At 42.2% G+C, this 57,231-nt stretch carries 57 protein-coding genes, 2 tRNA genes and 1 riboswitch (1 of these 60 cut by a window edge); of the genes, 31 read left to right on the forward strand and 28 right to left on the reverse strand.

Translation table 11 applies throughout. The annotated features are described in order from the left end of the window. A protein-coding gene (locus MN869_RS08865) for an electron transfer flavoprotein-ubiquinone oxidoreductase (RefSeq protein ID WP_241304839.1) crosses the window boundary here: on the reverse strand, nucleotides 1-703 show its start. It extends 1,010 nt beyond the left edge of the window; the window shows 703 of its 1,713 coding nt (coding positions 1-703); it begins with the start codon at nucleotides 701-703; its stop codon lies beyond the left edge, outside the window. Between the two features lie 186 nt (nucleotides 704-889). Between MN869_RS08865 and MN869_RS08870 the strand changes: the two genes are divergently transcribed. The 5 genes from MN869_RS08870 to MN869_RS08890 all read left to right on the forward strand — a co-directional run bounded on the left by MN869_RS08870 (nucleotide 890) and on the right by MN869_RS08890 (nucleotide 5,329). Beyond that, nucleotides 890-1,513 carry a DUF1285 domain-containing protein gene (locus MN869_RS08870; RefSeq protein ID WP_033133222.1) on the forward strand — a complete coding sequence of 208 codons (624 nt, stop codon included), beginning with the start codon at nucleotides 890-892 and terminating at the stop codon, nucleotides 1,511-1,513. A gap of 43 nt (nucleotides 1,514-1,556) precedes the next feature. Beyond that, nucleotides 1,557-2,444 carry a glutamate racemase gene (gene murI / locus MN869_RS08875; protein WP_033133223.1) on the forward strand — a complete coding sequence of 296 codons (888 nt, stop codon included), beginning with the start codon at nucleotides 1,557-1,559 and terminating at the stop codon, nucleotides 2,442-2,444. 95 nt (nucleotides 2,445-2,539) lie between these two features. Beyond that, a complete protein-coding gene (locus tag MN869_RS08880) occupies nucleotides 2,540-3,568 on the forward strand; it encodes a DUF4062 domain-containing protein (RefSeq protein WP_004802409.1) in 1,029 nt (342 codons plus the stop codon). Between the two features lie 70 nt (nucleotides 3,569-3,638). Continuing rightward, nucleotides 3,639-4,655 (forward strand): ferrochelatase, encoded by a 1,017-nt coding sequence (gene hemH / locus MN869_RS08885; protein ID WP_241272417.1) that lies wholly within the window; start codon nucleotides 3,639-3,641, stop codon nucleotides 4,653-4,655. Between the two features lie 29 nt (nucleotides 4,656-4,684). Continuing rightward, a complete protein-coding gene (locus tag MN869_RS08890; protein ID WP_005200394.1) occupies nucleotides 4,685-5,329 on the forward strand; it encodes an MBL fold metallo-hydrolase in 645 nt (214 codons plus the stop codon). Between the two features lie 63 nt (nucleotides 5,330-5,392). Here the strand turns inward: MN869_RS08890 and MN869_RS08895 are convergent, their stop codons facing one another. Next, nucleotides 5,393-7,129, reverse strand: coding sequence for a hypothetical protein (locus tag MN869_RS08895; protein ID WP_241304840.1), 1,737 nt, complete (start codon nucleotides 7,127-7,129; stop codon nucleotides 5,393-5,395). Between the two features lie 268 nt (nucleotides 7,130-7,397). Beyond that, complete coding sequence (locus tag MN869_RS08900) at nucleotides 7,398-7,589, reverse strand: DNA gyrase inhibitor YacG (protein ID WP_004802417.1); 192 nt, start codon at nucleotides 7,587-7,589, stop codon at nucleotides 7,398-7,400. A 356-nt stretch (nucleotides 7,590-7,945) separates the two neighbouring features. Here MN869_RS08900 and MN869_RS08905 point away from each other — a divergent pair, with 356 nt between their 5' ends. From MN869_RS08905 to MN869_RS08925, 5 genes are all read left to right on the forward strand, one after another. After that, entirely contained in the window at nucleotides 7,946-8,590 is a 645-nt protein-coding gene (locus MN869_RS08905; RefSeq protein ID WP_243307237.1) for a tRNA (guanine-N(7)-)-methyltransferase, read from the forward strand. Then, complete coding sequence (locus tag MN869_RS08910; RefSeq protein ID WP_241286980.1) at nucleotides 8,583-9,770, forward strand: TIGR03862 family flavoprotein; 1,188 nt, start codon at nucleotides 8,583-8,585, stop codon at nucleotides 9,768-9,770. The genes MN869_RS08905 and MN869_RS08910 overlap by 8 nt, the downstream gene beginning before the upstream one ends. 58 nt (nucleotides 9,771-9,828) lie before the next feature. Then, entirely contained in the window at nucleotides 9,829-10,488 is a 660-nt protein-coding gene (locus MN869_RS08915) for a hypothetical protein (RefSeq protein WP_241286981.1), read from the forward strand. A gap of 117 nt (nucleotides 10,489-10,605) precedes the next feature. Beyond that, nucleotides 10,606-11,016: a GFA family protein gene (locus tag MN869_RS08920; protein WP_241286982.1), complete on the forward strand. Its 411-nt coding sequence runs from the start codon at nucleotides 10,606-10,608 to the stop codon at nucleotides 11,014-11,016. 18 nt (nucleotides 11,017-11,034) lie between these two features. After that, entirely contained in the window at nucleotides 11,035-11,673 is a 639-nt protein-coding gene (locus tag MN869_RS08925) for a flavin reductase family protein (RefSeq protein ID WP_241304841.1), read from the forward strand. 12 nt (nucleotides 11,674-11,685) lie between these two features. Here the strand turns inward: MN869_RS08925 and MN869_RS08930 are convergent, their stop codons facing one another. Further along, a complete protein-coding gene (locus tag MN869_RS08930) occupies nucleotides 11,686-12,018 on the reverse strand; it encodes a HopJ type III effector protein (RefSeq protein ID WP_171550419.1) in 333 nt (110 codons plus the stop codon). Between the two features lie 140 nt (nucleotides 12,019-12,158). On the opposite strand from MN869_RS08930, the gene MN869_RS08935 reads away from it, so the two are divergent. From MN869_RS08935 to MN869_RS08945, 3 genes are all read left to right on the forward strand, one after another. Next, nucleotides 12,159-13,010, forward strand: a complete 852-nt coding sequence (locus tag MN869_RS08935; protein WP_241304842.1) for a DUF2071 domain-containing protein — start codon at nucleotides 12,159-12,161, stop codon at nucleotides 13,008-13,010. Nucleotides 13,011-13,090: 80 nt separating this feature from the next. Continuing rightward, nucleotides 13,091-13,157, forward strand: a riboswitch (Fluoride riboswitch). A 132-nt stretch (nucleotides 13,158-13,289) separates the two neighbouring features. Beyond that, entirely contained in the window at nucleotides 13,290-13,670 is a 381-nt protein-coding gene (gene crcB, locus MN869_RS08940; protein ID WP_004802433.1) for a fluoride efflux transporter CrcB, read from the forward strand. Between the two features lie 16 nt (nucleotides 13,671-13,686). Next, a complete protein-coding gene (locus MN869_RS08945; protein ID WP_241272372.1) occupies nucleotides 13,687-14,016 on the forward strand; it encodes a DUF190 domain-containing protein in 330 nt (109 codons plus the stop codon). A gap of 91 nt (nucleotides 14,017-14,107) precedes the next feature. Here MN869_RS08945 and MN869_RS08950 read toward each other — a convergent pair whose 3' ends face one another. From MN869_RS08950 to MN869_RS08965, 4 genes are all read right to left on the reverse strand, one after another. Continuing rightward, nucleotides 14,108-14,362 carry a type B 50S ribosomal protein L31 gene (locus MN869_RS08950; protein ID WP_004656092.1) on the reverse strand — a complete coding sequence of 85 codons (255 nt, stop codon included), beginning with the start codon at nucleotides 14,360-14,362 and terminating at the stop codon, nucleotides 14,108-14,110. A 210-nt stretch (nucleotides 14,363-14,572) separates the two neighbouring features. Then, entirely contained in the window at nucleotides 14,573-15,865 is a 1,293-nt protein-coding gene (locus MN869_RS08955; RefSeq protein ID WP_241304843.1) for an AarF/ABC1/UbiB kinase family protein, read from the reverse strand. A gap of 173 nt (nucleotides 15,866-16,038) precedes the next feature. After that, nucleotides 16,039-17,397, reverse strand: a complete 1,359-nt coding sequence (locus MN869_RS08960; protein ID WP_241304844.1) for an MATE family efflux transporter — start codon at nucleotides 17,395-17,397, stop codon at nucleotides 16,039-16,041. Nucleotides 17,398-17,427: 30 nt separating this feature from the next. Next, nucleotides 17,428-17,889, reverse strand: a complete 462-nt coding sequence (locus tag MN869_RS08965) for a DMT family transporter (RefSeq protein WP_241286987.1) — start codon at nucleotides 17,887-17,889, stop codon at nucleotides 17,428-17,430. Nucleotides 17,890-18,027: 138 nt separating this feature from the next. On the opposite strand from MN869_RS08965, the gene hemW reads away from it, so the two are divergent. Then, a complete protein-coding gene (hemW, locus tag MN869_RS08970) occupies nucleotides 18,028-19,182 on the forward strand; it encodes a radical SAM family heme chaperone HemW (protein ID WP_241304846.1) in 1,155 nt (384 codons plus the stop codon). A gap of 122 nt (nucleotides 19,183-19,304) precedes the next feature. Here hemW and MN869_RS08975 read toward each other — a convergent pair. From MN869_RS08975 to MN869_RS08995, 5 genes are all read right to left on the reverse strand, one after another. Beyond that, a tRNA-Lys gene (locus tag MN869_RS08975) sits at nucleotides 19,305-19,380 on the reverse strand. A gap of 120 nt (nucleotides 19,381-19,500) precedes the next feature. Continuing rightward, nucleotides 19,501-19,576, reverse strand: a tRNA-Lys gene (locus tag MN869_RS08980). A 173-nt stretch (nucleotides 19,577-19,749) separates the two neighbouring features. Continuing rightward, nucleotides 19,750-21,591: a long-chain-acyl-CoA synthetase gene (locus tag MN869_RS08985; protein WP_241286989.1), complete on the reverse strand. Its 1,842-nt coding sequence runs from the start codon at nucleotides 21,589-21,591 to the stop codon at nucleotides 19,750-19,752. 194 nt (nucleotides 21,592-21,785) lie between these two features. Beyond that, nucleotides 21,786-25,127, reverse strand: coding sequence for an Rne/Rng family ribonuclease (locus MN869_RS08990; protein ID WP_033133239.1), 3,342 nt, complete (start codon nucleotides 25,125-25,127; stop codon nucleotides 21,786-21,788). Nucleotides 25,128-25,337: 210 nt separating this feature from the next. Continuing rightward, nucleotides 25,338-25,484: a hypothetical protein gene (locus MN869_RS08995; protein ID WP_004637771.1), complete on the reverse strand. Its 147-nt coding sequence runs from the start codon at nucleotides 25,482-25,484 to the stop codon at nucleotides 25,338-25,340. Between the two features lie 432 nt (nucleotides 25,485-25,916). On the opposite strand from MN869_RS08995, the gene MN869_RS09000 reads away from it, so the two are divergent. The 4 genes from MN869_RS09000 (at nucleotide 25,917) to MN869_RS09015 (ending at nucleotide 28,955) form a co-directional block, all read left to right on the forward strand. Then, a complete protein-coding gene (locus tag MN869_RS09000; protein ID WP_216077162.1) occupies nucleotides 25,917-26,849 on the forward strand; it encodes an RluA family pseudouridine synthase in 933 nt (310 codons plus the stop codon). Next, nucleotides 26,846-27,520: an HAD-IA family hydrolase gene (locus MN869_RS09005; RefSeq protein ID WP_241304847.1), complete on the forward strand. Its 675-nt coding sequence runs from the start codon at nucleotides 26,846-26,848 to the stop codon at nucleotides 27,518-27,520. The genes MN869_RS09000 and MN869_RS09005 overlap by 4 nt, the downstream gene beginning before the upstream one ends. A 75-nt stretch (nucleotides 27,521-27,595) precedes the next feature. Then, the gene (locus tag MN869_RS09010) at nucleotides 27,596-28,294 is read left to right on the forward strand and encodes a YafY family protein (RefSeq protein ID WP_241304848.1); all 699 of its coding nucleotides are present in this window, start codon (nucleotides 27,596-27,598) and stop codon (nucleotides 28,292-28,294) included. Nucleotides 28,295-28,346: 52 nt separating this feature from the next. Then, nucleotides 28,347-28,955, forward strand: coding sequence for a glutathione S-transferase family protein (locus MN869_RS09015; protein ID WP_243307238.1), 609 nt, complete (start codon nucleotides 28,347-28,349; stop codon nucleotides 28,953-28,955). Between the two features lie 64 nt (nucleotides 28,956-29,019). Here MN869_RS09015 and MN869_RS09020 read toward each other — a convergent pair whose 3' ends face one another. Beyond that, on the reverse strand, nucleotides 29,020-29,928 hold the full coding sequence (locus tag MN869_RS09020; RefSeq protein WP_241304849.1) for a LysR substrate-binding domain-containing protein: 909 nt from the start codon (nucleotides 29,926-29,928) through the stop codon (nucleotides 29,020-29,022). Between the two features lie 392 nt (nucleotides 29,929-30,320). On the opposite strand from MN869_RS09020, the gene MN869_RS09025 reads away from it, so the two are divergent. Beyond that, entirely contained in the window at nucleotides 30,321-31,373 is a 1,053-nt protein-coding gene (locus MN869_RS09025) for an MBL fold metallo-hydrolase (RefSeq protein WP_004802462.1), read from the forward strand. On the opposite strand, the gene MN869_RS09030 is transcribed toward MN869_RS09025, so the two are convergent. From MN869_RS09030 to MN869_RS09040, 3 genes are all read right to left on the reverse strand, one after another. Continuing rightward, nucleotides 31,360-31,767 (reverse strand): DoxX-like family protein, encoded by a 408-nt coding sequence (locus tag MN869_RS09030; protein ID WP_033133244.1) that lies wholly within the window; start codon nucleotides 31,765-31,767, stop codon nucleotides 31,360-31,362. The two genes, MN869_RS09025 and MN869_RS09030, sit on opposite strands and share 14 nt — an antisense overlap. Further along, nucleotides 31,764-32,204: a DCC1-like thiol-disulfide oxidoreductase family protein gene (locus MN869_RS09035; protein WP_241304850.1), complete on the reverse strand. Its 441-nt coding sequence runs from the start codon at nucleotides 32,202-32,204 to the stop codon at nucleotides 31,764-31,766. The genes MN869_RS09030 and MN869_RS09035 overlap by 4 nt, the downstream gene beginning before the upstream one ends. A gap of 93 nt (nucleotides 32,205-32,297) precedes the next feature. Then, the gene (locus tag MN869_RS09040) at nucleotides 32,298-33,818 is read right to left on the reverse strand and encodes a catalase (protein WP_005200355.1); all 1,521 of its coding nucleotides are present in this window, start codon (nucleotides 33,816-33,818) and stop codon (nucleotides 32,298-32,300) included. A 631-nt stretch (nucleotides 33,819-34,449) separates the two neighbouring features. Here MN869_RS09040 and MN869_RS09045 point away from each other — a divergent pair. After that, on the forward strand, nucleotides 34,450-34,899 hold the full coding sequence (locus MN869_RS09045) for a hypothetical protein (RefSeq protein ID WP_005200349.1): 450 nt from the start codon (nucleotides 34,450-34,452) through the stop codon (nucleotides 34,897-34,899). Nucleotides 34,900-34,976: 77 nt separating this feature from the next. Here the strand turns inward: MN869_RS09045 and ptsP are convergent, their stop codons facing one another. Further along, nucleotides 34,977-37,271: a phosphoenolpyruvate--protein phosphotransferase gene (gene ptsP / locus MN869_RS09050; protein ID WP_005200346.1), complete on the reverse strand. Its 2,295-nt coding sequence runs from the start codon at nucleotides 37,269-37,271 to the stop codon at nucleotides 34,977-34,979. Nucleotides 37,272-37,364: 93 nt separating this feature from the next. Continuing rightward, nucleotides 37,365-37,841, reverse strand: coding sequence for an RNA pyrophosphohydrolase (locus tag MN869_RS09055; protein ID WP_241304851.1), 477 nt, complete (start codon nucleotides 37,839-37,841; stop codon nucleotides 37,365-37,367). 183 nt (nucleotides 37,842-38,024) lie between these two features. On the opposite strand from MN869_RS09055, the gene MN869_RS09060 reads away from it, so the two are divergent. From MN869_RS09060 to MN869_RS09075, 4 genes are all read left to right on the forward strand, one after another. Beyond that, on the forward strand, nucleotides 38,025-38,675 hold the full coding sequence (locus MN869_RS09060; RefSeq protein ID WP_241286996.1) for an HAD family hydrolase: 651 nt from the start codon (nucleotides 38,025-38,027) through the stop codon (nucleotides 38,673-38,675). A gap of 138 nt (nucleotides 38,676-38,813) precedes the next feature. Then, nucleotides 38,814-40,247, forward strand: a complete 1,434-nt coding sequence (locus tag MN869_RS09065; protein WP_241286997.1) for a DUF2252 domain-containing protein — start codon at nucleotides 38,814-38,816, stop codon at nucleotides 40,245-40,247. A 57-nt stretch (nucleotides 40,248-40,304) separates the two neighbouring features. Further along, nucleotides 40,305-41,051: a sporulation protein gene (locus tag MN869_RS09070; protein ID WP_241286998.1), complete on the forward strand. Its 747-nt coding sequence runs from the start codon at nucleotides 40,305-40,307 to the stop codon at nucleotides 41,049-41,051. Nucleotides 41,052-41,122: 71 nt separating this feature from the next. Continuing rightward, the gene (locus tag MN869_RS09075; RefSeq protein WP_241286999.1) at nucleotides 41,123-41,908 is read left to right on the forward strand and encodes a hypothetical protein; all 786 of its coding nucleotides are present in this window, start codon (nucleotides 41,123-41,125) and stop codon (nucleotides 41,906-41,908) included. 9 nt (nucleotides 41,909-41,917) lie between these two features. On the opposite strand, the gene MN869_RS09080 is transcribed toward MN869_RS09075, so the two are convergent. Together MN869_RS09080 and MN869_RS09085 are read right to left on the reverse strand one after the other, a co-directional pair. Beyond that, nucleotides 41,918-42,781 carry a LysR family transcriptional regulator gene (locus tag MN869_RS09080; RefSeq protein WP_004802484.1) on the reverse strand — a complete coding sequence of 288 codons (864 nt, stop codon included), beginning with the start codon at nucleotides 42,779-42,781 and terminating at the stop codon, nucleotides 41,918-41,920. A 53-nt stretch (nucleotides 42,782-42,834) separates the two neighbouring features. Next, on the reverse strand, nucleotides 42,835-43,041 hold the full coding sequence (locus MN869_RS09085) for a DUF2061 domain-containing protein (protein ID WP_004656050.1): 207 nt from the start codon (nucleotides 43,039-43,041) through the stop codon (nucleotides 42,835-42,837). A gap of 342 nt (nucleotides 43,042-43,383) precedes the next feature. Between MN869_RS09085 and leuC the strand changes: the two genes are divergently transcribed. The 4 genes from leuC (at nucleotide 43,384) to leuB (ending at nucleotide 47,303) form a co-directional block, all read left to right on the forward strand. Beyond that, nucleotides 43,384-44,802, forward strand: a complete 1,419-nt coding sequence (leuC, locus tag MN869_RS09090) for a 3-isopropylmalate dehydratase large subunit (protein ID WP_004802487.1) — start codon at nucleotides 43,384-43,386, stop codon at nucleotides 44,800-44,802. A gap of 12 nt (nucleotides 44,803-44,814) precedes the next feature. Beyond that, nucleotides 44,815-45,465, forward strand: coding sequence for a 3-isopropylmalate dehydratase small subunit (gene leuD / locus MN869_RS09095; RefSeq protein ID WP_033133254.1), 651 nt, complete (start codon nucleotides 44,815-44,817; stop codon nucleotides 45,463-45,465). Nucleotides 45,466-45,601: 136 nt separating this feature from the next. Further along, nucleotides 45,602-46,177: a hypothetical protein gene (locus MN869_RS09100; RefSeq protein WP_026057512.1), complete on the forward strand. Its 576-nt coding sequence runs from the start codon at nucleotides 45,602-45,604 to the stop codon at nucleotides 46,175-46,177. 46 nt (nucleotides 46,178-46,223) lie between these two features. Continuing rightward, nucleotides 46,224-47,303 (forward strand): 3-isopropylmalate dehydrogenase, encoded by a 1,080-nt coding sequence (gene leuB, locus MN869_RS09105; protein ID WP_241287000.1) that lies wholly within the window; start codon nucleotides 46,224-46,226, stop codon nucleotides 47,301-47,303. A gap of 55 nt (nucleotides 47,304-47,358) precedes the next feature. Here the strand turns inward: leuB and MN869_RS09110 are convergent, their stop codons facing one another. Further along, entirely contained in the window at nucleotides 47,359-47,757 is a 399-nt protein-coding gene (locus tag MN869_RS09110) for a hypothetical protein (RefSeq protein ID WP_004802495.1), read from the reverse strand. A gap of 175 nt (nucleotides 47,758-47,932) precedes the next feature. Between MN869_RS09110 and MN869_RS09115 the strand changes: the two genes are divergently transcribed. Beyond that, nucleotides 47,933-48,304, forward strand: coding sequence for a lysozyme inhibitor LprI family protein (locus tag MN869_RS09115; RefSeq protein WP_004656039.1), 372 nt, complete (start codon nucleotides 47,933-47,935; stop codon nucleotides 48,302-48,304). A gap of 62 nt (nucleotides 48,305-48,366) precedes the next feature. On the opposite strand, the gene infA is transcribed toward MN869_RS09115, so the two are convergent. Continuing rightward, nucleotides 48,367-48,588: a translation initiation factor IF-1 gene (infA, locus tag MN869_RS09120; RefSeq protein WP_001284370.1), complete on the reverse strand. Its 222-nt coding sequence runs from the start codon at nucleotides 48,586-48,588 to the stop codon at nucleotides 48,367-48,369. Nucleotides 48,589-48,817: 229 nt separating this feature from the next. Between infA and MN869_RS09125 the strand changes: the two genes are divergently transcribed. Then, on the forward strand, nucleotides 48,818-49,825 hold the full coding sequence (locus tag MN869_RS09125; protein WP_004656037.1) for an AraC family transcriptional regulator: 1,008 nt from the start codon (nucleotides 48,818-48,820) through the stop codon (nucleotides 49,823-49,825). Nucleotides 49,826-49,871: 46 nt separating this feature from the next. Here MN869_RS09125 and truA read toward each other — a convergent pair whose 3' ends face one another. From truA to asd, 5 genes are all read right to left on the reverse strand, one after another. Continuing rightward, nucleotides 49,872-50,669: a tRNA pseudouridine(38-40) synthase TruA gene (gene truA / locus MN869_RS09130; RefSeq protein WP_005315187.1), complete on the reverse strand. Its 798-nt coding sequence runs from the start codon at nucleotides 50,667-50,669 to the stop codon at nucleotides 49,872-49,874. 15 nt (nucleotides 50,670-50,684) lie between these two features. Next, nucleotides 50,685-51,653: an asparaginase domain-containing protein gene (locus tag MN869_RS09135; protein WP_241304852.1), complete on the reverse strand. Its 969-nt coding sequence runs from the start codon at nucleotides 51,651-51,653 to the stop codon at nucleotides 50,685-50,687. Between the two features lie 45 nt (nucleotides 51,654-51,698). Then, nucleotides 51,699-52,946 carry a FimV domain-containing protein gene (locus tag MN869_RS09140; protein WP_241304853.1) on the reverse strand — a complete coding sequence of 416 codons (1,248 nt, stop codon included), beginning with the start codon at nucleotides 52,944-52,946 and terminating at the stop codon, nucleotides 51,699-51,701. A 61-nt stretch (nucleotides 52,947-53,007) separates the two neighbouring features. Then, entirely contained in the window at nucleotides 53,008-54,471 is a 1,464-nt protein-coding gene (locus MN869_RS09145) for a FimV domain-containing protein (RefSeq protein ID WP_241304854.1), read from the reverse strand. A gap of 141 nt (nucleotides 54,472-54,612) precedes the next feature. Next, complete coding sequence (gene asd / locus MN869_RS09150; RefSeq protein WP_004802505.1) at nucleotides 54,613-55,731, reverse strand: aspartate-semialdehyde dehydrogenase; 1,119 nt, start codon at nucleotides 55,729-55,731, stop codon at nucleotides 54,613-54,615. Between the two features lie 188 nt (nucleotides 55,732-55,919). Between asd and MN869_RS09155 the strand changes: the two genes are divergently transcribed. Next, complete coding sequence (locus MN869_RS09155; protein ID WP_241304884.1) at nucleotides 55,920-57,044, forward strand: endonuclease/exonuclease/phosphatase family protein; 1,125 nt, start codon at nucleotides 55,920-55,922, stop codon at nucleotides 57,042-57,044. Nucleotides 57,045-57,231: the final 187 nt, after the last annotated feature.

Here is a 57,231-nt window from a genome sequence, read left to right on the forward strand (position 1 = left end):
AACCTGGTTTGTGTTTTGCAGGATCAATTTCCCAAAGTTCTTTAATGCCGATACCGTAATGTTGCGGATCAGCATCTTTATCTAAATTGTATTTGGCAATCAGGCGCTTACCAAGGTGGCCGCGGCAGCCTTCAGCAAATAATGTGTATTTGGCATGCAGTTCATAGCCAGGTGTGAAGTTATGGGTTGGCTCACCATTTTTGCCAATCCCCATATCACCTGTTTGGATGCCTTTTACCGTACCATCTTCATGGTAAAGCACTTCAGCGGCAGCAAAGCCTGGGAAGATTGAAACTTCAAGTTCTTCGGCTTTTTGACCTAACCAGCGAACAACGTTACCAAGAGAAACCACATAGTTTCCATCGTTGTGCATTGATTTAGGCACCATCCAATGCGGCATTTTTTGTGCTTTGCTATCAGACAATAAGAAATATGTTTCGTCGCCTGTTACAGGGACATTCAGTGGCGCACCTTCTTCTTTCCAGTTCGGAAATAATTCGTTCATGGCACGTGGTTCAAGTACAGCACCAGAAAGGATATGCGCACCTACTTCAGAGCCTTTTTCAACAACACATACAGAAAGATCAGGTAGGTTGTTTTCAATCGCTAATTGACGAATTTTAATCGCAGCAGATAAACCCGAAGGTCCTGCGCCAACGATCACTACGTCAAACTCCATCGCTTCACGTTCGATGTGTTCCATGTAGGACTCCTCATATTTTTAAGGGTGGCAACCGTAATATTGCGATTCGGTGCTGCCATGAGTGTTCTGAATTGCCGAACACAAATGATAGTATGTGCTCGCAAACGTTTGGGCTAGTATAGTTTTAAACCTTGGTCTCGCCAATTGGCTGAGCGGTCATATTTTCTCGTCATCAAGGCATAAACTATGATAAATGAAAATGATTCTCCACAAAACCCTTTAGAAAATCAGGGAAAAATCATGTTTTCTGATGATAAAAACTTAATCGACATTGCACAATACATAAAAGATGTACAGCAAAGTCACAAAAGGTCAATTCCTCCATTGGAGCAGTGGCATCCAAAGCATTGCGGCAAAATGGATCTACGCATAAAAGCCAATGGCGAATGGTGGCACGAAGGTCAATTGGTCAAACGACAAGCGCTACTCGACCTGTTTAGCAAAGTCTTGTGGAAAGAAGATGGCAAATTCTATCTTAAAACCCCAGTTGAACAGATTGAAATTGAAGTCGAAGATGAGCCTTTGCTCGTTAATCAGGCAGATCAGGTGGAAATCGAAGGTAAAACCTATTTGCAGCTGACGACGATCAATCAGGATGTGGTGATTGTTGATGAGCAACATCCCATTTTTATGCGTGAATATGACGGTGAGTTAAGGCCCTATGTACATGTTCGCTTTGGTATGAATGCCTTGATTCAACGTCAGAGTTTTTATCATCTCGTGAACTACGGCAGTTTGTCTGAAAATGCGCAGGGCGAGACGGTTTTAACACTAAAAAGTGGTGATTTGGTCTTGCATTTGAGCACCTGAGGTTTAAGCTTAAAAGAGCGAATAAACCAATGCCTAAGTGTGTATGACAGCTGTTCAATCGATGCCTCTTTTACTCAATCCTATGCCACATGCGTCATCAGATGCGCCTATTGGTGTCTTTGATTCAGGGGTAGGTGGATTGTCGGTTGCGCAGGAGATTGCCCGACATTTACCCAATGAGCGGATTATCTACTATGCAGATACGGCACATGTCCCGTATGGGGCACGTAGCGATCAGGAAATCCGCCAGCTCACCGCTCAAGCGATTGAATGGCTGTATCGTCAAGGCTGCAAAATTGCGGTAGTCGCATGTAATACAGCTTCGGCATTTAGTTTGGATTATTTACGTGACCATTATGGTGAACGATTTCCAATTGTTGGTTTAGTGCCTGCATTGAAACCCGCAGTGATCCAAACCCAGTCAAAAGTTGTAGCAGTACTGGCGACACCTGCAACCTTTCGCGGTCAGTTGATTAAAGATGTCATCGCTAAATTTGCGGAGCCTGCTGGGGTTAATGTTTTAACAGTGACGAATTTAGACTTGGTGCCGTTTGTAGAAGCGGGTCAGGAGATGAGTCAGGCGTGTTTAAATGTCTTGCAACAGATACTTCAACCTGTGGTTGAGCAGGGGGCTGATTATTTAGTGTTGGGATGCACGCACTATCCATTTCTAAAACAAGCGATTCATCAGATTTTTGCAGAAAAATTAAAATTAATTGATTCTGGACAAGCAGTTGCACGACAAACAACCTATATTTTAATTAAAAATGGGTTATTATGTGACAAATTGCGTCATAATATTACACGTATTGAATGTTATGTCAGTGGTAACAATGCTGTCGCACTGCAATCAGTCCTTCAGCACCTTATACCAGAACAATTAACATGGAAAGTTAGAAATTTGGACGATCTAGGTGTTTCTCATATCTAAATTGAGCCAGTTTTATATATTTTATTGGGGTTAGCTGTTAATAAAAATCAAGATGCATACTTGATATTATTGATAAATGAATTGGGGCTTCGCCTATGCAAGATACTCGTTATCAAGTCTTTATTTCTACCTCTGGCAATGAAATGCAACCGGAGCGAGCGGTTTTGGCACAAACTCTTGTGGGAATGGGATTCCTGTCTTGGGGTTTAGAGCAACGTACGCCTTTAAGTACCTCGATTGCCCGTCGTCAAATTGATGATTGTGATTATGTGGTGATTCTCTTGGGTAGCCAATATGGCGAGCAGTCGGTTTCAGGTGTGGGCTATATGCATCTGGAATATATTTATGCGATGACCAAACAGAAGCCCGTCATCGTATTTATGCATGAAGATCCGGAATCGCGTGATACAAAATTGCATGATCATAAATCTGAGTTAAAAGAAAAATTTAAAGAGTTTAGAAAGCAGCTTCAACATGAAGTTGACCAAGTCTTTTGTTATCGCACATTAAGAGATTTAGAGTTGGCAGTGCGTTCAAGTATGCCGCAGATGTTAGAGCGTTATCCTGTCGTGGGTTGGGTGCGTCCGCAAAACACACAGGTACTACGTGATGAAATTGATGCATTGCGAGCCAAAGTCAAACAGCTGGAAACAGAGCTCGGTAATCGTGAAACAGATCCATTGACCAATGTTGCTAAAGTTTCGATGCATGAACTGTATTCTTTTGAGTACCGCATGCATGCTTATCAAGATGGTAATTTCAAAGAAGTTAAACCGCATCGTAAAATGACGTGGGCACAATTACTGAATGTTTTGGGCTCGGCTTTTGTCATTCCAACACCTGAAGAATATTTTTCTAAACGCATGAATGAATATCTAAATGAAACGGGTTTGGAGGATGCACGCAAAGAGATGCCAAGAGCACATGCGGTTTCTCGTGCTCAAGTCAATATTCGGGCGTTGCATGAAATTAAATTGCAGATGCGTCAAAATGAATGGATCATGCCGACAGGACGTGATGATCGTCAGCGTATGCTGTGGCAACTGACAGCAAAAGGGCAGAAATTATTGGAAAGTAATGTTTTGGACAGTAATCGGGTTTTTCAATTTAAGACCATGCATTAATCCAATTTAGAAAAAAGCCTTAAAACTGCTAAAGTAATTGAATGAACTCAATGAAAAGCGGATGCGGTCTATGTTAGCAACACAAAAACCAAAAGTGACTGTGATTCTGGCCAATCTTGGTACACCAGATGCAGCCACTGTGCCAGCAGTAAGACGCTTTCTAAAGCAATTTTTGTCAGATACGCGTGTGATTGAAATTCCCAAGTTGCTTTGGTGGATCATCCTGCACTTATTTGTCCTGACCTTTCGTCCAAAACGTGTGGCTGAAGCTTATGCTTCGGTTTGGTCAAATGACTCGCCAATGCGTGAAATTGTATTGGAACAAACACTGCTGATTAAGCAGCGTCTACAAGAAGAAAATCATCAGTTTGAGCTTAGCGTTGTCCCTGCAATGACCTATGGTCAACCCAGTATTCATGATGTACTTGATCAACTGGCGCAAACGCCACAAGAGCATGTCATTTTACTACCCCTGTTCCCACAATATTCTGCGACCTCAACTGCACCTTTATACGATGCCTTTGCCAAATGGATTCCCCAGCAACGTCATTTGCCAGGCATTACCTTGATTAAGGATTATTATCAGCATCCTCTGTTTATACAGGCATTGGTAGATAGCGTATTAAATTATCAATTGCAGCATGGAAAACCTGAAAAATTACTCATGTCGTTCCACGGTATTCCTCAGCCTTATGCCGATAAAGGTGATCCTTATGCTGATCGTTGTCGAATGACTGCGCGTCTCGTTGCGGAGGCTTTACATCTGCAAGAGCATGAATGGGCGATTAGCTTCCAGTCAAGATTTGGTAAGCAAGAGTGGGTCAAACCGTATACCGACCAACTATTGCAACAATGGGGCGAGCAAAAAGTTCAGTCCGTACAGGTGATTAGTCCTGCATTTTCAGCCGATTGTCTGGAAACGCTGGAAGAGTTGGCAATGCAGAATAAAGAAATTTTCCAGCATGCGGGTGGTGGGGCATATGCCTATATTCCTGCCTTGAATGCGGATCAGGCGCATATAGATTTGCTTGCCAGTCTGGTTCAGGCTAATCTTGATGCACTCACTCATACCTTAGCCCATCGTTGAATCGACGCTTTATTTCGCCAGAGGTTTCTATGTTGCAAGTCAAAATTGTCCCTGTTACTGCATTTGCCCAAAACTGTTCAATCTTATGGGACAGTGAAAGCAAAGAAGCGATTTTGATTGATGCGGGTGGTGATGCTGCGGTACTTAAAAAAGAAGTAGAAACTTTGGGCTTAAAAGTGAAAGCACTATGGTTGACCCATGGGCATTTGGATCATGCAGGTGCAGTCGGTGAGTTGGCTGAAGCTTGGAAGATCCCTGTGATTGGTCCGCATAAAGAAGACCAGTTCTGGTTAGACATGATTCAGGAAGTTTCGGCACGTTATGGTTTTCCAATCCCACAGCCTGTAAAAGTTGATCAGTGGCTCGAAGGTGGTGAAGTATTAAAGCTGGGTGAGGACGAGTTTGAGGTTCGTTTTGCCCCAGGGCATACCCCAGGCCATGTCATGTTCTATAACGCCAAGCATGGCTTATTGTGGACGGGTGACGTACTGTTTAAAGGTTCGATTGGACGGACTGACTTCCCAAAAGGCAACCACCAACAGCTACTAGATTCGATTCAACGCGAATGCTTTAGCTTGCCAGATGAAACGCAATTTATCTCAGGTCATGGTCCGATGAGCACCATCGGTTATGAAAAGCAATTCAATCCTTTTGTGGCAAGCAAAGCGGGTTAATTGGGTATTGAGCCTGTGTATAAATTAGTGTTTATACACAGGTTAAGCCTGTTTTATTGCTGACTAAATGCTTTCTAGCCATTTTTGATTGGCTAAGTTCAAATCAAAATTCAAACTATTACAAATACTTTGTAGATCAAAAGATGCTTTATCTTCTGGGATCTGAATCAAAATTGGTAGACGGGTAATACCATTGTCTCCTGTCGGGAAGGCATAATGCCGTTCTTTATGATTGATTGAAATCAGTGATTCAAATTCTAAATACACGATCAGTGATGGAAAGCGCCGTTGAATGCGAATAATTTCTTGATGGGCATGTCTTTTGATCTGTGAGGTTTTCTCTTTTAACTTAATAATATTATCTTTTATTTTCTGTGGTTTATTTAGTAGCTTATTGAGAAAAGACACACTTTGTTTCAGTTGACGCTGATTCTCTTTTAACTCTGAAAATGCATCTTTATATTCTTGCAAACAACTAATGCTTAAGTCTTTGAGAATATTGGTCGGCTCTAATGCTGCTGTATGGTGCTTTTTCCAGTCATCATAAGAAAACACGGTAAATACATCGCTATGGCGTTTTTGCAATAATGTGGCGTAGGATTTAAGTCGCGCGATAAATAGATTGACCTGTTTATTTAAGATAATTGAAGGTTGTGATTGAAAGGCAATAAAATGGCTAATCAGATCATCCAAGGTTTGTTTGACGCTAATGTAAAGATAATGACATTCATCACTATGATGCACTGCATGTTTTAAAGCATCTGCGATCGGTTCAAGAATATTGAGACAGAGTTTCTGTTCAAAATCAATCAGTCTTTGTTCAACTAGCTTCTCAATAAAGACGCCGTGGGGATTGAGTGGTTCCATCAAAAAGGGAATCAGGGTTTTATTGGCATAAAGCTCGATATGACGAACAATATCAGAGACATAGTGATTGACTTGTTTATCAATCGTAATGATGTGATCCATTTGCCATCGGAATTGCTGATGCTGTGATTCATCTTCGATTTGGTCTAAAGCTAAAAAAGCAGCATTGAAGTAAATATTTTCACAAGCTTCAAATTTTTCTTCCTGCAAAAAGCGTCGAATTGAAAAAGTATTTGCGATACCTTCTTTGCTCGGTGCGAGTGCAAAGATATATTGAGACGTTTTAACAATATCAAGCTGTTTTGTTTTTTGCTGTTGATATAAAAAATATTTAAGAATATGTGGCTTTTCTTCGCGTAACTGATGAGAACGAATAATATTAAAGGAATATTTGAGTAGCTGTTGTTTCAAAAATACTTCAGTAATAAAGGTTTTGATGACATCTGTATTGATATGTCTTTGATTGGCGGGTAATTGAATGACTTCTTTCTGCAAAATGATATGTGCAGAGGCATAGATGAATTCTTTTAACACCTGTTTTTTCTGTTCTTGTAGATCAAAGTCATCTTCTGTATTGATGCGGTTAATCTGACCGAGCATATTCTCTAAATAGTCGGAGATGGCATAGATATCTTGGTATTGTTTTAATTTTTCCAAAGAATTGGCAATGCTTTTGACTAACACTTTCATGGGCGCATCTTGAATTTTTTCTGCCAATAGATGGATGTCATGCTTGGCAAGATAACAAAAACTGTGCTCTTTTCGATTCCAGTGAATCTTTTTGAGTTGCAAAATCTGCTGACAGATATTTTCATGGTCTTCAGCAGTGCAGGTGGAAAAAAGTGTTTGTAAACTGAGCTGCCAATTGGCATCTAGATTTGGATCAATTTGAGTGACTAAAACCCTGAGCTGATAAGGAATAGATTGATTCATTATTACATCCTAGTAAGTCTAAATATTTTTATTAAACAAACTGATCCCTATAAAATTTTGATTAAGGTTGGACCAGTATGAGATATAAGTTGTCGTGAGTTATTTGCTATTTTTATTCATTACAATGTTTGAGTTAAGATTTGCACAAGGTCAAAAAAAAGTAAATTACTGTGATGTAATTCACATATCTAAAATGTGTAAATTTTTATTAAAATGCATCAATCTGGATTGGGGAAAAACTTTCTAATGGTTGAAAGAATGAAGATGATTAATCTTCATAATCATCTTCATTGCGTTTTTGATCTGCTTGTGGCGCATCCTGAGTCGGGAGTTTGTATTCATCACTGGCCCAAGCACCGAGATCAATCAATTTGCAGCGTTCCGAACAGAAAGGACGAAATTGATTACCTTCCCAAGTGCTGGCTTCACCGCAACGCGGGCAGGGGAATGTACGTGGCATAGAAAATTCCTAAAACAAAGAGGGTTTGTTGACATTTCAACCATGCATTGCGTTATTAGCTCAAACGACATAAACAAGGCATGAAACGTAGACAATGGCGATTCCCTTGTCAAGTTTCATAACGAAGTTTAGGGAGGTTTTAGCCATAACCCTATGGGACAGGAGCATTTTTTGCTGCTACTGTGTTATGACTTATTCATTTAGAATAGCTAAACTTCATAAGTCATGCCTTGCATCAGCTAAAAAATGCTCTCTGTCGCAAGCATTTGTGAAATGTTAACAAACCCTAAATAGATTAGGCAAAAGTAAGGTGAGTTGTTAGACTTATGCCGATTTCTAGATAGTTTGATGAGATTATGTCGATTCGTCAATTTCAAGCACAACGTATGCAAGCCCCTCGTGATTTTATAGCCATTCCCAATACGCCAATCTGCGTTGAAATTGGGGCAGGAAAAGGTAAACATGCCTTATTGTTTACTGGGCAAAATCCGCACACCACGTTGTACGCAATTGAGCGAACCAAAGAAAAATTTGTGGCAATGCAGAAACAGCACCAATTAGAACCACGTGAACATTTAAATCCGATTCATGCCGATGCACTTCCTTGGGTGGTGCATGCTTTATTCCCTGCACAAGTCGAACAATTTTTCATTCTCTATCCGAATCCAGAACCGCATAATCCAGCGCAGCGTTGGCTGAATATGCCATTCTTTGAGTTTCTACTCTCTCGTCTTCAGCCGAATGGCACAATTACTTTGGCGAGTAATATTCCTGAATATATTGATGAAGCAGAACAGCAATTGATTGAATTGTGGAAGCTGCCGCATGAAAAGCAAAAAATTGCAGCAGATTCTGCCCGAACACATTTTGAAATCAAATACTTAGAGCGTAGTGAGTTGTGCCAACAGTTGATCATTCGAAAACCAGAAGGCTATGCAACCCGCTTTGATGATTTTGAACCGTTACAAGGTCAAAATGCTCAAGAGCAAGCTGATGCCTAAGCGTGTTGCAATTATTGGTGCAGGCCCAGCAGGATTGATGGCTGCTGAAGTTCTAAGCCAATATGATTATGAAATTGACGTGTTTGAACAGAAACCTTCCGCAGCACGTAAGTTTTTAATGGCGGGTAAAACAGGTTTAAACATTTCACATGCTGAGCCTGTCGATAGGTTTATACAGCGCTATGACCATGCGGCATGGTTGGGGCCTTGGGTGAAGCAATGGGATGCGCAGTGGATTCAGAACTGGATGCAAGGACTTGGTATTGAATCTTATATCGGTAGCTCTGGTCGAATTTTCCCGATTGAAATGAAAGCTGCCCCCTTACTTCGTGCATGGTTAAAACGCTTAATGGCCGATGGGGTGAAGTTCCACTATCGTCATCGTTGTGTGGATTTATCCAATAATCAACTCACCATTGAGAATCAAACTCAACGTTTTAGTGCAACTTATGATGCGATTATTTTGGCCTGTGGGGCAGTATCATGGTCGCAGTTAGGCAGTGATGGTGCATGGCAGCAATGGCTCTCAAAAAATGAAATTGAGCCTTTCCAAGCCAGTAATGCTGGTGTGCTGAAAACATGGTCGCCGTTCATGCAGGCGTGCTTCGGTCAGCCGTTGAAGCGTGTTAATGCATGGGTACAATCCGAACAGCAAACCCATGGCGATATCATCATTACTCATTACGGCTTTGAGAGTGGCGTGATTTATAAACTGGGTCGTGATCTCAGAGCACAGCTTGCCCAAAAACGGCGTTTACAATTACATCTGGACCTACTACCTGATGTCAGCATTGATCAATTAGAAAAGAAATTACAGGGCAATAAAAAGCAGTCTTTGACCAATCTCTGGCGTAAAGCAGGTTTGGACACTGTCAAAATTAATCTACTCCGAGAAATTGTCGAAAAAAGCTTATGGTCAGATGCCAAGCAAATGGCTCAGCAAATTAAGCAGTTGAGTATTCCTTTGGATGGCTTCCGTCCAATCGAAGAGGCTATAAGCTGTGCCGGTGGTGTGAAGCAAACTGCTGTATCCCCACAATTGCAATTGCAATCTAATCCATATGTGTTTTGTTGTGGTGAAATGCTAGATTGGGATGCACCGACAGGTGGCTATTTATTGACAGCTTGTTTCGCAACTGGAAGAGCGGCAGCAGAAGGGGTTAATATATTTATCAAATGATAAAATAAGCTAAAATACTTAAATAAAAATAATCTAAATCAATTGATGAAGAGGGTATATGAATATTGAGCCGACTTTGGAAACACAAAACAATGAGATCATCAAACCATTTCAACTGAACAACTTATTTCGCTTGTTTTTCCAACCGAAAAAATTCTTTTCACAATCTAAAAACTATCATCATCAAAGTATCCTTTTTGCTGCTTATCTGATTGGTATCGTTGCGGTCATGGATCGAGTCGATCAAAAATTATTAAGTGCAGAAACAAGAGGCATTAGGCCATTGATCGACTGGATTACTGCATCCTGGTTGAGTTACTGGTTATGGGTGTTGGGTATAGGAGTTATTTCAGCAGCGATTGCGTGGTTAGTACAAGGCTGGTGGTATAAAAAAAGATTACAGTTTTCAGGCGCAAAAGAGGCTGATCCACAACTTGCCCGACACGTGTATGTATTGCAATCCTTGGTCTTTGTATTGCCGATTGTGATTACAACGGTGATCCAAACGTTTTTATATCCAAATTATTTGGAAGCCTATAATCAATCTACATTTTTAGGCTTTATTCCCGTTCCATTTTTATTCTTGTCCTGTTGGGTGAGTTACCGTGGGGCTACACAAGTGTTTAAGACCAATGGATGCGCAAAACTTTGGTTTTTAGGCTTACCAATCCTGCTCTACGTGATGATCATTGGCGCATTTACTGCCTTGATCAGTTGAGTTGAAAAAGGCTTTGTGATTCCTCTTAAATCTGGTCATATTTCTTGAGCAGATTTGCCTTGTGATTCAGCATTTAAAAATGCTAGTTTTGAGTAAATGTTCATCAGGAATAGGGATATGTCTCAAGCTTCACCCGTATATCGTGGCAGTTGTTTATGTGATGGGATTCATTATGAGATTCATGGTGAAATCGGTGAGATCATACAGTGTCATTGTCAGCGTTGCCGAAAAGCCAATGGCACGGCTTATGCGACCAATGCACCGATTAGCAGTGCAGCTTTTAAAATTACTCAGGGTGAAGAGTTGGTTAAAAAGTTTGCTGCATCGGGCGTGTATCGCTGGTTCTGTGGTGAATGTGGCTCTCCACTGATCAGTTCGCGCGATGCACAGCCTGAGCTTTATCGCTTAAGAATCGGGACTTTAGATACACCTTTGCAGCAGAAACCAAGCATGCATATTTTTGCGGCTTCTAAAGCCGAATGGGATTGTATTGCCGATGATTTACCGCAATATGCTGAACGTCCCTAAATTGGACGTGTTGTTATCATGATTTTTGAAACGTCTGATTTAGATGCCAATGAAATCTATCGCTTGTTGGTTGGGGGAATTACCCCTCGACCGATCGCATGGATCAGTACCCTGTCGGCAGATGGGATTGCCAATATTGCTCCTTATTCCTTCTTTAATGTTGCCAGCTGTAATCCACCCATTTTATGGTATTCGCAGGTCAATCCAAGAAATGGGCAGGATAAAGATACCATTCGCAATTTGATTGATACACGAGAATGTGTGGTGCATATTGCCAATACAGCTTTACTGGAAAAGATGAATTTATCCTGTGCTTTATTGCCACCAGAGCAAAGTGAATTTGATTTTGCACAGATTGAGTCTGAACCGAGTCATGCGGTCGCAGCCTTGGCGGTAAAGCATGCGCCTGTGCGTTATGAATGCCAGTTACGGGAAATCATTCAACTGAGTACGCTTCCATTAGGTGGAACAGTAGCTTTGTTAGATGTGAAATCGATTTATGTTGATGATCGACTCTGGGATGGGCAGATGATTGATCAACAGCAACTTCAGAGTGTGGGCAAAATGGGCGGGGATTTTTATAGTTTAAGCACCGACTTGCGTAAACTAGCTAGACCGATTCTGAATGCAAATGCAGATATAAAAAAAGGAGGTTAAACCTCCTTTTTCTTATTTTGTAGTGAGTGCTTCAGCTTCAAATTTGACACCATCCCAGCCATGTTGCATAAACTGGCGGATATTTTGATGGTCAGTGGCTTCTGGCGTTGCCAATACAGACGCATAATGCTCTGCAAATAAACTGAGCGTATCTGCTTGATTCAAGCCTTCAATTTTGGCAAAGCTGAGTACTTTGGCACTGCCTTGGTTTTCAGTCGCAGCATTCGATTGTGCACCATTCTGAAAGGCAGTTGGAGTATGTTGATAACGTGCTTCGATAAATGCCAATACATCTGCAAATTTTGCCGAGCCATCTTTCAGTTGTGCCAATAAGCTTTGAGCCATTTTTAAAATTCCATGTTGATTGAATCAATGGTAAGCATCATAACATTGAAAATGCAGAATAGAAGCTGGACGCGATTTGAACTGGACGTAGCACAGTCAGCGGTTTATGCTCAAACAGAGTATTAATCTATTGAATAATAATGAATAGACATCGTTTAAAGTTATCAATATCCAACGCTGTGCTTCGATTTTTAGCACCTATTTTAAGTTGTGGTTTGCTGTTACAACTCCGCCGTAGGATGATGCGACGACTGCCTTTTATGCGCTTGCAGAGTCAGGTCAGCAATGTAGTGTACTTGTCTTGGTTGGTTGATGTTGAGCAAGTACGTCTGCGTTATCCGAAATCTGTACCGTTATGGGAAAAAGATGGGAAAACCATTTTTACCATTTTGACTTATCAGCATCAGCATTTTGGCTTCAGTTTCTTGGGTAAATTACGTCAGTTCATGCCTTCACCCAAACAAAGCAACTGGCGCTTTTATCTGGATGATTCACAGCCCAAGACGGTGATCTTTGAGCAGGTCGTGGTTGATCAAGTACTGTATGTTTTAGGTGGTCGTCTGGCCAGCGATGTGATGCCTGCACAATATGCATCGATGTTTCAGCATCAACGGGCAGAACATGTGATTCATACTGAAATGAGTGTTGATGAACATTATTCCTTGAAGAGTGATGTGCAGATGATTAAGGAAAAGCAATTACCTGATGCATGGCAGCAGTTATTTCTCTCTTGGGAGGGTGCTGTTGAGTTCTTGGTCGATCAAGACCATGCATGGGCGGAATGGGTTGATCAACCGACTCGAATGTCGCAGGGCGATATTCAGATGCCTGTACAGTTTCAGCAGATTCAAGCGGCTGAGATTCTGAGCTTAAAGGCCCCTCAATTGTTGCAACAATTCGGTTTAGATCAGGATGCTGAAGCGTTTGCTTTTGTTATTCCCTCACTGGATTTCTATGTGGTTGGAGAGCAAGTCTTAGCTCAAACAACCTAAATTGTGGATAACTTTATATTTATACACACTTGATTTATAGCTCAAAACAGCAGTTGAGTTGTCTAAAAATTATGTTATTTTAGAACAAAGGAGATGGCATTCCTCCTATTACAAACCGCCGCTGTGGCTAATGATGCCTACGTTACCCTGAACAGGGGGCGTAGGTTCGTGCGTGCTCTGTTCCCTTTTTGGAGTTCGCAGATGAAAAATAATCAAAAAAACGTTGATCTATCCATGTTAAATGTCGCTTTATCTCCTGCGCGATGTGTGGAGTAAGCCATGTATTATCCTTTACTCTCAATCGCGCTTGGCTCGGTACTCGGCGCATGGTTGCGTTGGTTCTTGGGTTTAAAACTTAATCCAATTTTTCCCAATATTCCTTTAGGTACAGTCACGGTTAACTTTGTCGGTGGCTTTATTATTGGTTTTGCAATTTCTTATTTTTCTCAAAGTTCACTGAGTCCCAATTACAAGCTGTTTGTGATTACAGGCTTCTGTGGTGCATTAACCACCTTTTCGACCTTTTCTGCCGAGATTATTGCGTTATTGCAAAGTGGTAAGTTGGGTTATGCCTGCGCAGCAATTTTGATTCATGTGATTGGATCATTGCTGTTTACCATTTTAGGTATGAGCTTGCATCAATGGCTGAGTGCCGCTTAGCTTTGGAGTGATGACAATGAATGGATTTTTACTGAGTTTTTACACGGCACAAAACCGGACTTATCAGGGACAAATGATGAGTGAATGGTTATTGGCAGTAGCGAAACAAATGAATTTGCCTGGCGCGACGGTACTGGCAGGGATGGAAGGTGTGGATCATCAAGGTTTATTTCATTCGGCCAGTTTTTTTGAGTTGGCTGATCGGCCCGTACAAATTCAGTTTGCGGTAAGCGATCAACAGGCGACGGAATTATTGGACTATTTGAATGACAAAGAAATTTCTTTGTTTTATGTCAAAACACCGATTGAATATGGTGTGGTGGGACAGGCCAAGCCAGATTCTTGAAAGTGAGGCATAAAAAAAGAAGTCTAAGTGGAGGAGAGATAACCTTAGACTTCTAATGCTTACAGCCTAATGTGTGAAACTTAAATGAAAATTAAGCTTTGCGGTTAAAGCGCGCAAAGCGTTTGTTAAAGCTTGCGACACGGCCTTCATTGCTGGCTTGGCGAACTTCACCCGTATAAAACGGATGTGAAGCGCTGGAAATATCAAGCGTCACATAGGGATAGACCTGACCTTGATATTCTTTGGTTTGTTTCGTCTGTAGTGTACTGCCAATTAAAAAATAGGCATCGGCATTGGTATCGTGAAACAGTACTTGTTGATAAGCAGGATGGATATCTTTACGCATTTTGAATGACTCCTATTGTTAATAGAAATGTTATAACATAACAATATATGCCGTCAATCTTGTTCATTTCAAGTTTTGTTGGAAATTATTTGTAAACAATGAATCAGCGAGCATGAGATATAGAACTTTGCTTAAGCCATTTCATTTGTTAAAAGTTTGAATATGAAACAAATAAAAATGCCAATCATCTGATTGGCATTTTTATGAAGTTTAGTTCGGGACTAATTCTTCAAATAAATCATTGAGATTGTCATGCACTTTGAGGTGAATCAGGTTCCAGTAATGTCCTGAAATGGTTCGATTAACCATCAAGGTATCTGGAGAGGGTTTAAATAGATCCCAGTATTTCAGGGATTTTTTCACCAACAGCATGCCATCGTGATGCGATGAGTTCTTGGCAAAGTCATAATGAGTGCTTAGTGGGCGCAACAGGATTTCAATCCATTGCGTATACAGTTCGCTTGGAAATTTCTGTTTCTCCGCAATTGAATGCAGTTCAACCAGTAAGTCTTCAACCTGAGCAATATTCTCTTGGCGGGCTGCATTCACCAGTGCTTTGAAGTGCTGAATGATTTCAGGTGAAAGAGTCTTAACGCTGCCATAATCATAAATAATCACACTACCGTCTTCGCGGAAAGCAAAATTGCCTGGATGTGGGTCACAATGGAAACGTTTCAAGAAAAACATTTCCTGTCCTAAAGCACGAATTAGACGACGACCAATTTGATTACGCGTTTCAACTGACCATGTGCTGGCGGTTTCGATGGATTCACCCTGCTCAAGACTGAGCGTGAGTACACGACGTGATGAATAGTCTTTATATACAGTGGGGATGATGATTTGATCATCCAGCTTTTCATGGAAGGTTTTAAAGACTTCTAAGTTTTGTGCTTCAATTTCATAATTCAGTTCGGCAGATAAACTATCTTGGATTTCCTGAAACAGTTGATCTTGCAGCTTCTTATCAATCTTTAACACCCCCATCAGGCGTAAAGCCAGACGAACCTGTTTTAAATCACTTTCACAGGCTTGATCTACCCCAGGATATTGCACTTTCACCACCACAGCCTGACCGTCTGGCAGTACTGCACGATGCACTTGACCAATTGAGGCAGCAGCAAAAGGTTCCGTCTCAAAAGAGCTAAAAATCTGGTTTAAAGGTTTGCCCAGCTCTTTTTCAACTTGTTGCTGAATCGCTGCAAAAGGCATGGCAGGGGCTTGGCGTTGTAGTTTGGCAATCGCCTTTGCCACTTCTGGTGGGAAGATATCTTTATATTGCGAGGCAATTTGCCCGACTTTCATCACCGCACCTTTCATCTCACCTAAGGTATCGGCAATTTGTAAGCCGATATCTTGGAATAGTTTGCTACGTGCAGCATTTTTTTGTTCTTCATCTGCGGTGAGATTGCGAATGGAGTTGGCAACACTTTTGCTGGCAATACTTGCGGTCATGCCAGCCAGTTTAAAAAAACGCTTACTGGGAGAGCTTGCATGTTTTGCCATATGTGCTTGACCTCGGATGATCCAGTTTCAAAGTGATGCTTTGATCATAGGCGACAAAACTTAAATTGCCTATACCAAAATGTTAAGTGATGTAAGCATGTCGTGAAGGAAGGGAGCCTTGATGAGCGCATCAAGGCAAGCGCAGCATCCGTGCTGCTCTGAATCAATAGCGCTTATGTATTGAGAGCACGTTGTGCCAAACGTTTATTGTTTAAATATAAACGGCCGATCAGTAGCACACAGGCAATTGTTAAACCAATAATCAGGCCGAGCCAGACACCAGCAGCGCCCCAAATCGTATAGGGCGCGAGGTATAGGCCGATCGGGAAGGCGACGACCCAATACGCCATTAAGGTGATCCACATCGGCGCTTGAGTGTCCTGCATGCCACGTAAGCACCCAGCGGCACTGACTTGCCAAGCATCCATCAACTGATAAGCCATCGCGAACCAGAGCAGGTACATCGCCACAGGAATGACATTGATATCCGTGGTATAGATCGCCACGATATAGGGACGTGCAAGCACAATCAGTGTCATGGTCAAGGCAGCAAAGATCGTAGCTGTAATTAATCCTACGATTTGTACTTGGCGCATTGCATGCCAGTTTTGTTCGCCATAATACATGCCAACACGAATCGTCAAGGCAATGGCTAAGGACAGCGGAATCATAAACAGCTGTGACGTCATCGAAATTGCAATCTGATGCGCTGCAATCGCATTTTCACCCAGTGGCCCCAGTACAATCGCTCCAGTACTGAAAATGCTGACTTCGAAAAATACCGCCAGCCCAATCGGTAAGCCCAGTTTTAAAATGCGTTTAATCCAAACAGGATCAATTCTTTCCCATTTGGTGAAGATCGGTGCCTGTTTATAAGCTTTGGCTTTGGAAATATAAATGGCTAAAGTGATAAACATGAGCCATTGCAGGATCGCCGTTGCAAAACCACAACCTGCACTGCCTAATGCTGGAATTGGCCCAAAGCCATACATAAAGATAAAGTTCAGCGGAATTAATACCAGTAATGCAATCAAGCTAATGGCTGTGACAGGGCGTGGATGTCCCAATGCTTCAGAATAACTGCGTAGTGCCGCATACATCATCACTGCAGGCATACCAAAACCAATTGCATGTAAGAACAGGCTTGCTTTGGGGATTAAGCTTTCAGGCACACCAAACAAAGGGAGAAAGATGGGCATACATTGCAGAATCAACATCGCTACAATACCGAGAATCACGGCAACCCATAAAGACTGACGCGCAATGGTTGGAATTTTTTCAGGCGTTCTCGCACCACGCGCCTCAGCCACCAACGGTGTGGTTGCCAACATAATCCCTGCAAAGAGCAGCATGACAGGAATCCATAGACCAACACCCACGGCAATCGCAGCCAAATCAGTGGCAGACAGATGCCCTGCCATAATGGTATCAATTAAACCTAATCCAGCTTGGGCAAACTGTGTAATTAGGATCGGGAACATCAAATGAAATAGCTGTTTAAGCTCAAATCGCTTGGTTGTGACATGGGACACAAAAATTACTCTTATTAAAATGAGGGAGAATTAGCGTTGTAATGTGAATAGCACACCAATAAAAATCACAATACTACCGAGTAGACGTTGCCAATTGATCGGTGTTTTGTCTGTACCTAACCAGCCAAAGTGATCAATCAACATGGAAATAACCAATTGTCCAAAAATCACTAAACCTGAAAAAGTTAAAAATCCGAGTTTAGGTGCAGTATAAATGCTCATACTGATTGCATAAACCCCAAGACATCCCCCTAACCACAGATACCATGGAATTTGTGAAAGTTCAGTTAAACTGGGTTTGTCTACGCCTTGGAAATAAACCAATAGGGCTAGAATAATCGTCCCAATCAAAAAGGAAAGTAAGGCGGCTTGTAGTGGCGAGTTCAGATACTCGCGAAGTTGTGCATTGATCGCCGTTTGAAAGGCCATTGCTATTCCAATCCCTAAAGCAAGCGGCAGAATAAACAGCAATTGGCTGGAAATTTTCATCATATTATCGGTCTAATTGTTGTTTATGCTTTCAGTCTAACTGAATACACGGGGGATGATAAGCCGTAGGCGTGTCGATGCTGCAACTGTGCCGAGTCGAGTCATGTTAAAATAATCAGGTTCTATCATTGAGCTTGTATTTTGAGTCCGTTAAATCCTGCAAATATCCCACTGTCCTTGTATATCCATATGCCTTGGTGTGTACGTAAATGTCCTTATTGCGACTTTAACTCACACGCTGTGCCTGATGGGCAATTGTCACTGGATTTAGAACAGCAATATCTTGCTGCATTAGTGGCTGACTTTGAGACGCAGATTGAAATGGCGCAAGGCCGATCGATTCACAGTGTGTTTATTGGTGGTGGTACGCCATCACTGATTTCTGCACAAGGTTATCAATGGCTGTTTGATCAACTCAAAGCACGTTTAGACTTTGAGGATGGCTGTGAAATTACACTGGAAGCCAATCCAGGGACGGTTGAGCATGACCCATTTGCTGATTATCTGGCGGTGGGGATTAATCGTTTATCACTGGGCGTACAAAGTTTTGATCCTGAACATTTACAACGACTAGGTCGTATCCATTCAGCCAATAATGCATTGGATGCGATTCAGCAAGCACGTCAGGCAGGTTTTGAGCGCGTTAATGTTGATCTGATGCATGGTTTGCCCCAGCAAACAGAAGAACAAGCCTTAACGGATCTTAAATTGGCTGTGGAGCAGGGTGCAACACATATTAGTTGGTATCAACTGACCATTGAGCCAAACACGGTTTTCTTCCGAACCCAACCTGTATTGCCTCAAGATGAAGTTTTAGAACACATTCAGGAGCAGGGTGAGGCATATTTAAAGGCCAAGGGTTATGTCAATTATGAAGTTTCAGCATGGCGTAAGGAAAAGCCATCTGCGCATAATTTAAATTATTGGCAATTTGGTGATTATCTGGCGATTGGTGCAGGAGCACATGGCAAAGTCACCCGACCAGATGGGATTTATCGTTTTCAGAAAACCCGTTTGCCGAAAGACTATTTAGCCAAAGTGCCAGCTGAGCATGTACAAATGAAACGGATTGAAGCTGAGGAATTGCCGTTTGAGTTTATGATGAATGCCTTGCGTTTAAATCAAGGTGTGGCTGCTGAATTTTATACTCAACGTACTGGGCTTGCGTTGGAAGATTTGAATGAGACCTTGCATCAGTTGCGTGAGAAAAAACTGCTCATTGCTGATCAGGATCGAATTGCCTGTACCGAGCAGGGGCATATCTTTTTAAACTCGGTGTTAGAGAAATTTTTATAATTCAATGATTGTAATGCTTTAAGCACGGATGCTTAAAGCAATTCAAATCAGTCTGTCATTTTTCTGAAAGAAATTAGGCAGACAATAAAAAAGCCTCATCAATGATGAGGCTTTTTAGAATTTGGTGGGTCGTCCGCGATTCGAACGCGGGACCAACGGATTAAAAGTCCGCTGCTCTACCAGCTGAGCTAACGACCCTGAGCGAGGATAAGTAAAACAACGTTTTACCTGAGCGCAAGAGAAAATCTATGATTTTCTGTGGCTTAACCTCTTACAGGCATTTGTAAAATACATTTTACAAACTATCAAAACATTAGATGGTGGGTCGTCCGCGATTCGAACGCGGGACCAACGGATTAAAAGTCCGCTGCTCTACCAGCTGAGCTAACGACCCTAAGCATGTACTTCAACAAGCTTCGCAAGAAAAACTAATTTGTTCTAAATGCGTCTTCGTTTTGATGTTGCGTATTCTAGCAACTTATTCAGCTAACACAAGAGGAAATTTAAAAACATGTGCATGATTGTTTATAAAAAGCACGATTTCCTCTTGTTTAGCTAAAAAATAAACTAGAAACGGTATTGATAGCTTTGAATATTATCAAAGATCTCAGTATTTACATCACTATAGCTGCTTGCACCGGGTAATAAAACCAGTAAACGTTCAGAAGTTTTGCTTGGATTAAAGCCGTCTTCTTTCAGTTTATTCTTCTGGTATTTAAATGTACCTGTGGTTTCAACTTTCTCTTGAACACGTAAGAAAACAGGAATGGCATAAGACGGTAAGCACTTTTTAAACACATTAACCATGTCACTTAAATCCGCTTCATTAAGTTCTGCGCCATCAACCAAAGTAATCGCTGCCATACCTGCGCGACCATTGGTATTTGGAATTTCCACGCCATAAACCACAGCCTCTACGATCTTTTCATATTCGCAGACCATATTTTCAACTTCTGTGGTTGAAACGTTTTCACCTTTCCAACGGAAAGTATCTCCTAGACGGTCCACAAACTGCGCATGGCGGAAACCAATATCACGAACCAAATCACCTGTATTGAAATAGGAGTCACCTTGAGTAAACACATCTTTCAAGATCACCGATTTGTTCTTTTCTGGGTCAGTATAACCATCAAAAGGTGAGCGGCTGGTAATTTTGCCAATCAGTAGACCGACTTCGCCTGTTTTCACTTTCTTACAGTGACCTTTCTTATCGCGGACTAATTCATTCTTCTCTTTGTCGAATTCAACGATTGCATACGGCGTTGGGGAGAAGCCAACCGTATTATCAAAGTTAAAGATGTTGCTAAAACCAACGTTGCCTTCGCTTGAAGCATAAAGTTCAAGCACTTCTTCGACGCCAAAACGTTCTTTGAATTTGCCCCAGATATTCGGACGCATGCCATTTCCGATCATCTTGGTCACACGATGTGCACGATCCTGTTCTGTGACAGGTGCATCAATCAGGTAACGACACAGTTCACCGACATAACCAATTGCAGAGGCATTGAATTTTTGTACATCTTTCCAGAAGGCACTGGTTGAATATTTACGACGAACAGCAAGTGTTGCACTGCCAGCAATCACACCACACCAGCACACGACTACACCTGTTGCATGGTAAAGCGGGAGAGTCACGTACATCACATCATCTTTACCTAGATTCAGGATATGACCATAAGTGCCATATGCCAGTGTCCAGCGGCTATGCGTGAAAATAACGGCTTTTGGTAAACCTGTGGTACCTGAAGTGTAGATATAGAACAGTCCATCTTTACCTGTCACGGTACGTGTGGTGGATGGATTGAATTTTGGGAATTGATCAATTTGTTGCGCAAGGTTCAGGTAACCTGCTGGGGCCGTTCCTGCATGTTTACGGGTTTCTTGGTCCGCAAACCAGTGGAAACGATCTTGAGCGACCTTTAAATCTTGGCGTGCTTCATCAATTGCAGCGCGAACTTCTTCCCCTGCAATGACTGCAATTGGATTGACCAGATTAATACTGTGCGCGAGTACCTTACCGACTTGTGAGGTATTCACAAGCGCAATCGTGACCCCAATTTTTGCCAAAGCAACGATAGAGGCAATCAGTTCAGGACGGTTTTCTACCATCACTGCAATCACATCACCTTTCTTTGCCCCAAGCGATAAGTAGTAATGTGCAATCTGGTTTGCCCACTCATTGAGTGCTTGGTAACTATAGCTTTGATCTTCAAATAACAGTGCGATGCCTTGAGGGTTACGCTTGACTGCTTTTTCAAAGGCAATACCTAAACCAGCAGGAGATGTTGGCGTTCGCAAATATGCTTGTTTAAGACCATTGAGGATATGAGGTACTTTAGTGATGAAGTTAGGAAGTCGAGTAGCGACATCACCAAGGGTAATAATATCGGTCTGCGTAGTTTGGCTCATATCAATCCTATTTATTTTTCGATCAATCCAAGAAATGGCTATCCGTTAGAACACAACCATTCACACCATTTTGTTAATGCTGTTTTGTAATGGTAAGTGCCTAGAGCAATCAACCTAATTTGACAAAATAACAAAAAAGCCTAGTCATCGAAATGACTAGGCTTCGCCTTATTCAGTGCAATTTAGCAAATTACTCACTCAGCTGTGGTCTTTTTTGGTGGACGTCCGCGTGGACGACGAGGAGGGCGGTTCGATTTCTCTTTTTCCGCTTTCGCTGCTTCATCATCCAATTCTGTTTCTGTCGTAGTTGTTGCTTGTTCAGCTTTTTCAAGCGGTTGAGCAGGTTTAGTAACTTCTGCAACAGCTTCGGTCACGGTTTCAACTTCAGCAACCACAGTAGGTTCGACTGCTTCAGCCTCAACTGGTGCAACTTCTGCAACAGTCTCTGTACTAGCAAGTTCTAAAGGTTGTTGCTCTGGTGCAGTTGCTGCTTCTACGACAACCGCATCGTCTGCTTGTTTCACTTCTTCTTTCGATTCAGTCGTTTCTACAGGAGCTGGCGTTGCATTTGAGGCAACATGTGCTTCTTTTGCCTGCTCCGCAGCCATTTTCGCTAAACGGCGACGTTCACGCGGGTCATTGGCAACACGAACTGCCGCTGCATCCGGTGGTGTTAATGCTAACACTGGTGCAGGTTCAGCTTCTTCAGTTGGCTTCTGAGTCGGAAGTTCAGCATCACGTGTGACAGGGCGTTTGTCTTCTTTAACGACGGTTTCAGTCACTAAACTATTTGCATATTGTTCAGCGAACTTTTGTAAAGCGCGGTTAAAGGTGGTGACTAAGCCGAATTGCTCAATCAGGATTGTGCAATCATCACCATAGACATGACGAATCAAGCTACCCATCGTATATTGTCCCAGCGTGGGTGTCTGCGACAGTGCAACTTTTACAGTAGCCGTTTTCGGTGCAGTTTGGTGGTTGCGCTGACGACGACGTGAACGTGGATCATTGCTGGCACGTTGTGCAGGTGCTTGTGCAGTTTCTTCAACAGGTGCTTTTTCAGTAGTCGCTTGTTCTACTTGAGCTGGCGCAGGTGTTTCAACTTTTTCTACAACAGGTTTTGCTTTTTCTGCTTTAGCAGCTGGCGCTGTTACTTGTTGTGGATTTAATGCAACAATTTCACTTTGACCTTGATCAATATTCACAACAAGCGCTGTGTTCATTGGTTCACTGCGAGGTGCATCGACCACATCCACTTTAACCTGTTGTGGATTTACCACAGCTTCAGGTGCAGCCGTCGGTGTTTCATTTAACACACTCTGGTCACGATGGCGATTTGGTCGATTTGGACGTTGTTGGTTACGGTCACGACGTGGTAAAGGCGCAGACTCATTGCCCTGAGCAGCATCATGATGCTGTTGCTGGTTTTGAGATTCTTGTGGCTGTTGACGTTTTTGTTGACGTTTTAGCTCACGTTGCTCATGGCGCTGTTCTTGACGTGACAGTTGAACCACTTCTTCATGCACTTGATTTTGTTGTTCATGCGCATGTGCATGTTGCTCACGTTGTTCTTTGTGCTTGCGCTTCTTCTGGTTTTGGTTCGGACGATGTGATTTCTCGTCTTTCTCAAAGCTTTCACGTGCTTCTTGTTTCACAGGGTTTTGTGAAATATAAGCATTGTTTGCAGTTGGCGCAGTAACTTCAGCGATTGCTGGTGTATTGACTTGGCCAAACTGACCACGGCTCACCGCACCGTTATTCACCATTTGTTCAATCGCGGCTGCTGCATTTTGTGCAGAACGAGATTGATCGGTGGTTTGTGCTTGTTTTTGAACAAATAAGTTCTCTAACCAAGCGCAAGGACTTGCTGACTTTTGCGTGCTTGCTTGAGTTTGTTTTGCTTGCGCAGCATGTTGCTGAGCCGCTTTCTTCTGTGGTGCAGCAGCTTGGTTTTGTGCAGCAGGTGCATGGTGATGCTCTGCATCTTCTAAATGCCAGTCTGAAGATTCATAGCCCAGTTCTTTTTCGCTTGAACGGGTGGCTTCAGTACGTTCGTAGCTAGAAGGGGCGAAACCATCTGGATTGAACTGGATTTGGTAATGTGGTGTTTCCAAGTGCGGGTGAGGCAATACGGTAACACGTACATTTGAGGTTTGTTCTAAGTAAACTAGGCTGTGACGTTTTTCATTCAATAAGAAGGCTGCGATTTCCACAGGGACTTCGACTTGAACTTCACCTTGACGTTCACGTAAAGCAATTTCTTCAACCTTACGCATAATCGAAAGTGACAGTGAACGTAAGTCACGTACCATACCTGTGCCATGACAGCGTGGGCAAACATAGCCAGTCGCTTCTTCTAGCGAAGGACGTAGGCGTTGACGGCTCATTTCCATCAGACCAAAACGTGACAGTTGACCGAATTGAATACGTGCGCGATCACTTTGTGTTGCTTCACGTAATTTCGCTTCAACCATACGCTGGTTACGGTCTTTGGTCATGTCGATGAAGTCGATCACGACTAAGCCACCAATATCGCGTAAACGAAGTTGACGTGCGATTTCTTCGGCTGCTTCCAAGTTGGTATTGAGCGCCGTTTCTTCAACATCATGACCGCGGGTTGATTTCGCCGAGTTGATATCGATCGATACCAATGCTTCGGTTTGGTCAATCACGATTGAACCACCAGAAGGAAGTTTTACTTCACGTTCATAAGCCGTTTGGATTTGGCTTTCAATTCCAAAATGAGCAAAGAGTGGCTCATTCAAGGTGTAGGTTTTGAGTTTGTCCAATTGACGCGGCATTACTGCTTTTACGAAGTTATACGCTTCGTTATAGGCTTGCTCGCTATCAATCAGGATTTCAGCCACGTCATCACGTAAATAATCACGGATTGCACGGGTCACCACACCAGCTTCTTGATGAACCAGCATTGGTGATGGACCAGAACCTGCTGAACCTTGGATTTGAGCCCAAAGGTCGAGTAAGTGTTGTAAGTCGAGTTGTAACTCTTCTTGTGTACGGCCAATACCTGCAGTACGAACGATCACGCTCATGCCACGCGGTACATTTAAAGAAGCTAAAATTTCTTTCAGTTCTTCACGCACTGAACCCGAAATTTGACGGCTAATACCCCCACCTTTTGGATTGTTTGGCATGAGGACTAAATAACGACCCGCAAGTGAGATAAAAGTAGACAGGGCAGCACCTTTGTTGCCGCGTTCTTCTTTTTCAACTTGAACCAATAATTCAGTGCCTTCAGTGATGAGTTCACGAATATTTGAAGTTTGACGAGGGTCTGCTTTGAAATACGAGTTTGCAATTTCTCGCATCGATAAAAAGCCTTGACGCTGTGCGCCGTACTCAACGAAAACCGCTTCTAAAGACGGTTCAACGCGAGTGACATGACCTTTATAGATATTTGATTTTTTTTGTTCGCGAGTACGATTCTCTAAATCGAAATCGTAAAGACGATTACCAGTGATAAGTGCAACGCGAACTTCTTCGGCGTGGGTTGCATTAATCAACATACGTTTCATGGGTGTGACACCTAATAGTGATGCACACAAACAACAAGCCCAATATTTTTTGAGCAAACATCAAATTGGCGCGATCAAGACTCAGAAGCAACTTTGTGTAGGAAGCTCTGAAACCACTGACTGTAAATATCCAGCTGGGGTTTTGATACGGTTATTTCGATGTCGGCAATACTGCTTCAATCTTGAATCCGTTGATATTTCATGTATGTCTTACATCTGTGAAATATCACTAGATCCGACATAATCAAAGTTTCCTGTACGCTTCACTGGCGGGTGAGCGGTGCATTGGATGGTGACTTTCACTGTCATTAAGCATTGAAGTCGATCCATCTGGAAGTCTTGATACGGAATGATCATCGTATCTCTGCTTAGCAGTTCCAATGCATCAACGCTTTAGCCTGAATGCGACATCAGGGAGCAAATTGTCTGATGTGGATCAGTTTACGTTTAATAACCAGCAAATTGCTGGCGACATATTTTTTCTGAACAAACTGTATGTGCATATGCACAATTAAACGCAACAGTTTGCCATTTTGCCGATATAATAAGCCTTCGGCGTCGGCATAATTCTTTAGGACCTATCCGAGTTGTTGGTGAATATCTCATCGATTAAAAATTTTATCTAAATAAAATTTCTGATTTGATGCTCACTTACGGTGGTATCCGTGCGCTGAATATATCAAACCTTGCGGCATCTGCCTATGGGCTAAGTTTAGGTTTCTTGTGAAATAACTTAGCTAAATGATCATTTTTTAATCATATTTAACAAATCTTGGATTAATCGAGCGTATGAATTCTACACAACAATGGCAAAGTGTCACTTGGTTTGACGTGGATGAGCATCAAGACGGGCAGCGAATAGATAATTTTTTATTTACCCGATTAAAAGGTGTACCGAAGAGTCGAATCTACCGTTTGGTTCGTGAAGGACAAGTACGCGTTAATAAAAAAAGAATAAAAGCAGAGACACGTTTGAAGATTGGCGACCAGATTCGTGTCGCACCAATCCGCTATGAACAAAAGGATGAAACTGCGGCACCAGTGAGTGATGGCGTGGCACAAAGTCTACTCAGCCGTGTGGTATATGAGGATGAAGGGCTATTGGTCGTTAATAAACCGTCAGGGATTGCGGTGCATGGCGGTAGTGGGGTGGCCTATGGCTTAATCGAAGCCTTGCGTGCCGCGACAGGTAAAAAATACTTGGAACTGATCCACCGTATTGACCGTGATACTTCTGGCTTGGTCATGATCAGTAAAAAGCGCAGTACTTTAAAGCTGCTACAGGATTTACTACGCGAGCATAAAATTCAAAAAACTTATGCAGCGATTGTCAAAGGACAAGTCAGTTTGGATCAGCAATTGATTGATGCACCCTTATTGCGTTATGAACTGGCCAATGGCGAACGTCGTGTCCGTGTCACCAAAGACGGTAAGCCGAGTAAAACAGATTGGAAAGTGGTTGAACGTTTTAAAGCCGCGACTTTGGTGCATGCATCACCGTTATCTGGCCGGACCCATCAAATCCGTGTACATGGTCTCAGTATTGGGCATCCTTTAGTTGGGGATGATAAATACGGACACAATACGGCCTATACCGGTCCAGAAGCCCGCCGTTTGTGCCTACATGCTATGCGTTTAGATATTCCTAACTATCCAAGTATCGAAGCGCCAATGCCTGAAGATATGCAACAGGTGATCGATCAGTTGAGAAAGCAGAAATGAGTCAAAATATTGAACTGGTGATTTTTGATTGGGATGGCACCTTATTCGATTCGGTTGGGCAAATCGTAGCAAGCTTGCAATATGCAGCACAGCAATTTGAACAACCGCTTACGGATGAAGCTGCGAAAAGTATTATTGGCTTAGGTTTACCTGAAGTCATGCAAATCCTGTTTCCGCAAGTTCCGCATTTACAGCAAGATATTTTGCAATGTTATGCAGATCATTATGTGGCAAACTCCAAAGGGGATGCGTGGTTTAGCGGTGTTGCAGAGCTGCTCGCTGATCTAAAACAGCAGGGCTTAAAGCTCGCTGTGGCAACTGGTAAAAGTCGTAAAGGTTTAGATCGGGTTTTGGCACAAACCAATAGTGATGAAATCTTTGATATTACCCGCGCAGCCAGTGAAACCAAATCCAAACCTGATCCATTGATGCTGCAGGAAATTTTGACTGAGCTGGATGTCGCTGCTGATCGTGCTGTTATGGTAGGCGATACCAGTTATGATCTAGAAATGGCTCAAAATCTGAATATGCCGCGTATTGGTGTGAGTTATGGTGTACATAGCATTGAAACCTTGCAGCAATATCAACCCTTGGCCATTGCGCACAATGTGCAGGATCTACATGCTTATTTGCAAAGTGTGCTGAATGTGGATGCCTTAACCGAGAGTTAATCAATTCAAATCCTATGAAACGACAATGATGGGAGTGTTTGCATTCCCATCATCCATAATAACAATAGGGACAACATGAGTCGTTCAATCCGTTTGCTTAATCTATTACAACTGCTTAGAGAATATCGCTATCCAGTGACTGCACAGGTGTTGGCAGAGCGTTTACAGATTAGTCAGCGCAGTGTCTATCGTGATATCGAAACTTTGCGTGGGCAGGGTGTTTGTATTGATGCTGCCGCTGGATTAGGGTTTCAACTAAAACAAGATTTCCTGCTTCCGCCAATGACGCTGAATGAAACTGAGATCGAAGCGATTTTTTTAGCACTGAATTGGTTGAGTGATATTCCTGATTTGGCTTTGAAATCGGCCTCAACTTCGGTGTTGGCAAAGCTCAATGCAGTACTGCCTGAGCATTGTCAGCATCAACTTGAACAAACCACTTTAAGATCGATCAATGTCTGGTTACCTGTCGATGAAACTTTGGTGGAACAAGTGCGTTTGGCCATCCGCCAGCAGTTAAAAATTACCGTAGATTATGCTGACGAACAACAACGGGTAAGTTCTCGTATTTTGTGGCCATTTGCGCTAGGTTATTTTAATGATCGAATCGTATTGGCAGCATGGTGTGAGTTACGTAAAAGTTTTCGTCACTTCCGTATTGATCGAATTCGAGCGCTGAGCTTAAGTCAGGAGCTTTATCCTCAATTCAAACAGCAATTATTCCAACAGTGGTGGGCACAGGAAATGTGCCGTGAGACTACTGACAAAAACTGACAATCAAAACAATTACATTGAAATAAGAATAACTCACCAAGGAAATATCAAAATGGCACTTAAACTTTATACCAATAGTTTTTCGCGTGGCGTCGTTGTTGACTGGCTGCTGATCGAGCTTGGCATTGAATGCGAACGTATCGAGGTTGCCTTTCAAACTGAGATGAAAGCGCCTGAATATTTAAAAATCAATCCATTTGGCAAAGTACCTGTTCTTGTCGATGGTGATGTGGTGGTGTATGAACTTGATGCAATTTGTGCTTATCTGGCCGATAAATTTGCAGACAAAGGCTTGGCACCTGCACTGAATGATCCAAAACGTGGTGTTTATTATCGTTGGTTATTCTTTATTTCTGGGCCATGGGAAGCTGCTTCAACCAATAAAATGCTCGGTGTCGAGGTGAAGCCTGATCAGAAAGGCTCTGTGGGGTATGGCGATTATCAAGATGCCTATAACGCCTTTGTACAAGGTCTCAATGAAGTTGATCCCTATTTATGTGGTGAGCAGTTTACTGCTGCGGATGTCACGGTTGCTGCGATGTTATTTTTGCAGCTTAAGATGGGCGATATTCAGTCTCATCCTGCGATTGAGCACTATTTAGAAAACATTAAACAGCGACCAAGTTATCAGAAATTTGCTGAATTTTTTAGCAATGCCTAAGCCAATAGGCTTTACTTAAAGAATACGGAAGCCGATTGATTCGGCTTTTTTATTTGTGAAGAATTCAGTGCGAATTCAAATGGGCGCTATCTAAGCCAAATATATGTCGAATTTCTTCTAGGAATTGCTGTGTGGCAAGGTTCGATGCATTTTTTGGGTAAGCCATGAAAACATCGAGGCAGGGCAGCGGATGATGCAATGATCTGACGACAATTTGGTCGGTGGCTAAGGCTTGGATATAGGCCGGTAAAATGGCACAACGCTGCCCAGAATGGACCGCTTGAATCGCTTCGGCAATGCTATTGGCTTCATCGATGCTTTGAAAATGAATCTGCTGCTGTTTGATGTACTGGGTAATGATTCGTGCCAAAGGCTGAGACAGCTTGTGGGTTAAAATGGTTAGGGCTAAACCCTGTAATTGATCAATGTTGATTTGTGCATGCTGTGCCAAAGGATGTTGTTTCGGTAGCATAAACACCAAGGGTTCTTTGAGTATTAATTGACTTGTAAATGCTTCATTTTCAAATTTTTGATTAATAAAGATCAGGTCTAAATCACCTTTTTTCAGCAGATTGATTTGATCGCTTTCTTTAAGGTTAAGCGTACGAATTTGCAGTTTGGGCAGGCGAACTCTTAAACGTGGCAAAATATAAGGGAAAATGCGAATTTCAGCAGAGGGCACAAAACCAATTTTTAAACATTGTACTTTGGCTGCAGCAACCTGTCGCGCCATGGTAATGGCTTTGTCTGCTTGAGTGAGGGTTAAACGTGCTTGTTCGAGAAAAACTTGGCCTTCGTCAGTTAGCTCTACTTTGCGCTTGGTCCGATGCAACAGTTGTACACCAACATCATCTTCGAGATCTTTAATTTGCTGGCTGAGTGAAGGTTGCGACGTGTGTAATTTAAGCGCTGCTTTACTGAAACTGAGCTCTTCAGCAACGGTAATGAAATAGCGTAAATGACGTAATTCCATAAGACTGATCCAAATGTTTCTTACTATTATTTTAGTTATCATGATGGGAATATCATGTTGTTGGCGCATTATATCTGAGCTTATTTTATATACAATATGCTTTTTTCTAAAATATAAGAAATAGCGCAAAAGCTGATGTTTAGCCCTTGGCTTGAATTGTCATTGTGCGTTATTAGTTCGGTAAAATTGTGTTGACTCTACCATAGAAAATCAGCATAACTAACAAGCTTATGTTAGGATCAAAGACCGATTATAGTGATTTGGAATAAGACGAGAATCCTAAAAAAATCATTATGATTTGAAAGGCGATCGCATTAAAAAATAGTCCATGACCTAAACGGTATACCAAACCATTCACCTCATGCGATGAGATTCCACCAAAGAAGACGTACATGAAAGATAAGCCGACATTAACCTATCAATTGCCGACACAATCTTGCTTGAGCCATACTTGGGGGAAACCTCCTTTTCCACATGAGGCTTCTGATCATTGTGGCATTGACCGTTTTTATAATTTACAGAAACCCTTAACACCATTTGATCGTAAAGGTTTGCTCAAATGGCTGGCGACACGACAATCATCGACATGGACGGTAGATCGTTCGCATGAATGGAATATGCGGAATCACATGTTGGAACTTCCGCAGAACCGCCCGCATGCAGATATGAATGATTGGCAAATTTGGTTTGTCGGTCATGCAACAGTTCTTATTCAAATCGGCCCTTATAACTTTTTAACTGATCCAGTTTGGTGTGAATATGTCAGTCCGAAACAGGGCAATGGTCCACAACGTGTTTGTCCTGCTGGCATTGCCCTAGAACATCTTCCAACTATTCATGGCGTGTTATTGAGCCACAATCATTATGATCATATGGATCTGGCGACTTTAGAATGGTTACATCAGAAATTTGAAATGCCAATTTATACGGGCTTAGGCAATGGCTATTACCTACCTAAGCACTTACATGTGATTGAAATGGATTGGTGGCAGGAGATTCCGTTTCATGATGAGTTGAAGATCGCTTATACACCTGCGCAGCATACTTCTGGGCGTGGAGTGCGTGATCAAAATAGAGCACTGTGGGGCGGTTTTTCCTTGCTTGCTAAAACAGGCCATTGTTTCTTTGCTGGGGATACGGGCTATTCCACGCACTTTAAACAAATCCATGAGCGTTATGGCGATGCGCGGGTGGCGTTATTGCCGATAGGTGCTTATGAACCACGCATGCTGATGCGCTATGTGCATATGAATCCACAAGACGCATTTCATGCCCATTTAGATTTACATGCCCACCGTTCTTTGGCGATTCATTATCGAACCTTTCAGCTGACGGACGAAGATCGTGATGCCCCTGAACATGAACTGCAGCAAGCCATGAAATCCTCTTCAAAATTGGTGAATCCGTTTTATTGCATTCGTGAAGGGCACTTTATTCGTGCTTAGCGTTTTGTAGAGCTTTGATACTCCATAGTGAAATCACAGAAAGGCTCGCAAGTGCAATATTCATGACCACAGGATTAAAGGCTTGATAGATCTGATTGGGATAAATATATAAAACGAAAATAAATAACCCAATCAGGCTGATAATGCTGAGCCAATGCAAATACTTGTGAGTTAAAAATAAAAATAGACTACCAAAAATGATCTCGGCAATGCCCGACAGTGAAATCATCCACGAAATATAGGGGGCTGCAACATCGAGTTGCTGCCAAACATATTGCTCATCTTGTACCTGAAAAATTAACTTGGGAATCAACCCCTGATAAATCCAAAGCACTGCAATAATTAACTGACAAAACCTTAAGATCTGTTGAATGGTCTGGTTCTGACTATTCATGTTAAGACCTCATCCAATAGAAAATGCTGCTGAGTTTCAGGTGTGACGCGATAGCATTGTTCGGTTTGACCAAATAGGCGATAACGATTGAGCGCAATACGACGATAAGCAAAATCACGTATCCGTTTAGGGATAACACGCGCATATTTTAAACTGGCGTAAGGGGAATCTAGACGTTGAACGATGCGTAGAAAGGCGGTCGATTCGGTATAACATTGACCATTTTCCAGTAAGACCATTGTTTCAAAATGATCAGTAGGGAGATGGCAATAGGTGAGGAGTTGCTGTCCGATATTGGATTGCACTGAAACTAGTTTGAATTGGCAGTGTTGATCATGCTTGATCATAAAATCTGCCCATGCTGAGCATAGTACGCACTCTGCATCAAACAGGATGATGTCATGACTTTGGATAAGGTGTTCTAATGATTTCAGCATATTTATTGTTCTAATGGGGGTGTTGAATAAATTGTCCCTCAACTGCATTAAAAAAGCCATCCGAGGATGGCTTTAAATTTCAATATTTAAGGTTTACAGAAAGCTAGGTAAATGACGGGCTGGATCGGTTTCACGAGCAGCTTGAGCATCTGCAACCGTCATGCCTAATGCTTTCGCTACGCCTTCACCATAAGCAGGGTGGCATGCATAACAGTTACGGATATGACGATATTTGATGAAGTCCAAAGCATCACCCATGGCACGTGCTGTATTGCCAAATAATGCATCTTGTTGTTCAGCTGTCATCAATTCGAACAAGGCACGCGGTTGACTGAAGTAGTCATTATCATCTTCACGATAATCCCAGAAATCGGCATCGCCATTAATTTTCAATGGGGGCTCTTTGTACTGAGGCTGCTCTTGCCACTGACCAAAGCTGTTTGGCTCGTAATGTGGTAAGCCACCATAGTTGGCGTCGATACGGCCTTGACCATCGCGGTGGTTACTATGTACAGGGCAACGTGCGGCATTGACTGGAATTTGTTGGTAGTTCACACCGAGACGGTAGCGTTGAGCATCCGCATAGTTAAACAAACGCGCTTGTAACATACGGTCTGGTGAAACACTGATACCAGGTACTAAGTTACTTGGTGCAAAAGCAGATTGTTCCACATCTAAGAAGAAGTTTTCTGAATTACGGTTAAGTTCAAATTCACCAACTTCAATCAATGGATAGTCGCCGTGAGGCCAAACCTTGGTTAAGTCAAATGGGTGATATGGAACTTTCTCGGCATCTTGCTCTGGCATGATTTGTACGAAAAGCGTCCATTTTGGATAGTCTTGACGTTCAATCGCATCGAACAGATCACGTTGATGACTTTCACGATCTTGGCCCACCAATTCGCCAGCTTCTGCATCAGTTAAGTTTTTAATTCCTTGTTGCGTTCTAAAGTGGAATTTCACCCAGAAACGCTCATTGGCAGCATTAATAAAACTATAAGTATGGCTACTAAAACCATGCATATGGCGGTAGCTTGAAGGGATACCACGATCAGACATCACAATCGTTACTTGGTGTAATGCTTCTGGAAGTAATGTCCAGAAATCCCAGTTATTGGTCGCACTACGCATATTGGTTTTAGGGTCGCGTTTTACCGCTTTGTTTAAATCTGGGAATTTACGTGGATCACGTAAGAAGAACACAGGGGTATTGTTCCCGACCATGTCCCAGTTACCTTCTTCAGTATAAAATTTTAACGCAAAACCACGGATATCTCGTTCCGCATCTGCTGCACCACGTTCACCTGCAACTGTGGTAAAGCGAGCAAACATTTCAGTTTTTTTACCGATTTCGCTAAAAATTTTAGCGCGGGTATATTGAGTAATATCATGGGTTACGGTGAATGTACCAAATGCACCTGAACCTTTGGCATGCATACGGCGCTCAGGAATCACTTCACGGACAAAGTTGGCAAGTTTTTCATTCAGCCATAAATCTTGGGCTAATAATGGTCCTCTAGCACCTGCGGTCATACTATTTTGGTTGTCGACGACAGGTGCGCCGAAATCAGTAGTTAAGTGGCTATAAGGACATTTTTTATCGTCTTGGCTCATGTTCTATCTCCATCAAGATGACCCGTGAGTGAGGTCACCTCAACTGTTTGACCGTTCAAAGATATGAATGTTTAACTGTCTCATGCGCAAATTGGGTATCGAAACTTCGGATGCCTAAGTGCGATTTATAATGATCAAGTTCCCATCCTTTGTATTTTTACTCTAGGTTGATGAAAGCTTTTTTTCCAATGGATTAAAGTTGATGTCATAAATGCTTTATTCGATTGAAGCTGTCTAAATCTTAAACATGAACTGTACTTTTTTGAATGTTAGATTTGTTAAAAAAAGATAAAAGATAACGAAAAAATAAAGACTTACTGCTTTACTTAGTTTTAGTTGAAATTGAATCTAGTGTTTGTTTTGGAAAGTGAGAAAGACATCAGTTCTTTTATAAAAGGGCTTATTTTACCTGTTGGAGTTATGTAAAAAGTCCTCAATTGATTTCTCTCATGGTTTTTGATGTATCTTAAAATTGATCAATTTACTCTGTGAGTACAGTTAAAACGACTGAATTTATTCAACATACTTTGCTTGTTATCTAAAAGCAGATGCTCAGTAGTAAATATGTAAACCCTTAAGATTTTTACGTTTGCTATGTTATTTTGTGCTTATCTTTGAAGAGATTAAAAAAATGAAAAAGTTAGCATTGAGTTTCGGGTTGTCTTTAACTGTTTTAGCAGGTTGTACTTCCATGCCACAAAAAGATGAGACTAAAGCAAATTCCTTGAAGGTTGAGTTTGTTGGGCAAGGAAATTATGCGGTCACGCAACAACAGGGTACAGTAAGCTTATATGCAGTGGATAGTCAGATCGCGGATGTTCCAGCGACTTTGATTCAACAGAAAAAAGTTCAAATCTCTCAGGTCCCATTTGCGGTTGATTTTACTGTGCCTGCAGATCACCGTAAGCTTATTCAGCCCTCAGTTCGGGATGATGCTAAAATCAAATACTATGTGACTTGGGAATCGGATGCCAAGAATTTAACTGGCAAAGATGCGATTGTGATTGATTATGATCGTAAATTTCCGAACGTGACGTTGAATGGCGGCAAACAACAGATTTACCTGCGTTCAGCAAAATAAGCATATGTATTGAAAAAGGGCGATCTTGTTGAAAGTATCGCCCTTTTTATGTTTGGTCTTATATGGAAATGTCTCGTTTAGACATTGAGCATACGATTGGATTTGACCATATCGGCAAGACCGTGGGTCTTGAAATAATGTTCAAGCCAACTTTTAATCACCAGTGGGTTGTTCATTTGCAGCACATCATCCAACAGTTTTTTAGCATCAGTCATTGGGACATGGCAAATCGCTTTGCGTACTCTGAGAATATTGCTTGAACTCATCGAAAGGGTGTTAAAACCCATTGCCATTAATAAAATTGCAGACAATGGATCGCCCGCCATTTCACCGCAGACGCTGACTGGTTTCTGATGGATATGACAGTCTTGAACCAAACGTTTTAGTGCACGTAGTACCGATGGATGGAAATGCGAATAGACGTTGGCCACATGCGGGTTATTCCGATCGACTGCCAGTAAATATTGGGTTAAATCGTTTGAGCCTACCGAGAAGAAATCAACCAGTTCGGCAAATTCATCAATCTGTAAAAGTACACTTGGTACTTCAACCATAATCCCGATTTTAGGTTTGGTAATCTTGACCTGTTCTTCTTCTTGTACCGCAATCCAGTCACGTTCTAACAGATACAGTACTTCTTCCACTTCACTGACACTGGTCACCATTGGCAACAAGATATGCAAATTATTTAGACCAATACTGGCTTTCAGCATGGCACGAATTTGCGCAGAGAAAATTTCAGGATGATCAAGGGTAAAGCGTATGCCACGCCAACCCAATGCTGAATTTTCTTCTTCAATACTGAAATACGGTAAGTCCTTGTCCGCACCAATATCGAGAGTGCGCATAATCACAGGTTTGTTGGCAAAATGGCTTAATTGTTGGCGATAGATGGCACGTTGTTCTTCTTCGCCAGGGAAGCGCTCACGTAACATGAATGGAATTTCACTACGATATAAGCCAACACCTTTGGCACCTCGTTGTACACCACGGACCACATCAATCATCAAACCGGTATTGACGAATAAAGGAATCGACACGCCATCTGGGGTAATTGCATCTTTGGTTTCGTATTGCTTCAAATCTTTGGCGATTTGCTCTTCTTCTTTTTGTACTTCTTTATAACGTTGACGTAGACGACGCGGTGGATTGACGAAAACACGGCCTTGATAGGCATCTACAATCATTTCGATATCATCCAGTGTGGTGATTGGTAACTCGGTTACCCCCACCACAGTTGGAATGCCCAAGGCGCGTGCAACAATCACCATATGTGAGTTGGCCGCACCCTCAGAAGTGACAATCGCAGCAATATTATCCACGGGCAATTCCACCAAGGCTGCCGTGCTGATCTCTTCGCCAATCAAAATGCTGTCCGGACTGAGTTCACGATGACTGGTATCGTTTTCTTGCAAGCAAGCCAAGATTCGGCGCCCAAGATCTTTCAGATCAGAAACACGTTCACGCAGGTAGTCATCTTCCATTTGTGCAAATAACGCGACATGTTTGTCGATGACTTTGCGTACCGCACCCTGTGCCCAACTGCCAGCACGAATATGGTCTTTAATTTCACTCGGTAGTGCATTTTCATCTAACATACGTAAAAACACGCTAAATAAGGCACGTTCTTCCGACATGAGTGAATCTTGCATTTTTTCATCTAGGGATTGAATCTCTAAACGTACTGCTGCAATGGCTTGATCGAGTAATTCTAATTCGTCACTGATGTCTTCGGCTTCGCGATCTGGAATCGCAGCAAGGTCAGCAGGAGGGTACAACACGATGGCACGACCTAAGGCCACACCACCTGCGCCCGACACCCCTTGGAAGGTTTTATAGCTGGGTCCATTGCTGGGTTTACGGAACACATCAATATTTCCCACCGCATGCGCATGGGCAATAACCCCTGAAAGCTGTGCACAAAGAGTGACTAAGAATGATTCAGCGGCTTCGCTAAAGTCTTGAGACTCTTTATTTTGAACAACCAGCACCCCCATTACCTTGCGGCGATACATCACTGGAACGCCAAGGAAGGAGTTAAACAACTCTTCACCTGTTTCAGGTAAATAGGCAAAGCGCTCATGTTTAGGGGCATTGTCGAGGTTGACGATTTCTTCACGTTGACCAACTAAGCCAACCAAACCCTCACCGACACTCAGCGATACCGTGCCAACCGCCTCGGGTTTTAATCCTTTAGAGGCCATCAATACGTAGCGACGATTACGCTCGTCCAATAAATAAATTGAACAGACATCCACATGCATGGCATCGGCCACATGATTGACCATAATGTCCAAGGAATCATGCAAACTGACGGACGCATTGATTTCTTGCACAATGCGTCTAAGCGTGTCGAGTTGCATGTTTGACATGGATGTTTACTCCAATTTATTGAATCGTTATAGGCCTAGTTATAACAGCTCTGTTGCCAAAAATCATTGCTTAAAATGATGATTTCATGACAATTAGCGCTGAGGTAGTTGTAAACATAATTCCATCATAGCTTTACGGTAAACATCACGTTTGAAGTTGACCACTTGACCCAATGGGTACCAGTAACTCACCCATTGCCATTCATCGAATTCGGGTGGGTCTGATAGGTTTAACTGAATATGATGCGGCGAGGCCGTTAACTTCAGTAAAAACCATTTCTGCTTTTGTCCAATACATACCGGATCTGAATCTGACCGAATGTACCGATGTGGCAAACGATAACGCAGCCAACCTTTTGTTTGCGCTATAGTTTGGACGTGTTCGGGCAATAAACCGACTTCTTCTCTCAGTTCACGAAAAAGTGCCTGTTCAGGGGTTTCTCCAAATTGGATTCCTCCTTGTGGAAATTGCCAAGCATTGTGACCAATGCGTTTTGCCCATAAAACTTGTCCGTCATCGTTTGCCAAAATGATCCCGACGTTGGGTCGGAAACCTTCTGAGTCGATCATTTGGCTACCTAAATTTTGTCTATATCGTTGACTTTGATCTCGGGGACAGTCACTCTTTTGTCCAACTCGAAAAAGGTCAAAGTAAAATGTTTAAAAATTGCTATGATCTTAACGAATTTCTATCGACTAGCGGTGATAGATTTACATTTTTTTTCTTAATTTTCAGTTTAAACGAGAAATTCTATGCAATTGGCTTTGTTTGATTTAGATCACACCCTGTTAAATACTGACTCTGATCACTCTTGGGGTGAATTTTTAGTCAATGAAGGTTTAGTCGATCCAGTTCATCATTGTCAAATGAATGACAAATTCTACGAAGACTATAAAGCAGGGCAACTTGACCCGATTGCTTATAATGAATTTGTATTCGAATTCCTGACCAAACACGACAATGCCTATTTAACTGAGTTACATCAGTTGTTTATGCAGAAGGTCATCCGTCCACAGATGCGGCCTAAAGGCTTCGAGGCGATTAAAAGACACCAAGTATTGGGACATGAGCTAGTTGGAATTACTGCGACCAGTGATTTTATTACCGCACCGATTTTCCGTGAATTCGGCATCACCGAAATTATTGCCACCAATGCAGAAGTAATTGATGGTCAATATACAGGCAAGGTGACAGGCATTCCGTGTTATCAAAAAGGCAAGCTCGCACGTCTGGATCAGTGGTTGGCTGGCCGATCAGTGACCGAGTCTTGGGCGTATTCTGATTCAATTAATGATCGTTTCTTGCTTGAATATGCCACCCATGCGATTGCGGTCAATCCAGACGATCGCTTAGAAAAGCTAGCGCAACAGCAGGCTTGGGACATTCAAGACTGGTCGATTTAAAATTTTGATTTACTGCCAAATATGTTCTGATGAAATGGAATATTTGGCAGTGGTCTAATCACGCTACAAAATTAAAAAAATCATTATCCGATTCATTCAAATTATTGCTATAACACTACTGGATTTATAGGGGGTGTTATGACAAAACAACAAATCAAATTACCAAAAAAACTCTGGACCGCAGAGAGTATTGATCTCACACGACATAGCTATCAAGGCAAGTTATTGAGTAAAAGCGAAGGCTTTCAATTAGGTAAGATACAACGAAAAAAAGTTCCACGTGAAAACTTAGCTCAACTTTCAGTACGTCCCAAAGGCACCACGGCGTTAACGCTTTATGATTGGAGTAATCAAGGACGCCTAGCACAATTACAGCCGATTCGTGCCAAGCGGATGAGTGTCTCGCCGTTTACGTTCTATCGTGGTATGCCCGCACTGATGCTGTTTGATCAAGCATGGGAACAACACAATTCAGGTTTGTTTCAGCAAATTTGTGGCGATTGCCATTTAAGCAACTTTGGTGGTTTTGCCAGTCCTGAACGTAACCTGTTATTTGGCATCAATGACTTTGACGAAACCTTGGTTGCGCCATTTGAGTGGGATTTAAAACGTCTGGTGACCAGTTTTGTGATTGCGGCCAAAGACATTGGCTTGGGAGAGCGTAGTGGCTTAAAAGCCATTAAAACCATGCTGAATAGCTACCGCAAACACTTGCTTGAAAATATGGCCTTATCCCCATTGCAAGTTTGGTATGAAAAGGTTGATGCCACCACTTTATTAGAAAATACAGAATGCCGAAAACTCAGAAAGAAACGCGCCAAGCATTTGGATTCAGCCCAAAAGCGCAATGCGCATTCGGTATTACCCAAGTTGACCCAACAAGATGGTGAAACTGGGTTTAGACACTTTATTGATGATGCCCCTTTACTGTGGCACCCCAAAGCGGATGAACCATTTGCTGAGCAAGTCGATGAGTTTTTTCAACGCTATCGTAACTCATTGAAATATGACCGACAGGTATTGTTTGATCGTTATCAGCGGACCGATGTGGCACTCAAAGTGGTGGGGGTTGGCAGTGTTGGAACCCGCTCAGCAATTGCCTTATTTGAAGATGCAGACCGTGAACCGCTGATCTTACAAATGAAGGAAGCCAATCCTTCAATTCTCAGTCCGCTGTTTAAAGATAAGGTTGCGCATGAAGGCGAGCGGGTGATTCATGGTCAGCAATTGATGCAAGCGGCCAGCGATATCTTCTTGGGTTTTTCCAGCTTGAAACAAGATTTTCATGTCCGTCAGTTACGAGATATGAAAATTTCGGTCGATCTTGCCGATATGGATGATGAATATTTCTATGAATATGCGGAAAGTTGCGGTCTCGCTTTAGCCCATGCGCATGCCAAAGCCGGTAATGCCGATGTGTTGATGGGGTATTTAGGTGAAGGCAGTACGATCGTTGAGGTTTTACAGAATTATGCGACCCAGTCAGCTGAGCGTAATTTCAATGACTACCAGCAATTCATGAATGCCGTAGCGGATGGTCAGATTCAGCTCGCTGGCGATGATGCCCTTTAATAAAAGGTCTGTGAGTACAGACATAAAAATAGTCATGATTTGAGAGAAAAAACATAAATGTTTAGCAAAATTATGTCAGGCTTGGGCCTGCAAGGTGTCACGCTTGAAACCCGTTTGTTTAATTCAACCTTACAAGCAGGGGAGACACTACGTGGTGAGATTAACTTTAAAGGTGGCTCAACCGATAAAGAAATTAAAGGCCTCTATCTGCAATTAATGACCATGGCGGAGGTAGAGTCCGGCGATCATGAATTTAATCAGCCTTTGATTTTGGATCAATGGTTAATCAGTGCTAATTTTTCATTGCCAGCAAATCAATCGCACAATATTCCTTTCACCATGGAAATACCGCATGAAACCCCAATCACCGAAGTTTCTTGCCGCCGTAATGGAACACGGGTCTGGATCAATACCCGTCTGGATGTAGATTGGGGCGTGGACGCAACGGATCGTGACTATTTAAGCGTCCTGCCAACACCAGCCATGCAAATGTTTTTACAAGCCATGCAGCAATGTGGATTTGTATTATCCAGCGTGGATGTGGAAAAAGGCCAACTGACTGCGCATAATTTTAGATCGACCATTGGCTGCTACCAAGAACTTGAATTTGTCTCTTCGCGTTTATTCAGTGGTTTTAATGAGGTGGAGGTGTCTTTTGTAGCTGAACCACACCAAACCCATGTCATGCTTGAGGTTGATCGCCGTCACCGCTCAGATCAATTATTGTCGATGACGATTCCACACCACCTCTTGGATGTTCAGCAGATGGCGCAGCAAATTCGCCGTTTATTGCAGATTAAATAATCTTGATTAAACCTCCCTCTGGGAGGTTTTTTTGTCATATTAATGTCATCATTTATTTTTAAGATCACTGTATGAAAATAAAAATAAATCAGGAAGCACAGACTTCTATTTCAATCGATGCATTACTGCAATTAAAACGACAACAACTCAGGATTAAAATGCGATGGATCGCTCTCCCGCTGTTCGTCTTGATCTTGATGTACAGTTGGCAGCAACAGCTTTTTACTGCTTGGGTGATCTTACCTTTACTTTGGATGTTGATCGTGCTGAATCTGACCTTGATTGCACGTTCCAGATCGAAAAAATTACAAACGATTGAGCAATTTAAATTCGATCCGATTTTTTGGCATAAATTCAGATTCTATTATCCAGAACTGGGGCTAAAACAACGGCAATTGATCGAAGCTGGATTTAAGGATTATTTGGCATTGCATGTCATGCAAAAACAGGCCTATGCCATGCCCTCGCATGCAGTTGATTCGTTATGGCATGTGATGTTGGAGTTCCCAAAGCAGTATCAAGACTTATGTGAACAGATACTCGGTCGGCAGTTACATCATAGCCCCTATGATGCAACGACTACGTCTCAACAGCAAACCAAACAATTGTTTGAAGCATGGCGAATGAATTGCACGTTGCATGCTTTCCAGCCAAGAAATGCCCCGTTGTTACCGAGACTATTTGCCATTGATCAGGCCTTAAACTGGCAGGATGGGCAGTATTTTAATTTAGAATTGATGACCAAGGATTATGCACAATATTTGCAAGCTCAGTCGTCGTCATCCTCTTCGAGTTGTGGAAGTAGTAGCAATAGCTGTAGTAGTTGCAGCAGCTGTGGTGGGGGCGGTGGAGATTAGCAGATGCCACTAGCCTACATGCATCATTCGAATCAGTTCTTCAGCCGCTTTGGATTGGATCCGTGCGGGATGCCAAACCATACCCAGTTGACGCTGCATATCCAGTTTTAAATCAAGTTGTTTTAAATCTTGATTCACCAAAGTTTTGGGTAACACAGACCAACCTAAACCAATTGACACCAGCATTCTGATTGACTCAAGTGGATTATTGCTCATGGTGATTTTTGGTTTTAAGTTATTTTTCTCAAACTCTGAAAGGGTAATTTGGCTGGTATAAGTTTGTGCTGCTGGTAATAGGCTTGGATAGGCAATCAAGTCTTCCAATTTAAGCTGTGTCTGTTGAGCCAAGGGGTGGAAGGGTGCAGCCACGAAGACTAAAGGGTCATTCCAAATGGTCACGTAATTGAGACGATCATCCCCAACCGGTGGTAAGGTTAAAAATGCCAGTTCCAATTCGCCTGCCAAAACTTGTTCATGGGCTTGTTCTGAGTCGACAAAATGCACATCCAAGGTCACTTGAGGATAGTGCTGTACAAAGTTTTTAAGGGGTTCCGCTAAATGGTGTAAGCCAATATGATGACTGGTCCCTATTTTTAAACGACCTTGGACCTGCGCTTGTTCATGACTTAAGGTATGGTGAATTTCCCCTAATTCATTTAGCCAAGTACGAACTTTAGGCAATAGAGAATGTGCTGCATGGGTGGGCTGAATGCCCCGACCCGCAGATTCAAATAGTTTGACCCCAAAATAGTCTTCTAAGCTATGAATCCGTTTGGTGACTGCGGGTTGGGTAATAAATAATTGTTCTGCTGCGATGGAAATTGAACCAGTTTCCATCACTTTTACAAATGCTTCAAAAGCAGCGAGGTTCATACAAGCTTGTCCAAGGAGATTTTAAAATTAGTTTTATAAGCAGTATTTTTGAATTAGAAATAATTCCATACTTTTTCATGAAAGAAAAAAGCAAAGGCTTGTACCGTTGGTTCAATTAAACTTAAGGTAGCTGCCATGAGCCAATTGCCTGTAATCAGGTAAGCAACGATCATCGCAACACTAATATGCATGATGTAATAACTCAAGGTTTTTTTCAAAGTCCGACTATTGTTCATGACAAATTGTTGAATATTTGACATCTGATTCACCCTACAAAATCTCTATTTAATTAAATAATAATCATTATCATTTAAAATGTAAAAAGGAAATTTCAATTCAGGACGATTGGATTTATAAATCGTGAGGTGATTGATTTAACATCAGCTGCTCAAAGCCAGAGTGCGTATGAAATGTGCTCAGCTAAGATGATTTAAATTTTTTTAATTTAATGAGATGATCAAGATATAAAATTTAAATTTATCATTCCTAAAAGTTTGTTAATTTATAAAAATGATAAATTAGATTTATGTGAAGCGATTGCTATAATCAATTCAAGATGAAAAATACCCAGACCAATGGCAAGCACGATGGAGGGCGACGACATGGCAGGCAAGACCTTATATGACAAATTATGGGATGACCATTTAGTAAAACAACGCGATGATGGTTCGAGCTTAATTTATATTGATCGCCATTTATTACATGAAGTAACTAGTCCTCAAGCGTTTGAAGGCTTACAGCTTGCCGATCGCCAACCTTGGCGTTTAAGTGCTAACGTTGCAACACCTGACCATAACGTGCCAACTTCTAAAAAAGAGCGTGAACAGGGCATTGCAGGGATTGAAGATGATACCTCTCGAATTCAAGTACAAACCTTAGATGACAACTGTAAAACCTTTAATATCGTTGAGTTTGGGATTAATGATATTCGTCAAGGGATTGCTCATGTGGTTGGCCCAGAACAAGGTTTGACTTTGCCGGGTATGACCGTGGTCTGTGGTGATTCTCATACCGCAACACATGGTGCTTTTGGCTGTTTAGCACATGGTATCGGGACGTCGGAAGTGGAACATGTGTTGGCAACGCAGTGCTTGGTACAGAAAAAATCGAAAAACATGTTGGTTCGTGTTGATGGTGTATTAGGTAAAGGCGTGACTTCTAAAGATGTGGTGTTAGCCATTATCGGTAAAATTGGGACTGCGGGCGGTACAGGCTATGCCATTGAGTTTGGCGGGCAAGTGTTCCGTGATATGTCAATCGAAGGCCGTATGACTGTATGTAATATGGCAATCGAAGCGGGTGCTCGTGTTGGTATGGTTGCTGTTGATGACAAAACCATTGCCTATGTGAAAGACCGTAACTATGCACCAAAAGGTGAGCAGTGGGATCAAGCAGTTGAATACTGGAATACCTTACATTCAGACGAAGATGCTGTATTTGATGCCGTAGTGGTATTGAATGGCGCAGAGATTGAGCCTCAAGTGTCTTGGGGAACTTCTCCAGAAATGGTCATTCCTGTTTCACAGGCAGTACCAACCTTAGAACAAGCCAAAGATGATGTACAACGCAATGACTGGACTCGTGCTTATCAATATATGGGCTTAACTGCTGGTCAAGCTTTGGCTGATATTCAGTTAGATCGTGTTTTCATTGGCTCATGTACTAACTCACGTATTGAAGATATCCGAGCTGCTGCAGATGTTGTGAAGGGGCGTACAGTTGCTTCAAGTATTAAGCAAGCAATGATTGTTCCTGGTTCTGGTTTGGTGAAACAGCAAGCCGAACAAGAAGGTTTAGATCAAATTTTCTTGGCAGCAGGTTTTGAATGGCGTGAACCAGGCTGTTCAATGTGTTTGGCGATGAATGCTGACAAGTTACAACCCGGTGAACATTGTGCTTCAACCTCGAATCGTAACTTTGAAGGTCGTCAGGGCAATGGTGGGCGGACGCATTTAGTGAGCCCAGCGATGGCAGCGGCAGCTGCAATTGCAGGCCATTTTGTTGACGTTCGTTCATTCTAAGGGAGCAATATCATGGAAAAATATACTGTAGAGCAAGGTATTGTTGGGCCTTTAGACCGTGCCAATGTCGATACCGATTTAATCATTCCAAAACAGTTTTTGAAATCGATTAAACGTACGGGATTCGGTGATAACTTATTTGATGAGTTACGCTATTTGGATGAAGGCTTCTTAGGTCAAGACATTAGCAAACGCCCAAAGAATCCTGACTTCGTGTTAAATCAACCGCGCTATCAAGGTTCAACTATCTTATTGGCACGCACTAACTTTGGTTGTGGTTCAAGCCGTGAGCATGCGCCATGGGCATTGAATGAATATGGCTTCCGTACTGTCATTGCGCCGAGCTTTGCCGATATTTTCTTTAATAACTGCTTTAAAAATGGCATGTTACCTGTGATTTTATCTGAACAGATTGTGGATCAATTGTTCAAGGAATGTGCTGAGAATGAGGGTTATCAACTTACGATTGATTTAGAAGCTCAGGAAGTACGTACGCCCGCAGGTGAAGCATTTAAATTTGAAATTGATCCATTCCGTAAACATTGCTTATTGAATGGTTTGGATGATATTGGCTTAACTTTACAAGTGGCAGATGATATTCGCGCTTTTGAAGCTAAGGCGAAACAAGCGCGTCCGTGGGTGTTTCAAGACATCCAAGCATAAGTTTGGGTGCAAGAAACCAGATTGGGTTTTAGACATTTTTAACATAGGCATAGCGCAGAGATTGAACTCTTGTTAACATGCTAGCGGATAATATTTTGCTTACATGTTAACAAGACATGAGGACTGGGCTTGAATAATGAAAAGAAGACTCGCTCGCAGTATTTTACTGTGTCTAGGCGCTACGATGACTTTGACTGCGTGTCAAAATGCACCCAATGTGGTGGATCAGGTTCGTATTGCACAGAACACATTGGAAACTAAGGCGGACAACACAACTTTATATTGTTCAGGTGTTGAGAATTGTGAGTTTGAGCGAATTGGTGACATTGCGGTCATTGATGCAAAAACTCATCGGATTAGCCAACAGGCGATGGAACGCGGCATTGTACGCTTACATGGTTCAGTATTTAGCCGCAAACAGCAGGTCTATTTAAGTGTACCAGCCAAGCAATATGAAGTCGTCATTCGTTTCTATCCGATTTCTCCTGATCGTTCCGAAACTTTCCATGTGATCCATGCATTTAAACCGCATGTGCGCTATACCTTTAAAATGTACCGAGACCGAACACGTCGTTCAGGCAGTTTACTTAATGTTTCTGTACCTGATCCATTGTGTGTAGATTTACAGCAAGAGCAACACACCATTCGCCGTTTCTGTCGTCCATTTGACGTTAGTACAGGTCTTGGTGAGTTTGTTGAGAAAAAGGTTTAATAGGCTCGCAGTGTTATCGCTGCACATAGGAAAATTGGAAAAATAAATGTCGAAGCATATTTTAATTTTAGCGGGTGATGGCATTGGTCCTGAAATCGTAGCAGCTGCTGAAAAGGTTTTAACCAAGGTCAATGATAAATTTAATTTAGGTTTGACATGGGAACATGGTTTGCTTGGTGGTTCTGCAATTGATGCACATGGCGAACCGTACCCAACAGTGACCAGTGAACAGGCGAAAAAAGCCGATGCAATTTTATTAGGTGCAGTTGGTGGTCCGAAGTGGGATAGCATTGAGCGTTCAATTCGCCCTGAACGTGGCTTGTTAAAAATTCGCAGCGAATTAAATTTATTCGCCAACTTACGTCCTGCGATTTTGTATCCACAATTGGCAGATGCATCTAGCTTAAAACCTGAAATCGTTGCCGGTCTTGATATTCTCATTGTTCGTGAGTTAACGGGTGGGATCTATTTTGGTCAGCCACGTGGTATTCGTGAACTCGAAAATGGTGAAAAGCAGGGTTATAACACTGACGTCTATTCAGAAAGTGAAATCAAACGCATCGCCAAAGTTGCTTTTGAGTTGGCTGGATTACGTGGTGGCAAGGTCTGTTCGGTGGATAAAGCCAATGTACTTGAAGTAACGGAATTGTGGAAACAAACCGTCGCTGACTTGCAGCAAGCACAGTATTCAAATATTCAGTTGTCGCATATGTATGTAGATAACGCAGCAATGCAGTTGGTACGCGCACCTAAGCAATTTGATGTGATTGTCACAGGTAATTTGTTCGGTGATATCCTCTCTGACGAAGCAGCGATGTTGACGGGTTCAATTGGTATGTTGCCATCTGCCTCTTTAGATGAAAATGGTAAAGGTATGTATGAACCTTGCCATGGTTCTGCACCAGATATTGCAGGACAGAACATTGCCAATCCATTGGCAACAGTGCTTTCAGTAGCAATGATGTTGCGCTATACCTTCCGTGAAGAAGCAGCTGCGAAAGCAATTGAAGATGCGGTCGGTCAGGTGTTAGACCAAGGTTTACGTACTGCCGATATTATGTCGGAAGGCATGAACAAGGTCGGTACTGATGCGATGGGTGAGGCTGTCGTTACAGCATTAAACTAAGCCTTGCAGGCTATAAAAAAAACGCAGCATGAGCTGCGTTTTTTTATTTGATAAATCAGCAGGCCTTACCCTCATAACGAATTGATTGTGCAATTTGTTGTTGATCCAGCTCAAAAATAATATGGCATTTTAAGTTTAGATCATAAGCACTGCCTGCATTGCCAGCAGTTTGAATCGGAATATTCTGTGCGCCAAGTTCGGTTGATTGTGCAATCGGAATCGGGATACGGACGGGACGAATCACGGTATAAATCAGTTGATTATTTTGCTTAACCGGTTGGGCCAGTGTTTGGAAACCTAAGGGTTTTAAGTCGAGCTGTTGCTGGATGGTCTGCGCAGATTGCCCAATAAACGGCTTTAGATAGTCGGGTAGACTAATATTTGGCTGGTTTGATGTCGCACAAGCTTGTAAACCGAGAAGCGTACAGAACAACAGGTACTTATAATTTTTCATTATGATCATCCTTTATCTTTTTGATCTTTTTTTATTCAATGGCAAAAGTGCAGCAGTGTCGAGAGCATTTATGTGAATTGCTAAAAAGATACAATCTTGTCTACTTTTGGACAATGTTCAAGCCCAGCAAAATATGCTTAGATAATGATGATAATTAAGCGATTTGGACAACTTCATGCGCAAAATAATATTTGGCTTGATCTGTGGGGCAATGGCGACATTGAGCTATGCGGATAACTGCGAAAATGCCCGTAATACTTATGATGATATCTACTGTACCAATAAAATTTTTGCCAGTGCAGATGCTGATTTAAATAAAAACTATCAGCAATTACGCAAACAGCTGAGCGATACACAACAAAAAATTTTAAAAAAATCACAACTGGCGTGGATTCGCCATCGTGATGCAGAATGTAGTGATGATTCCAAGAGTACGGTTTATGTGCAATGCCAATTGAACGCAACGCAAGAACGCAATAACTGGCTGCAAGAGCGTATCCGTGAATGCCAGACGGTGGGGTGTAAAACCACACGGCTCAGTGAATAAACTTTCGTATCAGCAATAAAAAAAGCCACATGATGTGGCTTTTTTGCATTCACTAATCTGACTTAGCGCGCACGATAAGTGATACGACCCTTAGTTAAATCATAAGGTGTCATTTCAACTTTAACACTGTCACCTGTCAAAATACGGATATAGTGTTTACGCATTTTACCAGAAATGTGAGCAATAACTTCGTGACCGTTTTCTAAACGTACACGGAACATCGTATTAGGAAGCGTTTCGGTGACAACGCCTTCGAACTCAATGAGTTCCTCTTTATTGGCCATAGCCTACCTGAGATCAAATTGGGAAGGCGCAAATTATAGTCAATTTATTTAAAATTTACAAGATCAAGTCTGTTAGAGGCTGTCAGATATTAACCGAAAGGAACTGTCAGACAATTCGCGATTTTTTTTAACAAAATAAGCAGAATATTGTTGTCAGTTTGGTCAATCAACGTTAATCTAAAATTGTTGTTCATTGTCATAATAACGTATCTACAGGGAAGGGCACAGCGTGGGTCAGCTAACAGATGCATCAGTTGTATTGCGCTTTGGTTATCAGGCAATTCGTAAAGCAGGATTACCAACTGAAGAGATTTTAACAAAGGCCGGCGTGGCATTAAATCAAGTGGATACCAATGCAAGAACGCCGCTAAGTGCACAAAATGCGTTCTGGATCGCTGCACAGGATGTGAGTAACGATCCTGATATTGGGCTTCATCTCGGTGAACATCTACCACTTTATCGTGGGCAAGTGATTGAACATTTATTTATTAGTAGTGAAACCTTTGGTGAAGGCTTAAAGCGCGCTTTGGCTTATCAACGCCTGATCAGTGACGCTTTTGATGCCAAACTGGTGATTGAGGATGGTCGTTGTTACTTGAGCAATGGCGAGCAGTATTGGCCAGATAATCTGGTCAACCGTCACTTCTCTGAATGTGCCATGTCAGGCATTTTACGTTTCTTTAAGTTTATTACCGAAGGTCAGTTTCACCCGATTTATATTGATTTTAACTTTAATGAGGGTGCTGCTGATGATGAATACTTTAGAGTCTATGGCTGTCCAGTGAGCTTGGGGCAAAAAGAAACCCGCCTTTATTTTGATGCGGCCGTACTAGATTATCCGTTATGGCAAGCAGAGCCTGAATTATTACAATTGCATGAGCAATTGGCGATTGAGAAATTACAAGAACTGGCGCGTTACGATCTGGTTGGTGAAGTCCGCCGTGCCATTGGCTCAACCCTTGAAAGTGGTGAAACGACTCTGGAAACGGTAGCGGCACAGTTGAATATCACGCCACGTCGTTTAAGAACCCAACTCAGTGAGGCCAATACCAGCTTCCAGCAAATTCTTTCGGACTATCGTTGCCGTTTGGCGAAAAAGCTGTTGGCAAATACCAATGAAAGCGTCGAGCGTATTGTGTATTTAACGGGTTTCTCTGAACCAAGTACTTTCTATCGTGCCTTTAAGCGTTGGACCAATGAAACGCCAGTTGAATATCGCAAGCGTAAACAGCGTTAATTGCTTCTAAGTAAAAAAGCCTTATCATTGTGATAAGGCTTTTTTGTTATTCAGCTAAATTTAACCAGTGTGGACCTAAAGGTAGCTGTGGTAAATCGAATTCATCAGGATAGTAAGACTGAATAAAATATAAACCATCAGGTGGGGCAGTAATCCCAGCAGCGGTGCGATCTTCTGCGGCAAACATGGTATCAATATGGTCGATTTCATACATGCCTTGTCCAATTTCAAGCAGGCATCCCATGATATTACGCACCATATGGTGTAAGAAACCATCTGCTTGAATATCTAAGACCAGATAACGACCATGTTCGAATAAGCGACAGTGTTTTACATGACGTACAGGTTGATTTGATTGACAGGCTGCGGCACGGAAAGTCTCAAAATTATGCGTACCCTCGAATTTTGCCGCTGCCGTAATCATCTTTTGCACATCAAGCTTTTGATAAAGATGGGTGACCTGTTTATATAATAGGGCAGGGCGAGTCGGGGCGTTATACACCACATAGCGGTAACGACGAGCCACAGCTTTAAAACGTGCATGGAAATTTTCATCCATACATTTAATCCACTGGATTGAAATGTCTTTGGGCAATTGACTATTGGCACCACGAATCCAACCTTGTTCTGGGCGAATGGCTTCGGTGTCGAAATGTGCCACCATATTGGTCGCATGTACACCTGCATCTGTTCGTCCAGCACCATGTAACATAATCGGCTGATTGGCAATACGACTCAGCACTTTTTCTATGGTTTCCTGAACAGTGATAACGCCAGCCTGTTGGGTTTGCCAACCACGGTATTGAGTACCGCAAAATTCAATACCGATTGCATAACGTTGCATGTCCTAACCTCAGAATTAATGTTGATGCCAATGCGCGAACCATTGTTCGTGGGTCGGATATTTTAAATACATTTGCAAGACTTTTGCATATAAATCGGCATGGCTATGGCAATCATTGACCAAAACTTTGGCAGATTGAATCCATGAGCTGACCGCATAGCGTTGATCAAGCTGCCCAAAGGTCACTTGCGTACTAATAATGGGTAAGCACCGTTGCTGATAGAGCTGTTCAAATAGCGCCAGAATTTCATCATTCACCGCAATATTACCTGTACCAAAGCCTTGTAAAACCAAAAAATGAGGTGGGTTAACTAGAAGATTTTTTAATTGTAAAATAAATTGTTGTTTCCCAACCGGCTGTAACATCAAATTTAAGACACTGAGCTGAGCGGCTTGCTCAATCTGTTCATTTTGGACAATAAAAGCATCTGCTGTAGTATTACAGCTCTGGTCTGCTTTGATGCCAACAAAGGCATCTAATTCAGTGGTATGGGCTTTTAAAGTGCTTTGTGCATGAAAGACTTGTTCATGGAAGGCAAGATAAACACCACTTGGCAAGGTAAGCACTTGCTCCAGTGCTAAATACAGGTTGCCAATTGCATCGGTGAATTCGCGGGTATCATTGCCTTCAATATTCAATAATGGGTATTGGCTGCCCGTAATGATGGCGTGGCAAGAATGGCCTAAAAAACGTGCCAGTGTTGCCGCAGCATAACTCAGTGTATCCGTTCCATGAATAATGACAAAATGCTGAAAGCCATTGAGTTGTAATTGTTGGATTTGTTGTACCAACTTCAACCAATCGGTTGCGGTACAGGCGCTGCTGTCTTTAATGCTAGGGGCAGCGAAACATTCAACCTGCAAATGTGGTGGAATCACCTTCGCTAATAAAGGTAAAAAATCCTGTTCAGGCATTGGTATCAAGGGTTCACCAATACAACCAAACGTCCCACCCATATAAATTAAAGCGATTGTTTTCATCATAAAAAAAAGCAGCCTGAGAGACTGCTTATATTAGACTGATCAAATTCAGGAAGCTATTTTATTCAGTAAATTTTCTGAACGTTGTTGTTGTTCTGCATTGAATGCCTGATTGTTTTTTAACAACTCACGGGCAGAATCATAGGCACCCAGTTCAATATACTGCTCTGCAAGCTCTAAATTCAGCTGTGCTTCATCAAGCTGTTGCAGGTCTGGGAAAGACTGGGCCAATGGGTCATGAACTGTAATCGCTGCCGCAGGCGTGATCAATTCAGGTTGTGTTTCAACTACAGCTGGTTCTGCAATGTCAAATGAAAACGTTGTGGTTTCAAGTGGTGCAGGTTGTTCAGTTTTTTCTATGGTAGGTTCAAAATTAAAATCTAAGCTGGGTGTTGCTTCTTCTACAGGTGCTTTTTCTGCAACGGGCTGAGATGCAAGCTCTAAAGAAGTAAAGTTAAAGTCAAGCTCAGGTTTTAGGTCTTCAGTTTTTGCTTCTTCAATGCTTGGTGCTGTTGGTTCTAAGTTAAACGAAAACTCAAGTGGCTGCTGTTCTTTACTCTCAGATATTTCAACTGGAGACTGTGCAGGCACGGCTTCATCAGCAGGCTTCTGTTCAAAGGAGAAATTAAAGTCTAAAGGTTGAACTTCAGGTGCAGCTTCTACAGGCTTTGCTTCTTCTGTCGGTGCAGCATATTCTGATTGTAAGTCATCAAATGATTGCGCAGCTGGTGTTTGGACTAAAGCATCAAAGTCAGCAGCATTGTTTTGAAGCTGTGGCTCAGATGTAGGTGTTTGCTGAAAACTATGTGATGCTAAATTAAATTCAATCGAATCAGGCTGTTTATTCTGCTCGTATTCACGATGCTTCGCTTCTGCTGCTTGCGCAATATCTTCCAGTTTTAAGGCATGAATATGTTTGATCAATTGATCAATCGCCAAATCATCTTTTTGCTTTAAATGAATATCCAGTAAAAACAAATACAATTCATGTTGAGAATTGTCTTGTTTTAAAGCTTGATTGATTTGTGCCTCGGCAGACTGAAAGTTACCACTTTGAATTTGTTGTTCAAGTTTTTGACGTAAGCTTTCAGAAATTGCTGTAGTCGTTGGAGGTGCTGCTGGCTCTTGTTCTTCACGTACGAGCGTGGTTCGTGAAGCAGATCGTGTCGCTGCTTTTTTTGTCGTTTTGCTTGCACCTTTTTTAGATGCAGTATTGGCTTGATTGCTTTCACGTTTTTTTAAAACGATAGCTACAATCAGTACAATGACGAGCAGTACAATGATTATAGTTGACATGATCTATACCCCTTAAAGATAGAGCCGCTTTTATGCAAATTTATGAGAATATTCTCGTAACCTAGCGTGTTGGCTTTTTAGTGTCCTGTTGCGCTTTCAACTGATCTTGCAGTTCAGCAAGTCGAGCATTTAACAGCTGAATACGTTGTTCCTTCTGACGTAGTGCCAATTCTAACTGTGTTACGTTTCTTTGTAATGTAACGGTTTTTTCTCGTGCTGTCATAACTTTTAATGATAAATCGGCACTGGTTTTTTGCTGTAATGTGTCTTTTTTGGCACTTCCAGTACTGGAATCTTGATTACTCTCAGCCACCAGAGACATTTCAGCTTGTTGTAACCGATATTTGGCTTTTCCTACGGCTGGACGCTGTGTTTGTGCCGCAATTTGATTGGTGTTCTTATTCTGCTGTGTAGATGTGGCAGTAAGATTAAAGTTTAAATGTGAGCCCTGTCTAAGGCGGTTGGCGTTCCCCCCAATAAAGGCATGTTCATTTTGTGCTTTGATTTGATTCATGACCTGAGCAACAGGCTGCTGTGTTTGCCCTGCAATATGTTGTGCAATACTCCATAAGGATTCATTACGTTGCACCACATGCTGTTGGGCTTTGTCATCGTTTGCTGCTGCTTTTGTCGGGAGCTTCTTTTTGGCCGCTTGGACTGTCTCTTTCACTGGATCAGGTGTTTTCGCATTTTCTTTGGTTTCAATCGGTTTAAGTTCAGCTACTTTGAGTTCCTCATCCAATGCAGTACTTTGCTTGGTCGCAGCCGTATTCACAGTTTGAGTACTTTCCTGTTTGACAGGCACTGTTTTTGGCTGCTGTGGTACTTTTTCTGGGATAGGCGTTGCTGGCTGTGGCACGGAGCTCGCCACTGCCGCGGTTTTTTCTACTGTCACGGGGGGAGAGATTGAAACTGCACTGGCAGCTGTTGTTGTCGTACTTGGCTTTGATGTTTCTAATACAGGTGGAAGGGTAAATGGCGCATTCAGGAGTGTTTCTTGTTTTAAGTTTTGCCCTTGTGAGTTTGCATTTGTAGCATTAAAGCGTGTGCTTTCAGGTAGGTTTAAAGCGATATCTTTTTCACTGACAATAAACTTGGGTGTGAGTGATTTTTCATTGGCATTCTTCACTAGAGGTGCTTTCGCGACTTGACGCATAGGTTGGCGAATATGCTTTAAATGAGATGCGCCACCTTCCTGAATTTTTAAAATAATATTCAGTTCAGCATCGGTCATGGGGCGTGATGAAGTGATCACAATCACGCCTTCACCTTGATTATTACGGCGTGTAAAAAAATTAAGATTAGCAGGGGGCTGATGCGCAGCGCCAAGCATCAATAAATCTTCAGGTGTTGCCAAACTGACGTCTAATTTAGAATTGGCATCGGCTTGGTGGAAACTCATTTCGGCATAAAGAAGTTCACCAGGCGCAGACTGGATTTGAATTGGATCAAGCGTAATTGCATAAAGGTGTTGCGAAGAAATGATGGCTAAAATGGCAATTTTTAATTTGTTATAAACAGTCATCTCGATCCATGAAAAAGTGATGTTATGGTCTGGAAAAAGTATACATTACCGTGATGTAAATGAATTGTAAATTATTCATCTTTCGTCGCAAGAAAAAAGCCGATCAAATGTGATCGGCTTTTGATTTTTAGGAATTTTTGCTTAAGCGTTCTTGTATTCCACCAGAATACGAAGCATACGGCGTAATGGCTCGGCAGCACCCCAAAGCAGTTGGTCACCAACAGTGAATGCACCAAGATATTCTTTACCCATATTGAGCTTACGCAAACGGCCAACAGGAACAGTTAAAGTACCTGTGACTGCAACAGGGGTAAGATCTGTCATAGAGGCTTCACGAGTATTCGGAACGACTTTTGCCCATTGGCTAGAGTTGCGAATCATGTCTTCGATTTCATCAAGTGGCACATCTTTTTTCAATTTCAATGTGATTGCTTGAGAGTGGCAACGCATTGCACCAATACGCACACAGTGACCATCAATTGGAACGATTTGTTGATTACCTAAAATCTTGTTGGTTTCAACCTGACCTTTCCATTCTTCTTTCGATTGACCGCTTTCGAGTTGTTTGTCGATATACGGAATCAATGAACCCGCCAATGGCACGCCAAAGTTTGCTTTCGGGAAACCTTCGCCACGTTGTAATTCTGCGATTTGACGGTCAATATCAAGGATTGCAGATTTAGGGTCATCCAATAAGGTTTTAGTATTGTTATACAAATAACCCATACCTGTGATCAGTTCACGCATGTTCTGCGCACCCGCACCAGACGCTGCTTGATAGGTCATTGAAGTCGCCCATTCCACTAAATTATTTTGGAACAGTGAACCTAAGCCCATCAACATCAATGAAACGGTACAGTTACCGCCAACGAAAGTTTTAGTACCGTTGACCAAACCATCTTTGATCACGTTTAAGTTGACTGGATCAAGAACGATGATTGCGTCATCTGCCATACGCAGCGTAGATGCGGCATCAATCCAATAGCCATCCCAACCTTCAGCTTTAAGCTTTGGGAAAACTTCAGAGGTATAATCACCACCTTGGCAGGTTAAAATGACATCCATTTGCTTCAGACTGTTAATGTCTGTTGCATCCATAAGTGCTGGGGCAGTCTTACCACCAAATGAAGGTGCTTCGCCACCTGCATTACTGGTAGAGAAATAGAATGGCTCGATATGAGCAAAATCATTCTCTTCAACCATACGTTGCATCAGGACAGAACCAACCATCCCACGCCAACCGACCAGACCTACTTTCATGTCATTGTGCCTCGGTATGTAAAAAAATTTAAAGGGGTTTGAGTGTATCAAAAGTGCCCACAACTGCAAGCTTTACTGAAATAAAACAGTGCGTTTATTGAGTGGAATATCTTGTTTATATTAGATAGAAAATTGATAAAGCGAAAACTTTATTGTAAATCTATGCTACCCCAAAGAGAAAAATGAACATGATATGGATTCAGATTTGCGCAGCACTGGTGATATGGCTTTCATTTTGGTCTTTGATCCCCAGAGATGAATGGTGGTTTCGGGGTGCAGACTTTCCGAGATTACAAATATTAGCACTCGGGATCATCACATTTTTTGCGATGCTATTTGTGCTTTCCGATTGGACCTTGAGTACTGAACTGCTCTTTCTTGGGCTGGTTGCAGCGATAGCCTATCAGCTTAAAATGGTGTTGCCTTATACGCCGTTATGGCGCAAGCAAGTCAAAAAAGTCAAAAAGGCGCAACTCAATCCAGAGCAACAAATTTCCTTATTGGTGGCAAATGTACTGACACCTAATCACAAATATCATCTGTTACTTGAACAGATTGAAATTTTAAAGCCAGATTTGGTACTTACGCTGGAGTCGAATGCTGAATGGCAGCAAGCGCTGAGCCCAATTGAAGACGATTATCCTTTCCGTGTGGCAGTACCCTTAGAAAACCTATATGGCATGCATCTTTATAGTCGTTTGCCCTTAAACGACACCGAAGTTAAATTTATTTTGAGTAATGAAATTCCATCGATTCATACTGCAGTGACTTTGCCATCAGGCGTGCAAGTGCAGTTGTATTGTTTGCACCCTAAACCACCGAGTCCAACAGAGGCCAAAGATTCGACCTTAAGAGATGCAGAATTACTGATTGTGGGTGATCAGATTGAAGATATTGATCAGAGCTGTATCGTGATGGGGGATTTGAATGATGTGGCATGGTCAAGAACAACGCGTTTATTTCAGCGGATTAGTGGCTTGCTTGATCCTCGAGTCGGGCGCTATTTTATGAATACCTTCCATGCTGACTATCCTTTATTACGATGGTCGCTGGATCATATCTTTCATAGTACTGATTTTGGTTTGGTCGATATGAAACGCCTGCCACATATTGGTTCAGATCATTTTCCGGTGTATGTAGTCTTACAAACAGGACGGGTGTTTGAACAGCAACAACAATCGTTGCAACAGACCGCTGAGGATGAGCAGGAGGCTCAGGAAGCCATACAAGATGGAATCGAAAAGGCGGAGCAAGAGGAGAAGCCGGTGACAGATCCTTTAGCTCAACCACATAAACAACAAATGGAAAACTGATTCAGCGAGAAGATGTGTGCGCAATTGGCTGATTTTAAAGTTTACCTAATCAATGTACGTTATTTCGTACATAGATTTAAGTCTGCAACGAATAGTTCTACATCGTTAAAAGGTTTATTCTAAATACATCAGCACAAGGACGCAGGAATGGATTTCCGCTTAAGGATAGCAACGCTGAGATGGAAAA

The sequence above is a fragment of the Acinetobacter sp. NIPH1876 genome (assembly GCF_022808535.1).
Classification (GTDB): Bacteria; Pseudomonadota; Gammaproteobacteria; order Pseudomonadales; family Moraxellaceae; genus Acinetobacter; species Acinetobacter higginsii.

Excerpts from the sequence above, each read along its gene's own strand:
- MN869_RS09140 (WP_241304853.1), bottom strand. The coding sequence starts at position 52,946 with ATGTCAACTATAATCATTGTACTGCTCGTCATTGTACTGATTGTAGCT.
- MN869_RS09060 (WP_241286996.1), top strand. The coding sequence starts at position 38,025 with ATGCAATTGGCTTTGTTTGATTTAGATCACACCCTGTTAAATACTGAC.
- MN869_RS08955 (WP_241304843.1), bottom strand. The coding sequence starts at position 15,865 with ATGGCAAAACATGCAAGCTCTCCCAGTAAGCGTTTTTTTAAACTGGCT.
- MN869_RS09030 (WP_033133244.1), bottom strand. The coding sequence starts at position 31,767 with ATGAATAGTCAGAACCAGACCATTCAACAGATCTTAAGGTTTTGTCAG.
- MN869_RS08950 (WP_004656092.1), bottom strand. The coding sequence starts at position 14,362 with ATGCGTAAAGATATCCATCCTGCTTATCAACAAGTACTGTTTCACGAT.
- asd (WP_004802505.1), bottom strand. The coding sequence starts at position 55,731 with ATGAAAGTAGGTCTGGTCGGTTGGCGTGGGATGGTTGGTTCTGTCCTG.
- leuD (WP_033133254.1), top strand. The coding sequence starts at position 44,815 with ATGGAAAAATATACTGTAGAGCAAGGTATTGTTGGGCCTTTAGACCGT.
- MN869_RS08895 (WP_241304840.1), bottom strand. The coding sequence starts at position 7,129 with ATGAATCAATCTATTCCTTATCAGCTCAGGGTTTTAGTCACTCAAATT.
- MN869_RS08890 (WP_005200394.1), top strand. The coding sequence starts at position 4,685 with ATGTTGCAAGTCAAAATTGTCCCTGTTACTGCATTTGCCCAAAACTGT.
- MN869_RS08965 (WP_241286987.1), bottom strand. The coding sequence starts at position 17,889 with ATGATGAAAATTTCCAGCCAATTGCTGTTTATTCTGCCGCTTGCTTTA.
- MN869_RS09155 (WP_241304884.1), top strand. The coding sequence starts at position 55,920 with ATGATATGGATTCAGATTTGCGCAGCACTGGTGATATGGCTTTCATTT.
- MN869_RS08990 (WP_033133239.1), bottom strand. The coding sequence starts at position 25,127 with ATGAAACGTATGTTGATTAATGCAACCCACGCCGAAGAAGTTCGCGTT.
- MN869_RS09055 (WP_241304851.1), bottom strand. The coding sequence starts at position 37,841 with ATGATCGACTCAGAAGGTTTCCGACCCAACGTCGGGATCATTTTGGCA.
- MN869_RS09085 (WP_004656050.1), bottom strand. The coding sequence starts at position 43,041 with ATGTCAAATATTCAACAATTTGTCATGAACAATAGTCGGACTTTGAAA.
- MN869_RS09035 (WP_241304850.1), bottom strand. The coding sequence starts at position 32,204 with ATGCTGAAATCATTAGAACACCTTATCCAAAGTCATGACATCATCCTG.
- MN869_RS09005 (WP_241304847.1), top strand. The coding sequence starts at position 26,846 with ATGAGTCAAAATATTGAACTGGTGATTTTTGATTGGGATGGCACCTTA.
- MN869_RS09080 (WP_004802484.1), bottom strand. The coding sequence starts at position 42,781 with ATGAACCTCGCTGCTTTTGAAGCATTTGTAAAAGTGATGGAAACTGGT.
- MN869_RS09040 (WP_005200355.1), bottom strand. The coding sequence starts at position 33,818 with ATGAGCCAAGACGATAAAAAATGTCCTTATAGCCACTTAACTACTGAT.
- murI (WP_033133223.1), top strand. The coding sequence starts at position 1,557 with ATGACAGCTGTTCAATCGATGCCTCTTTTACTCAATCCTATGCCACAT.
- MN869_RS09045 (WP_005200349.1), top strand. The coding sequence starts at position 34,450 with ATGAAAAAGTTAGCATTGAGTTTCGGGTTGTCTTTAACTGTTTTAGCA.
- MN869_RS09010 (WP_241304848.1), top strand. The coding sequence starts at position 27,596 with ATGAGTCGTTCAATCCGTTTGCTTAATCTATTACAACTGCTTAGAGAA.
- MN869_RS09075 (WP_241286999.1), top strand. The coding sequence starts at position 41,123 with ATGAAAATAAAAATAAATCAGGAAGCACAGACTTCTATTTCAATCGAT.
- MN869_RS08985 (WP_241286989.1), bottom strand. The coding sequence starts at position 21,591 with ATGAGCCAAACTACGCAGACCGATATTATTACCCTTGGTGATGTCGCT.
- ptsP (WP_005200346.1), bottom strand. The coding sequence starts at position 37,271 with ATGTCAAACATGCAACTCGACACGCTTAGACGCATTGTGCAAGAAATC.
- MN869_RS08920 (WP_241286982.1), top strand. The coding sequence starts at position 10,606 with ATGTCTCAAGCTTCACCCGTATATCGTGGCAGTTGTTTATGTGATGGG.
- truA (WP_005315187.1), bottom strand. The coding sequence starts at position 50,669 with ATGCAACGTTATGCAATCGGTATTGAATTTTGCGGTACTCAATACCGT.
- MN869_RS09000 (WP_216077162.1), top strand. The coding sequence starts at position 25,917 with ATGAATTCTACACAACAATGGCAAAGTGTCACTTGGTTTGACGTGGAT.
- MN869_RS09025 (WP_004802462.1), top strand. The coding sequence starts at position 30,321 with ATGAAAGATAAGCCGACATTAACCTATCAATTGCCGACACAATCTTGC.
- MN869_RS09065 (WP_241286997.1), top strand. The coding sequence starts at position 38,814 with ATGACAAAACAACAAATCAAATTACCAAAAAAACTCTGGACCGCAGAG.
- MN869_RS09110 (WP_004802495.1), bottom strand. The coding sequence starts at position 47,757 with ATGAAAAATTATAAGTACCTGTTGTTCTGTACGCTTCTCGGTTTACAA.
- MN869_RS08870 (WP_033133222.1), top strand. The coding sequence starts at position 890 with ATGATAAATGAAAATGATTCTCCACAAAACCCTTTAGAAAATCAGGGA.
- hemH (WP_241272417.1), top strand. The coding sequence starts at position 3,639 with ATGTTAGCAACACAAAAACCAAAAGTGACTGTGATTCTGGCCAATCTT.
- MN869_RS08925 (WP_241304841.1), top strand. The coding sequence starts at position 11,035 with ATGATTTTTGAAACGTCTGATTTAGATGCCAATGAAATCTATCGCTTG.
- MN869_RS09135 (WP_241304852.1), bottom strand. The coding sequence starts at position 51,653 with ATGATGAAAACAATCGCTTTAATTTATATGGGTGGGACGTTTGGTTGT.
- MN869_RS09100 (WP_026057512.1), top strand. The coding sequence starts at position 45,602 with ATGAAAAGAAGACTCGCTCGCAGTATTTTACTGTGTCTAGGCGCTACG.
- MN869_RS09115 (WP_004656039.1), top strand. The coding sequence starts at position 47,933 with ATGCGCAAAATAATATTTGGCTTGATCTGTGGGGCAATGGCGACATTG.
- MN869_RS08880 (WP_004802409.1), top strand. The coding sequence starts at position 2,540 with ATGCAAGATACTCGTTATCAAGTCTTTATTTCTACCTCTGGCAATGAA.
- infA (WP_001284370.1), bottom strand. The coding sequence starts at position 48,588 with ATGGCCAATAAAGAGGAACTCATTGAGTTCGAAGGCGTTGTCACCGAA.
- MN869_RS08905 (WP_243307237.1), top strand. The coding sequence starts at position 7,946 with ATGTCGATTCGTCAATTTCAAGCACAACGTATGCAAGCCCCTCGTGAT.
- MN869_RS08915 (WP_241286981.1), top strand. The coding sequence starts at position 9,829 with ATGAATATTGAGCCGACTTTGGAAACACAAAACAATGAGATCATCAAA.
- MN869_RS09070 (WP_241286998.1), top strand. The coding sequence starts at position 40,305 with ATGTTTAGCAAAATTATGTCAGGCTTGGGCCTGCAAGGTGTCACGCTT.
- MN869_RS08995 (WP_004637771.1), bottom strand. The coding sequence starts at position 25,484 with ATGATCATTCCGTATCAAGACTTCCAGATGGATCGACTTCAATGCTTA.
- MN869_RS09145 (WP_241304854.1), bottom strand. The coding sequence starts at position 54,471 with ATGACTGTTTATAACAAATTAAAAATTGCCATTTTAGCCATCATTTCT.
- leuB (WP_241287000.1), top strand. The coding sequence starts at position 46,224 with ATGTCGAAGCATATTTTAATTTTAGCGGGTGATGGCATTGGTCCTGAA.
- leuC (WP_004802487.1), top strand. The coding sequence starts at position 43,384 with ATGGCAGGCAAGACCTTATATGACAAATTATGGGATGACCATTTAGTA.
- MN869_RS08910 (WP_241286980.1), top strand. The coding sequence starts at position 8,583 with ATGCCTAAGCGTGTTGCAATTATTGGTGCAGGCCCAGCAGGATTGATG.
- crcB (WP_004802433.1), top strand. The coding sequence starts at position 13,290 with ATGTATTATCCTTTACTCTCAATCGCGCTTGGCTCGGTACTCGGCGCA.
- MN869_RS08900 (WP_004802417.1), bottom strand. The coding sequence starts at position 7,589 with ATGCCACGTACATTCCCCTGCCCGCGTTGCGGTGAAGCCAGCACTTGG.
- MN869_RS09015 (WP_243307238.1), top strand. The coding sequence starts at position 28,347 with ATGGCACTTAAACTTTATACCAATAGTTTTTCGCGTGGCGTCGTTGTT.
- MN869_RS09020 (WP_241304849.1), bottom strand. The coding sequence starts at position 29,928 with ATGGAATTACGTCATTTACGCTATTTCATTACCGTTGCTGAAGAGCTC.
- MN869_RS08945 (WP_241272372.1), top strand. The coding sequence starts at position 13,687 with ATGAATGGATTTTTACTGAGTTTTTACACGGCACAAAACCGGACTTAT.
- MN869_RS08935 (WP_241304842.1), top strand. The coding sequence starts at position 12,159 with ATGAATAGACATCGTTTAAAGTTATCAATATCCAACGCTGTGCTTCGA.
- MN869_RS08930 (WP_171550419.1), bottom strand. The coding sequence starts at position 12,018 with ATGGCTCAAAGCTTATTGGCACAACTGAAAGATGGCTCGGCAAAATTT.